Raw genomic sequence first — 52,529 nt, forward strand, 5'->3', positions numbered from 1 at the left:
CGCCGGCCGTCCCGCCGGCCGGTGGGACCTGCTCGCGGGCGACACGCACACGGTGGCCCCCACCACCCCCCCCGGCCCCCCGTCGCGCGCGGCCCGGGCGGCCGCGGCCATGGTGGCGGCGTCCGGCCAGCGCTCGCCGGGGTCCTTCGCCATCGCGCGTGCCACCAGCGCCCGGACCGGGGCCGGGACGTCCGCCGGCAGCGGCGGCACGGGGGTGGTCAGGTGCTTGAGGATGACCTCCAGGGCCGTCTCCCCGTGGTACGGCAGCTGCCCGGACAGGCACTCGTAGAGCACGACGCCGAGCGCGTACAGGTCGGCCGCGGCGCTGACCGCACCGGTCGAGGCCTGCTCGGGCGCCTGGTAGGCGGCGGTGCCGAGGACCATGCCGGGCACGGTCAGCCGGGTGTCGCAGCCGGGGCGGGCGATGCCGAAGTCGGCGATCACGACGCGTTCGTCGCGGACCATCAGGTTGTCCGGCTTGATGTCCCGGTGGACGACGCCGGCCTCGTGCGCGGCCGTCAGCGCCTCCAGCACCTGGAGGGCCAGGCCGAGCGCCTCGGGAGCGTCGAGGCGGCCGCGCCGCTTCAGGACGTCGCTGAGCGGCTCGCCGTCGATGAGCTCCATGACGAGGTAGGCGATCGGGCGGCCGGTGCTGCCCCAGGCGGTCGTCCAGGAGTGGCCGCCGTCGAGCCGGCCGGAGCCGAAGTCGTGCACGCCGACGATGCCGGGGTGGCGCAGCCGGGCCATCACCCGGGCCTCCTCGTGGAACCGCTCCGCGAAGCCCGGTTCGTCCAGCAGCGCCGGTTTCAGGACCTTGACGGCCACCCGGCGCCCGAGGACCTCGTCCTCGGCGAGCCAGACGTCGCCCATCGAACCGCCACCGAGCCACTCGTCCAACCGGTAGCGGTCACCGAGCGTGGTGCCACGCATGATCCTCCTCGACCCCGTACATCGTCGCGTCCCGCCGCCGTGGGCCCGGGCCGGGACCTTCGGTCGCGTTCCAACCGACCCTCTCACCAGCCTATAAACGCCGACTTGACGCGACCGCAGAGGGGTCCGGAAAAGCGGCTGGTGGAGCGGACGGTTCGTCGACGACCCCATCGGGAGCCGATCACTCCGCGCGCACCTCCGCGCGCACCTCCGTCAGCGCCGCCGCCGGCGCCCCGTCAGTGCCGCTGCCAACGTCGCCGTCAGCGCCGCCGCCGGCGCCGCCGTCAACGAGTCCGTTGACGAACCGTCGACGCCGCGTACACCGCCGGGCGGTGGCATGTCCCCGCAGACCGGTCCACCGGGACCGGCCGGGAGGAGAGCTTCGACATGATCATCCGTCGGGCGGCCGCGGCCGCCGTCCTGTCCGCCGCGACCGTCGTGTCCGGCATGGCCCTGGGTGCCCAGAGCGCGAGCGCGGCCGAGTCGCTGCCGGCCAGCGGCGCCGACTACCGCATCTCCAGCTACGCGGGCGGCGCCCTGCAGTGGGACAGTCGGAACAACGGCACCAACGTGGTGATCCGCGACTGGAACGAGTCCTCCGCGCAGCAGGCGTGGACGATCCGGGACGAGGGCAACGGCACCTGGTCGATCAAGGTGCCCGGCACCAACAACGCGGTCGACCGCGACAAGGGCCGCAACACCGTCGGCTCCTGGAACTACGTCGGCGCCGACAACCAGCGCTGGTGGCTGGAGAACACTTCGACGGGCAACGGCCGCGCGTGGCTGCTGCACAGCGTCTCGGACGGCAACCTCTGCCTCACCCGCGGTGCCGACCTCAACGCGAAGGTGACCGCCTGCAACGCCGGCGACCTGGCACAGTCCTGGAACCTGGACAAGAACTCCGCCACCACCCCGCCCGCCACCGGCCGCCCGACCATCGACCTGGACTACTCCCAGGCCCCCGACCTCGGCCCGTGGCTGGAGCAGCAGAAGCAGACCGTCGCGGCCTACTACCCGCAGATCTCCAACCTCATCATCCGGGGGGCGTTCCAGGCACCCTCCTACTTCAAGATCATCATGGACCCGTCGCTGACCCAGTACCCCGCCTACGCGACGAAGCCCAACGGCGGCGTCAACGAGATCCACGTCAACATCGGCTACGTGCGGGGCAACCGGAACGACACCGGCTTCCTGGTGCACGAGGCCGTGCACGTCGCGGTCTGGAACAACCCCAACGGCCCGGACAGGGACCACGGCTGGATGGGCGAGGGCCTCGCGGACTGGGTGCGCGACTACAACTTCCAGCCCGGCACCGGCGCCCAGCACTTCGGCCCGGACGACCACTACAACAGCGGCTACCAGGCCACTGCCCGCTTCATCGACTACGTCTCCAAGACCTACCGCCAGCCCGACCTCGCCTACAAGCTGAACCTGAACCCGAACGACGACGGCATCTGGGCCCGCCTCACCGGCAAGGGCCCCGACCGGCTCTGGAACGAGATGCCCAAGTAGCCCCCGCCATCGGCCCCGCGGCACCCCGGCACCCCGGCACGCACGGCGCCGGGGTGCCGCGGCGCGTCCGCCCCACCCGGACGGCCGGTGGGACGGCGGGCGGCACGCGCCCCCCGACGGCGGACTCCGGAGGGCGCGTGAGGTCGCGCACACCTAGGGTGAGCGGACGGGCGCGGGGCGTGTGCGGCCCCGGCGTGCGCCCGCTCGCGCGCCCGTTCGCCAGTCCGGGGGCCGATCGCGCCGTCCGGCCTTCCGAGAGGTGGAGTCCCCATGCACACCGTCGTCCGCGGTGCCGGAGCGCTCGGGCTGAGCGCGCTGCTCCTCACCTCGTCGGCCGGCTGCCAGGGCGGGGCCGCGCCCGCCGCCGAGCCCGTGCCGGCCGCGCCGGCGACGGCGGCGCCCGCGGCGGTCCAGCAGCTCGACTGGCACGCGTGCGGCGCGCCGGACGCCGCGCAGGGCGGCGGCACCCCGCCCGCGGGGGACTGGCAGTGCGCGACGCTCAAGGCCCCGCTGGACTACGCCAAACCGGGCGGCGGCACGATCGACCTCGCACTGATCCGCTCCCGGGCCAAGGACGAGCAGCACCGGATCGGTTCGCTGGTGTTCAACTTCGGCGGCCCCGGCGGCTCGGGCATCACCACGCTGCCGGCGCTCGCGGACACCTACGCCTCCCTCAACACCCGCTACGACCTGGTGAGTTTCGACCCGCGCGGGGTCGGTGCGAGCGCCGGGGTGAAGTGCCTGGACGACAAGGCGATGGACGCCGCCAACGCGATCGACAACACCCCCGACAGCCCGGCGGCCGTCAAGGCGCTCGACGAGAGCACCGCGCAGTTCAACTCGGCGTGCGAGCGCAACTCCGGCCCGGTGCTGCCCTTCGTGGACACCGAGAGCGCCGCCCGCGACATGGACCTCATGCGGCAGGCCCTCGGGGACCAGCAGCTGCACTACTTCGGCATCAGCTACGGCACCCAACTCGGCGGCGTCTACGCACACCTGTTCCCGCAGCAGGTCGGCCGCGCCGTGCTGGACTCGGTGGTGGACCCGACGAAGGACCCGGCCCAGTCCTCGCTCGGCCAGGCCAAGGGCTTCCAGCTCGCCCTGGAGGACTTCATGAAGGCCTGTTCCACCGGCGTGCCGGACTGCCCGACCGGCAGCGGCGGTGCCGACGGCACCGCCCGGGTCACCGGACTGCTGCAGTCGCTGGAGCAGAAGCCGCTGCCGACCGACAGCGGGCGTCAGCTGACCGAGAGCCTCGCCGTCACCGGCATCGCGGGCGCGCTGTACAGCCAGGAGACGTGGCCGGCGCTGGCCGCCGGGCTCACCGAGGCGATGCAGCGGGGCACCGGCACGGTGCTGCTCCAGCTCGCCGACGGTCTCCTCGGGCGCGACCCGAGCGGGCACTACAACGACCTCAACGCGGCGAACCGGGCGATCAGCTGCGTGGACGCCAAGCAGCGCTACTCGGACCAGGACGTCGAGCAGCAGCTGCCGCAGTTCAAGGACGCCTCGCCGGTCTTCGGCGCGTTCACCGCGTGGGGCCTGACCGGCTGCACCGGCTGGCCGGTCGCCGGCAGGACCGACCACCCCGAGGTCTCCGCCGCCGGCGCCGCGCCGATCCTGGTGGTCGGCACCACCGGCGACCCGGCCACCCCGGTCGAGGGCGCCAGGACGATGGCGCAGCAGCTGGGCGCGGGCGTGGGCGTCACGGTGACGCTCCAGGGCGAGGGCCACGGCGGGTACAACACCGGCAACCCGTGCCTGAAGACGACGGTGGACGCCTACCTGCTCGACGGCAAGGTGCCGGCCGACGGCACGGTGTGCGGCCAGGGCTAGTTCACTGGCACGTGGCCCACGGTCGCTTGGACAAGTCCAAGTGGCCCACTCGAACCAGGTCTGATTGGCACTGTCCAGCGGTCCACTCGGCGCCTAGGCTCCTCACCGTGACCACCAAAGTTGACTTCTACTTCGACCCGATCTGCCCGTTCGCCTGGATCACCTCCCGGTGGATCCTGGAGGTCGAGCGCGAGCGCGAGCTCGACCTGACGTTCCGCGTGATGAGCCTGTCCGTCCTCAACGAGGGCCGCGAGGGCCTGCCCGAGCGCTACCAGCGCCTGCTGACCACCGGCTGGGGCCCGGTCCGGGTCTGCATCGCCGCCGCCGAACGGTTCGGCGAGCACGTGCTGCGCGACCTGTACACCGCGCTCGGCACCCGCCTGCACGACCAGGACCGCGAGGCCGACGGGACGGTCATCCGGGAGGCGCTCGCCGAGGCCGGCCTGCCGGAGGACCTCGCCGACGCGGCCGGGAGCACCGCGTACGACATCGCGCTGCGCAAGAGCCACCACGAGGGGATGGACCCGGTCGGCGAGGAGGTCGGCACGCCGACGATCCACGTGGACGGCGTCGCGTTCTTCGGCCCGGTGCTGACCGGGATCCCGCGCGGCGAGGACGCGGTGCGGATCTTCGACGGCGTCCGGGCGCTGGCCGCGTACCCGAAGTTCTTCGAGCTCAAGCGCACCCGGACGGGGTCGCTCGACTTCTCCTGACCGACCCGGGAGGGCCGGGGGAGGGTCTTCCGCTCCTGATCCACTCCCGTCCGGGGCCGTCTCGTCCGACCATGGAGACGGAGGCCCCGGCGGTCACCCCGCCCGGCCGCCTCCGGAGAGGCGGTGAGCGCAGATGACCGGACGGATCCGCCTGCGCGCCACCCGGCACCCGGCCACCCGGCACCCGGCCACCCGGAACCCGACCACGCAGCACCTGGCCACCCCGCCGGGTCCCTCCTCGCCGGGCCCCACCCCGCCCGGAGGGCCGAAACCCAACCCGTTCAAGCCGACGCCGCCCAAGCCGTCGCCCCCGAGCGTGCGTCGCTGGCTGCTGCCCGTGGGCGCCCTGCTGGCCCTGATCCTGCTGCTCGTCGTCCAGGCCCCGGGCCCGGCCGGCACCAAGTACGGGTACTCCGACTTCGTCGGCCGGGTCGACACGGGCCAGGTCAAGACGGTGAACGTGACGGACACCGGCGGCGTCAGCGGCACCCTCAAGGACGGCACCCGCTTCACCAGCCAGATCCCGACCGCCCTGGACACCACGCAGCTCAGCCAGTCCCTCTCCGCGCAACACGTGGACGTCACCGGCAGCCGCACCGGCGGCAGCTCGATCTGGTCCACGCTGCTGCTGTTCCTGCCGCTGCTGGTCTTCGGCGGGCTCTTCCTGTGGTCCGGCCGGCTCGCCGCCCGCTCGGTCACCGGCGGCCTGAGCGCGATCGGGCGCTCCCGGGCGAAGATCATCGAGGCCGAGCGGCCCGCCACCGGCTTCGCCGACGTGGCCGGGTACGAGGGCGTGAAGCAGGAGGTCAGCGAGGTCGTCGACTACCTGCGCAGCCCCGGGCGGTACGCCGCCGCAGGGGCCAAGGGGCCGCGCGGAGTGATCATGGTCGGGCCGCCCGGCACCGGCAAGACCCTGCTGGCCCGCGCCGTCGCCGGCGAGGCCGAGGTGCCGTTCCTGTCCGTCACCGGCTCCGGCTTCGTCGAGATGTTCGTCGGCGTCGGCGCCTCCCGCGTCCGCGACCTCTTCGACGAGGCCCGCAAGCGCGCACCGTCCATCATCTTCATCGACGAGATCGACGCCGTCGGCGCCCGCCGCGCGGGCGGCTCCCGGCTCGGCGGCAACGACGAGCGCGAGCAGACCCTCAACCAGCTGCTCGCCGAGATGGACGGCTTCGACCAGAGCACCGGCATCGTCGTCATCGCCGCCACCAACCGGCCCGACGCCCTCGACCCGGCGCTGCTGCGCCCCGGCCGCTTCGACCGGCAGGTCACCGTACCGCTGCCCAACCAGCGCGAGCGGGCCGCGATCCTCGCCGTCCACGTCGTCGGCAAGACCCTCGCCCCGGACGCCGACCTCGACCGGATCGCCCGCGGCACCCCGGGCTTCTCCGGCGCCGACCTCGCCAACCTCGTCAACGAGGCCGCCATCAACGCCGTCCGCGCCGACCGGGCCACCATCACCGCCGACGACCTCGACACCGCGCGCGACCGCGTCCTGCTCGGCCGCCGCGAGTCCTCCAACGCGCTGCTGCCCGACGAGCGGCACGCCGTCGCCGTCCACGAGTCCGGGCACGCGCTGATGGCCGCGCTGTGCGAGCACGCCGACCCCGTCGCCAAGGTCACCATCCTCCCGGCCGGCGTCGCCCTCGGCGCCACCGAACAACTCCCCGAGGCCGAGCGGCACCTGTACAGCGAGAGCTACCTGACCGACCTGCTAGCCGTGCAACTCGGCGGACGGGCAGCCGAGTTGGTCGTCTTCGGCGAGGGCTCCACCGGCGCGGCCAACGACCTCGCCAACGCCACCTCCGTCGCCACCCGGATGGTCCGCGAGTTCGGCCTCTCCCCGGACCTCGGTCCGGTCGGCTACGCCTCGGGCTCCCCCCACTACCTCGGCGAGAGCCCCGAGGACCTGCTGCGCCGCCCCTACTCCGAGGAGACCCAGCGCGCGATCGACGAGGCCGTCGCCGCCCTGCTGCGCGGCGCCGAGCGGCGCGCCATCGGTCTGCTGCGCGAACACCGCCACCACCTCGACGAGTTGGCCGCACTGCTGGTCGAGAAGGAGACGGTGGACGGCGCAGTGGTGCTCGACATCCTCCGCCACCCGGCCGCTACTCTCCCCGAATGACCCGAGTGACCCGAGTGACCCGAGTGACCGGACGTGACTGGCAGGACCGCGCGGCAGGCGCGGTGATCGGCTCCGCCGTGGGCGACGCCCTCGGCGCGCCGTACGAGTTCGGGCCCGCCGGGGCCTTCTCGGCCCGCTTCCCCGACGGCGACGGCGAGATGGTCGCGGGCGGCGGCTGGGAGCGCGGCGAGGCGACGGACGACACGCAGATGGCCGTCCTCGTCGCCGAATCGCTGCTGGACAAGGGCGAGTTGGACCTGCCGGACATCTTCGCCCGGTTCCAGCGCTGGGTGGCGTCCGAGCCGAAGGACGTGGGCATCCAGACCGAGGACGTCCTCACCAACGGCCACACCTGGAACCTGGCCGCCGCCATCCACTTCAACACCACCATGCGCGCCGCCGGCAACGGCGCCCTCATGCGCGCCGCCCCCTCCGCCGTCGCCTTCGCCCCCGCCGGGCGCGAGGCCACCATGGCCGCCGCCCGCCGGATCTCCGCCCTCACCCACGGCGACGGCGCCGCCTGGGAGGGCACGGCGATCCTCCACGAGCTCGTCCGGCACGCCCTCGACGGCGCCGACCCGCTCGCCGCGATCCCGGACGCCCTGGCCCGCGTCGAGCCCGACCACCGCGAGCGGTACGCCGTCGTCCTCGACCCCGACTGGCACCCCGACCGCGCCACCGAGCCCAACGGCGCCGTCTGGCCCTGCCTCGGCTCCGCCGTGTGGGCGCTGCGCACCACCGAGGGCTACCCGGCCGCCGTCCGCGCCGCGATCGACCTCGGCGGGGACACCGACACCGTCGCCGCCGTCACCGGCGCGCTGGCCGGGGCCGTGTACGGCCTCGGCGCGATCCCGGCCGCCTGGACCGAGCCGCTGCACGTGCCGCTGCCCGGGTTCGGCGGGCGGGTGCTGCGGACGTCGGACCTTCTACTACTGGCCGGTAGGCTCGCCGCCGGGACCGGCTACGATGCCACGTGATCACGCGACGAACGGGGGGCTCATGGACGTGACTTCGAGGCCGGTGGCGCACGTCGTCGGCGGGCGGGACGAGGTGGTCGACGACCGCTGGGGCGCCGTCGCCGCGATCGTCCGGCTGGACGGCGAGCAGTTCGGCGAGGAGGCGCTGTACGGGCTGGCGGACTTCTCCCACCTGGAGATCGTCTACCACTTCGACCGCGTGCCGGCGGACAGGATCGAGACCGGCGCCCGCCACCCGCGCGGCAACACCGACTGGCCGCTGGTCGGCATCTTCGCCCAGCGCGGCAAGAACCGGCCCAACCGGCTGGGAGTCTCCCGCTGCGAGCTGCTCCGCGTGGACGGCCTCGACCTGCACGTCGCGGGCCTGGACGCGGTGGCCGGCACGCCGGTGCTCGACATCAAGCCCTACCTGGCCGAGTTCGGCCCGCGCGGCGAGGTCCGCCAGCCGGCCTGGTCGAGCGAGCTCATGCGCGACTACTACGAGTACGACGAGGCGGGCGAGTGACGGCGGCGGCCGAGCGGCTCGCCGTGGTCTCCGGCGGCGGCACCGGCATCGGCCGGGCGATCGCCGCCCGGCTCGCCGCCGACGGGAACCGGGTGGTGATCCTCGGGCGGCGCGCGGCCGTCCTCGACGAGGCCAGGGACGCGATCGAGCGGACCGTCGGGCCGGGCCGGATCCTGCCCGTGCCGGTCGACCTGACCGACCCCGAAGCGGTCGAGGCCGCCGCCGCGCGGATCGCGGAACTCGGCCCGGTGGACGCCCTCGTGAACAACGCGGGAGCGATCGTCACCCCGCCCGCCGACCGCAGCCTCGCCGCCCTCGCGCGCTCCTGGCGCCAGGACCTGGACGGCAACCTGCTCTCCGCCGTCCTCCTCACCACCGCCCTGCAGGACCACCTGCGCAGGCCCGGGGGCCGCGTGGTCGTGATCAGCTCGGCCGCCGCCCAGCGCGGCGGCGCCGGCCCGCACTCGCTCGGCTCGTACGCCGCCGCCAAGGCCGCCCTGCACGGCTGGGCCTTCGGCCTGGCGCGGCAGTTGGGCCCGGACGGGATCACCGTCAACGTCCTCGCGCCCGGCTACGTCGAGGACACCGAGATCTTCGGCGACGGCTGGACGGAGGCCTTCCACGCGCAGAAGGTGGCCGACACCCTGGTGGGCCGCGCCGGCACCCCGGCCGACGTGGCCGAGGCCGTCTCCTACCTCGCGTCCCCGGCGGCCGGGTACGTGACCGGCCAGGTCATCGGCCTCAACGGCGGTGCGGTGCTCGGCCGCTGAGCGGAGCGGCTACGGGTACGGAGCCAGCGCCGGAGGCGTCCGCAGCCCGTGGTGGCGTCGCAGGGCGGCGAGCGCCGCGTGGTGGCCGCACATGCCGTGGACGGACGGCCCCGGCGGGGTGGCGGCGGAGCAGAGGTAGACGCCGGGCAGCGGGGTCTCGTACGGGTTCCATCGGGCCACCGGGCGGGCCAGGGACTGGCGGAGGGTGAGGGCGCCCGCGCCGATGTCGCCGCCGACGTAGTTGGGGTTGTACTCCTCGTACTGCCGCGCCGACAGGCCGCGCGAGGCGACGATCGTGTCGCCGAAGCCGGGCGCGTACTCCTCGATGCGGCGGCGGATCAGGTCGACCGGGTCGCGCGGGTCGCCGTGCGGGACGTGGGCGTAGGCCCAGACCGGTCGCCTGCCGCCGGCCTCGCGGGTGGGGTCGGTCACGGCCGGGTCGACGACGAGCACGAACGGGTCCTCGACCGGGCGGCCCGCGGCCGTCGCCGTCTCCCGGCGGACGATGTCGGCCCGGGTGCCGCCGAGGTGGACGGTGCCGGCCCGGCCCACGAGCGGGTTCGTCCAGGGGATCGGCCCGTCGGTGAGGAAGTCCGCCTTCGCCGCCCCCGGCCCGTACCGGTAGCGGCGCAGCGACCGCCGGTAGCGTTCGGGGAGCCGGGGGCCGGCCATGGCGAGGAACTCCTTGGGGCCGACGTCGAGCAGCACGAGCGGGACGTCGCCGAGTTCGGCGAGGTCGCGGATGCGCTGCCCGGTGTGGAAGACGCCGCCGTGGGCGGTGATGTCGGCGGCGAGGGCGTCGGCGATGCGGGCGCTGCCGCCCTCGGGGAGCGGCCAGCCGGTGCTGTGCGCGGTGTGGGCGAGCAGGAGCGCCACGGCGGCCGAGGTGACCGAGGGGAGCCTGCCGACGGCGTGCGCGGCCACGCCGGTCAGGAGCGCCCTGGCCGGTTCGGTGCGCAGGAGCCCGAAGGGCGTGAGCCGGGTCGCGAGCGACGGCACCCGCGCCCCGAGGAGCAGCGGCGCGAGGAGGTCGCCCGGCACGCTGCGCTGGTCGGAGAGGAGCAGGTCGACGACGGCGGGGGAGCGGTCGGCGAGCGGCCCGAGGAGCTGCATCCAGCGGCGGCCGTCCGGGCCGAGGTGGGCGGCGGTGCGGCTCAGGCTGCGCCAGGCCGCGGCGGCCCGCCCGCCGGGCAGCGGGTGGGCGTAGGGGATGTCGGGCTGGAGCAGCCGGACGCCGCGGGCGGGCAGGTCGAAGCGGCGGAAGAACGCGGAGGCGGCGGCCATCGGGTGGACGGCCGCGCAGACGTCGTGCTGAACGTCGCTGTCGAACAGCGACGTGGTGCGCAGCCCGCCGCCGATGGTGTCGGCCGCCTCGAAGAGGGCGACGCGCAGCCCGGCCCGGGCCAGGGTGACGCCGGCGGCGAGGCCGTTGGGGCCGGTGCCGACGACTGCGGCGTCGAACGTCATGCGGCGACCCCCTGGTGTTCGGCGAGGCGCCGGTAGAGGCCGCTCTCCTCGCTGAGGTCGGCGTGGGTGCCGACGGCCTGCACGCGGCCCCGGTCGAGCACGATGATCCGGTCCGCCCGGGTGATGGTGGAGAAGCGGTGGGCGATGGCGACGACGGCGCGGGTGCGGGCGATGGCGGCGATGCTGTCGCGCAGTGCCGCCTCCGACGCGCCGTCGAGGCTGGCGGTGGCCTCGTCGAGGAGCACGATCCGGGGTTTCTGCAGGAGGGTGCGGGCGATGGCCAGGCGCTGGCGCTCGCCGCCGGACAGGCCGGCGCCGCGTTCGCCGAGTTCGGTGTCGAGGCCGTCCGGCAGGGCGGCGACGACGTCGGTGAGGTGGGCCATCCGCAGGGCCTCGGCGATGTCCTGGTCGGTGGCGCCGGGGGCCGCGTAGGTGAGGTTCTCGCGGACGGTGCCGCGCAGCAGGGTGTGTTCCTGGTCGACGTAGCCGACGAGGGAGCGCAGCTGGTCGAGCGGCATGCGGGCGGTGTCGGTGCGGCCGATGCGGATGGTGCCGGCGGACGGTTCGTGGAGCCGTTCGGCGAGCTGGAAGAGCGTGCTCTTGCCCGCGCCGGACGGGCCGACGACGGCGGTGAGGCCGCGGTCGGGGACGGTCAGCGACACGTCGTGGAGGACGGGGGTGTCGCTGCCGGGGTAGGCGAAGGTCACCCCGTCGAAGACGAGGCCGTGGCCGTCGACGGGGGCGTGGGCGGGTGGTCCGGCGTCCTCCTGCTCGATCGCCCCGAGCTCGGAGAGGCGGTCGAGGGAGGCCCGGCCCTGCTGGAACTGGGCGATCGACATGAAGAGCATCACCAGCGGTGCGACCAGGTAGAACAGGTACATCATGAACGACGTCAGGTCGGCGGGCGCCATGTCGCCGGTGGCGACGCGGGCCATGCCCCACGCGATGACGACGGTCAGGGCGATCTGGGTGCCGACGTTCATCGCCGGGGTGAGCAGCGCCGACAGGGCGGAGACCCGCACCCCGGAGCGCCGGGCGCGGTCGGCGAGGCCGCCGAGGTGCTCGGTCTCCCGCTCCTCGGCACGGGAGGCCTTGACGGTCGGCAGGGCGCCGAGGACGCGCATCAGGGCGGAACCGTAGACGCCGGTGTCCTCCCGGTTCGCCACCGCCACGAGCCGCACCCGGCGGGCCAGCAGCAGCGAGACGGCGCTGGCCGTGCCGAGGCAGGCGAGGGTGGTGGCGAGCAGCAGCGGGTCGATCCAGGCCATCATCGCGATGCCGCCGAGGACCATGAACGCGCTGGTGACGATCTGGGCGAGCGCCTGCGTCATGCAGACCCGGGCCAGCGAGGTGTCGGTGACCATCCGGGTGAAGACGTCGCCCTGGTCCCAGCGGTCGTAGGAGCGCAGGCGGGAGCGGAGCAGCCGGGCGCCGAGGGTGTGCCGGATGTCGTACACGACGTCCTCGCCGGCCCGGCCGATCGCGTACGCGTGGGTCGCGGCGAGCACGGCGTCGGCGGCGAACAGGGCGGCGGCGAGCAGGATCGGCCCGGTCAGGGGGCGGTCGGCGGCGAAGGCCTCGATCATCCCGCCGATGACGAGCGGCTGGGCCAGCGTCGCCGCCGCGCCGGCGAGGCCGAGGAGGATGCCGGTGAGCAGCAGCGCGCGGTGCCGCCGGGCGATCTGCCAGGGGTTCACGCCGCTTCCCCGCCCCCGGCCGCCGCGTCGCTCGCGCCGGGCCCGCTCGCGGTCCCGGTCCCGGGCTTGACGTACGTGCAGACGAACATCGGCGAGCGCTCCGCGTACGGCTCGCCGCCCCAGCCCGCCGAGCGGCTCTCGGGCACCAGCCCGGCCGCCCGCGCGTACGCGTCGACCTCGTCCGGCGTGGTGAGCCGGGACAGCTCGGTGCCGACGCGCGTGCTGCCGTCGGCCTCGTACCAGATGTGGGAGCAGTGCCACAGGTCGTTCTCGGGCAGCAGCGTCGAGTGCGTCTGCAAGCCGGTGCCGCGCTCCGGGTACGGGGTGAAGTAGGTGGCGTGGCTGCGCCCTTCGTGCAGGGCGTGGATGGCGGGCCGGTTGTGGGTCTCGACGACGAGCCGTCCGCCGGGGGCGAGCAGGCCGGCGGCGCGGCGGACGGCGAGCTGCTGTTCCTCGGGGGTGAGCAGCATGGACAGCGTGCCGCAGACGCAGTAGACGAGCCCGGCGGTGCGTTCGGCGCGGTAGGTGCGGATGTCGCCGTGGACGGGCTCGACGTCGGTGCGGCTGGCCAGGGCCGCGCGCAGGCCGTCGAGCATCTCGGGGGAGGAGTCGACGCCGGTGACCGGGCCGACGAGCGCGGCGAGCGGCAGGGCGATCCGGCCGGTGCCGACGCCGAACTCGACGGTGCCGGCGGCCGGGTCGGGGTGGAGCGCGGCGAGGTGTCCGGCGGTGCGGGCGGCGGAGTCGTCCTTGGGGAAGAGCCGGTCGTACCAGCCCTTGAACTCCAGCCCGTAGCCGATGTCGTGGACGGAGGGGGTCTGCACGGTGCTCACTTGGACCTCCCCTTCAGCACCCCGTAGGCGATGGCGCCGGCGATCACGGCACCGATGGCGACGACGATGTACGCGGCCATGGTCAGCTCCTCACTGCGGTGGTGGCGGGCCGGGCGGCGAGCGGGCGCCGCGCGTCGGCCGGGTCGAGCGGGGTGTACGGGGAGACGAAGACCATCTCGGGGTCCTGCGTCCTGTCGTATCCGGTGGCGCGGGCCAGCGCGAACTGGAAGCCGCGGACGTCCGCCGCGTCGCCGCGCTCGTGGATGGTGGCGCGCAGGTACTCGGTGAGGGTCCGGTAGGCCGAGGTGCGGGTGACGACGGCGAAGCCCTTGTCGATGACGTGCAGGATCTCGCTGCAGATGTCGAAGACGGCCTTCTCCGGGCGCCGGGTGGGGAACCAGGCGATCTGCCAGGGCTTGCGGCCCTCGATCACGTCGAGGCCCTCCCACGGGGAGGTGGTGCCGTCGGCGCCGAGGGTGCGGTACAGGAAGTGGTAGTCGTGCATGGCCGGGGTGGGCGCGAAGAACCGCCAGTTCGGCAGCAGCGAGAAGGTGTCCTTGAGCTGGAGCCGGTTGAACGCGGGGTGCGGGTGCTGGGTGGCGAGGGTGCCGAGCAGCATCGCGGCCCCGGCGATCCGCCAGGCGGCGCCCTTGCCCTTGAATACGGCGCTGCCCTTGGACATGGCGCTGCCCGTGAACACGCTGCGCACGTCGGGACGGGGGGTCACGTGGCGGCCTCCTGGTCGGCAGGGTCCGCGGGGGCAGCGGACCGGGCGTCCGCGACGCGGTCGAGGAACGCGGTGATGAGGTCGGCCGCCCGGTGCGCGAAGCGGCTCTGGGTGAGCAGGGTGTCGTGCCCGGCGCCCTCGACGACCGTCACCTCGGTGTGCGCGCCGCCCACGTGGGCCTCGGCCAGCTCCCGGTGCATCAGCAGCTGGTCGGGGTCGCGGTCGACGGTCTGCTGCGCCGAGACGACCAGCGCGTGCGTGCCCTCGACGGGCTCCAGCGGGCCGGAGAAGGCGCGGAACTCGGCCTCCACGGCCTCCCATTCGCGCCGCCCGGCCTCCCACATCCGCGCGTCGGCGTACTGCGCGAACGCCTTCTTGCGGTACGCGGCCGGCAGCCCCTCGACCCACTCGGGGCGGGCCATCAGGACGCCGGTGCCGAGGCGCAGGTACCAGGCCATCCGGGTGAGCGAGGTGCGCAGCTGCCCGGCCGACTCGCTCTGCTGCCTGGAGCGGTTGAGCTCGTCGGGGTGCGAGGAGTCGAGGTAGACGACGCCGTGCAGGCGCCCGCCGAGCTGCGCGGCGGCGCGGCGGGCGAGCTCGCCGCCGAGCGAGTGGCCGACCAGGACCACCTTCCGGTCCGGCTCGACCGCGAGGCGGACGAGGTCGACGAGGTCGTCGACGGACTCGGCCAGCCGGAAGCGCGCGGCGCAGCGGTGGCGGCTGCCGGCGTACCCGGCGCGGGCGTAGGTGACGACGCCGTAGCCGGTCTCCTTCGCGAGGCGCTCGGTGATCCAGGCGAAGTGCTCGCTGGTGGAGACCATGCCGGCGGCGAACACCAGGACGGGCTCCCCGGCGCGGCCGTGCGAGAGCACCTCGTACTGCAGCTCGTTGCCGTGGCGGGTGGTCAGCACGCGGGAGGTGTGCCAGCCCTCGGTGGTGCGCAGGCGGCGCTGGACGGCGGTGCCGACGGCGATCGCGCCCGCGCCGGCGAGCAGCAGGAGCGCGGCGGGCAGTGCCCGGTCGTCGCGTCCGGCGACGGCGGGGTGGTCCTTCGGGGTGGAGGTGTAGGCCACCATCGGGTGCATCGCGGTGAACGCGGTGACGAACCGGCCGAGGCCCATGAAGTACCCGTTGGCCAGGTGGAACGCGGCGGCGCTCGCGATGACCGGCCGGGCGAGACGGCCCTTGCAGGCGTAGGCGAGCGGGAACAGGCACTCCAGCGCGAGCACGCCGTGGGTGAGGTACCGGGCGGCCTTCGGGTGCTCCTGGGTCCAGCGGTACATGCCCTCGTGGCCGTACGTGCGGGTGCGCATGACGCCGCCGAGCGCGGAGGCGTCGCGCCAGGGCTCGCCGAGCAGCTTGACCCAGCCGGAGACGAGGTACGAGAGGTTGGCCTGGAGCGCGACGTACCAGAGCAGCGCGTCCTTGGCCTGCGGGGACCGTACGAGCCGGGCCGCGCCGGTGGCGGTCTGCACGAGGATCGCGACCTGGTCGGAGCCGTCGGTGCCGTAGCGGTGGCGCGGGTAGAGCAGCGCGGACGTGGAACCGAGGAAGAGGCTCCCGGCGCCCCGCCAACGGGAGTTGCCGGGCAGCAGCATGCCGGTGGCGACGGCGGCGCGCGCGACGTGCAGCGCGGTGGTGGTCCGCGGGCCGCTCACGGCGTTCAGCAACCGCCGTACCAGCGGGGTGGATTCGGCCTGGACGTCCTTGACGATGGCCCAGTCGTTGAGCCCGCCCCGGCGGATCTGCCGCCGCTGCGCGAGGTACTCCAGGGAGGAGGTCAGCGTGGTGGCGGCGGCCAGCCGTTCGGACAGGCCGAGGGCGCGGTCCCGGCTCACCGCGGCCGGGGCGAACACCGCCGAGGCGATCTTCCGGGTGTTCCTGGCGAATTGCACGCGTGGCACGTATTTCACGTGGTCCCTTTCACGGCGCCCCGGCGGTCGGGGGCGCTAGGCTGGCCGTGGGCCTGCCGGGCCAGAACGCACCTCTGGCCCGGCAGGCGTCGTGGAGCATCCGCCCCGGTCAGGGGGCGGTCGTCATCAGCCCTGGCGGCCGAGTTCGAACGCGCCGATCACGGCGGAGGAAATCGCCACGCCGCCGAGAAAAGCACCGGGAGTCGCCAGAACCGGGCTGGCCTCCGGGAAGATGACACCCTCCTCGGGGATTTCCATCGCGTTCACGGCCTCGATGACGTCGTTCATTTTCGCGTCCTTTCGAAAGATGGCTGGGCGGAGCGGGGGAAAGGGGGGCCGGTCAGCCGACCGCGCGGCCGAGCGCGTAGGCGCCGCCGACCAGGGTCGCGCCGCCGACGAAGGCGCCGACGGCCTTGGCCCCGCCGATGGCGGCCAGCGCGGCGGCCGGCGTCGCGAGGACGGGCAGCGCGTCGCCGTGGGTGTCGGCGGCCTCGATGGTGCCGAGGTCCAGGCCGTTGACGTGGGAAACGATGTCGTTCATGGCATTCCTCTCCCTGGAAGGGATTTCCGGTGGATGATCAGCCGTTCCGCGCTCGGGGCGGCGGAACGGCGCCGAACCGCCATGCCGTGAATTCCCCCCGGAGCCGCCAACGGGCGGTCGTTCCGAGACGAACACGTGGTGGCGTGGAAGGATGAAAACATCGCCCCGGAACATCGGGTATGACCTGCGTCACACTCGATTTCGGGCGGTGACTTTCCCTTGACTGACGGATGTCACGACGCGCCATGACATCCGTCATGCGAACCCATGACAGTTCTCATCCCGGCAAAGTCGAGTCGCCTGCGAACATGTTGCGCATGGCGAATGACGGCAATTCAAACGTGATCGAGGTCACAGACCTCTGGCGCCGCTACGGCCCGCCGGGCCCCGGCGGTTTCGACGCCGTGCGGGGCATCGGCTTCACCGTCGGCCCGGGCGAGCTGTACGCGCTGCTCGGCACCAACGGCGCCGGCAAGACCTCGGCGGTCGAGCTCCTCGAAGGCCTCGCCCGGCCCACCCGGGGCACCGTCACCCTCTTCGGCCGGTTCGACCCCGTCCGCGACCGCAAGCGGGTGCGCCCGCGCACCGGCGTGATGCTCCAACGCGGCGGGCTCCCCACCGATCTGACGGTCGCCGAGACCGTCCGCATGTGGGCCTCCTGCACCACCGACCCGCGCCCGGCCGCCGAGGCCGTCGCCCTCGTGGGCCTGGCCGCGCGCACCGACGTCGCCGTCAAGAACCTCTCCGGCGGTGAAGTCCGGCGCCTGGACCTCGCGTTGGCCACCCTCGGCCGGCCCGACCTGCTCTTCCTCGACGAACCCACCACCGGCATGGACCCGGAGGGCCGCCACGACACCTGGCGGATCATCCGGCGGCTGCGCGCCGAGGGCACCACGATCGTGCTCACCACGCACTACCTCGAAGAGGCCGAGCAACTCGCCGACCGGCTGGCCGTCATGCACGCCGGCCGGATCGCCGCGACCGGCACGATCGCCGAGATCGTCGCCGAGCACCCCGCCACCCTCGCCTTCCGGCTGCCCGCCGGCCTGACCCCCGCCGACCTGCCGCACCCCGCCGACCTGCGGGCCGCCGTCGCCACCGGCCCGGCCGGCCGCGTCGAGCTCACCACCGACGACCTCCAGCACACCACCACCGAAGTGCTGCTCTGGGCCCGCGCCAAGGGCGTCACGCTCAACAAACTCGACGCCCGCTCGGCCTCGTTGGAGGAGGCCTTCCTGCGGATCGCCCGGGGCGGTACGGACCGCACGGAAACGGAGCGGGCCGCGTGAACCGCACCCACCTCGCCGCGCTCTCCCGGGTCGAGCTGACCCTCTTCCTGCGCAGCAAGAGCAACCTCTTCAACGTCCTCGTCATCCCGGTGCTCATCGTCATGGGCACCACGACGGTCATGCGGCAGTTCGACCTCAAGGGCGCCGGCCTCGCCATGGGCCACGTGATGGTCTCCACCACCGCCGGGATCGTCCTGATCATGGCCCTGTACGCACCGCTGATCGGTGTCTACGTCCTGCGGCGCGAGGAGTACGTCCTCAAGCGGCAGCGCACCGGCGAGATCGGCGACCTCGTCATCCTCGCGAGCCCGGCCGTCCCGATGGCGATCGCCGCCGTCCTGCAGTTCACCGCGATCGCCGCCGCCGTCGCCCTCATCGCGGGCCTCGGCGCCCCGGCCGCCCCGCACCTCGTCGCCGTCGGCGTCCTGCTCGGCACCGTGCTGATCGCCGCCGCCGCCGCGCTGAGCACCGCCTTCGCCCGCACCGCGGAGAGCGCCCAGGGCGTCAGCACCGTCGGCTTCATGCTGCTGCTCGTCACCTCCGGCACCGTCATCCCGCTGGAGGTGCTGCCCGGGCCGTTCGCGGACGTCCTGCGCTTCTTCCCGCTCACCCCCGTGATCGAACTGGTCCGCTCCGGCTGGACCGGCGAGGGCGCCGGGATGGTTGACTCGGTGGTCAGGGGCGCGACGCTGCTGGCCTGGACGGCGCTCGCCGCCTGGGGCGCGCTGCGCCGCTTCCGGTGGGAGCCGCGCGCCTGAACCCGCGACGGGCACTCGACGGGCACTCGACGGGTACTCAGCGGGTGCTTGATGGGTGCTTGACGGGCACTCGACGGGCCGGACGGAAAGGAGACGAACGGAGGATGACCGACGTGCAGACGACCACGCACTACCGCACCGACGTCGCGAAGGCGACCGTCCAGACGCGGTGGATGCTGTGCTCGATGCCGTGGCTGCTGCTCGCCGCACTGCTGTGGCCGCTGCTCGCCAGGCTCAACGAAGCGGGGGCGCCGGCCGTCGTCGGGTGGGGCATCGCGACCCTCACCGCGGTGCAGGGCATCGGCGCCACCACGGCGATCGCGCACAGCGTCGGGCGGACGGCCCGGCCCAGGGCGCTGCTCGGCGCGATGGCCGCCGTGACGGTGCTCGAACTCGGCCTGCTGCCGTACGCGTACGGCACCGGGCACCTCGACGGCACGCGCGTCCTGGTCATCGCCGCCATCGCGATCGCGATCCCGCCGGCCTTCGCGCTCTCGCCGCTGCTCGGCCAGGCCCGCTACCTCGCCGTGGCGCTGGTCGGCTCGGTCGCGACGGCCGGCGTCGTCTGGTCCTTCGACCGCGCCGCCGGCCCGGCCGTCCTGGCGTTCACCGTCGCGACCTGGACGGTCATCGGCGGGCTGATGCGCTCCTCGCTGTGGTTCCTCGCCGTGCTGTGGCAGCTCGACGCGGCCCGCGAGACCCAGGCCCGGCTCATGGTGGCCGAGGAGCGGCTGCGCTTCGCCCGGGACCTCCACGACATCATCGGGCGCAACCTCTCGGTGATCGCCCTCAAGTCCGAGCTCGTCCAGCGGCTCACCGAGCACCCGAAGGCGCAGGCCGAGCTGACGGAGGTGCAGAAGCTCACCCGCAGCCTGCACCAGGAGATCCGCGAGGTGGTCAAGGGCTACCGCACCACCGACCTGGCCACCGAACTGGAGGGCGCGCGCTCGGTGCTGGAGGCGGCGGGCATCACCTGCCGGATCGAGCGCGACGGCGCCCCCGAGCTCGGCCAGGACGCGCAGACCGCGCTCGGCTGGGTCGTCCGCGAGGGCATCACCAACGTCCTGCACCACTCCCACGCCCGCACCTGCACCATCGCGCTCGCCGGCGCCGCCGATGGCGCCGCCGAACTGACCATCACCAACGACGGCGGCGGCCACCGCCCGGCCTCGGGCGGCGGCAGCGGCCTGGCCGGCCTCGCCGAGCGCCTCGCCCCGCTCGGCGGCTCCCTGGACCACGGACCGGGCACCGACCGCACCTACCACCTGCGGGTACTCCTCCCGCCGACCGAAACCCCGACCGAAACCCCGACCGAAACCCCGACCGAACCGCGGACCGAAACCCCGACTGAAACCCCGACCGAACCGCCGACCGAACCGCCGACCGATCGAGGCCACCGATGATCCGCGTCCTGCTCGCCGACGACGAACACCTCATCCGCGGCGCGTTCGCCGCCCTGCTCGCCTTCGAGGACGACATCGAGATCGTCGCCGAGGCCTCCACCGGCCCGGAGGCCACCGCCATGGCCCTGCACCACCGGCCCGACGTCGCCGTCCTGGACCTCCAGATGCCCGAGCGCGACGGCGTCACGGTGGCCCGCGAGCTCGCCCAGGCCCTGCCGGACTGCCGGACGATGATCGTCACCAGCCACGGCCTCCCGGGCCACCTCAAGCGCGCCCTCGCCTGCGGCGTCACCGGGTTCGTCTCCAAGACCGTCTCCGCCCAGGAGCTCGCGAGCATCATCCGCACCGTCCACGGCGGCCACCGCTACATCGACCCGATCCTCGCCGCGGACGCCATCAGCGCCGGCGCCTCGCCGCTGAGCGCCCGCGAGGCCGACATCCTGTCCCTCGCCGCCGACGGCGCCCCCGTCCTGGAGATCGCCGAGCGCGCCGCCCTCGCCCCGGGCACCGTCCGCAACTACCTCTCCTCCGTCACCACCAAGCTCGGCGTGGAGAACCGCCACGCGGCCGCCCAGCTCGCCCGCCAGCGCGGCTGGATCTGATCGCGCCGAGCCGGGGGCGGAGCGGCGGAGGCTGCGGCGTTTACCGATCGTCAACAACCTTTTCCTACGGTGGGTCCACGGGGGCCGCCGGCCGGCGGTGCCCCGGCACGCTTCCGACCGAGGGGGATTCCACTGTCCAGGATCATCACCGCCGCCGTACCGGCACACGGCCACGTCGGCCCGCTGCTCGCCATCTCCGCCGACCTCGCCGCCCGTGGCCACGAGGTGGTGTTCCTCGGCGGCGGCCGGTTCGCGGGGGCGGCGGAGCGGGCCGGGGTGCGCTTCGTGGCGCTGCCGGCGGAGGCGGACTTCGACGACCGGGACCTCGACGCCCGCTTCCCGGGGCGCTCCGAGCTGCCGGCCGGGCCCGCGCGGATCGCGTTCGACGTCAAGCACGTCTTCACCGACCCCGTCCCGGCGCAGTACCGCGCGCTGGAGGAGCTGCTGGCCGGCTTCCCGGCGGACGCGGTGGTGGTGGACGCGTTCTTCCAGGGCGCGCTCGCGCTGGCGCTGAGCCGGCCCCGGTCGCGGCGGCCCGCCGTGGTGGGCGTCGGGGTGGCCCCGCCGATGTTCCAGAGCGTCGACACCGCGCCGTTCGGCCTCGCCCTGCCGCCCCTGCCGGGGGAGGAGGGCCGGGCGCGCAACCGGGCGATGTACGAGGAGGTGAACCGGCGCGGCGAGCCGCTCCAGCGGTACGCCGAGGAGGTGTTCGCGGGCCTCGGGATCACCCTGCCGGACGGGCCGCGCGCCAACGCCCTCGTGACGGTGCCGGACCACTTCCTCCAGCTCACCGTGCCCGGCTTCGAGTACCCGCGCAGCGACGCCCCGGAGACCTTCCGGATGATCGGCGCGCTGCCGCCGGCCGTCGGCGCCGAGCACCGCCTGCCCGCCTGGTGGCGGGAACTGGACGGCACCCGCCCGGTGGTCGTGGTGACCCAGGGCACGCTCGCCAACGGCGACCTCACCGAACTCGTCGCGCCCACCGTGACCGCCCTGGCGGACCGCGACGTGCTGGTGGTCGCCGCCACCGCGCGCCCCGACGGCCCGGCCGCGCTCACCGAACTCCTGGGCGCACTGCCCGGCAACGTCCGGGCCGCCGGCTACGTGCCCTTCGACCTGCTGTTGCCGCACGCCGACGTGCTGGTGAGCAACGGCGGCTACGGCGGCGTCCACACCGCGCTGCGCTACGGCGTGCCGCTGGTGGTCGGCGGCGCGAGCGAGGACAAGCCCGAGGTGGCGGCCCGGGTGCAGTGGTCGGGCGCGGGGCTCGACCTGCGCACCGGGCGGCCGGAGGCCGCGGACGTCGCGAAGGCCGTCGACGAGGTGCTGGCCGACGGCCGGTTCCGCGAGCGGGCCCGCGCGCTGGCCGCGGAGCTCGCGGAGTACCGGCCGTTCGACGCCGTCGCCGAGCTGGTGGAGTCGCTGGGCTGAGCCGGACCGGGCGTCAGCGGCGGGACGGGCGGCGGCTCACTGGTCGTCGCCGTCCGCGTCCGGTCCGGCGGCCGGCGCGCCGCCCTTGCCGATGCCGAGCTTGGCCTCGGCGGTGGTCCAGTCGGCGGCGATGGCCTGCTGGACGGCGGCGAGGGTGGCCTGGCCCTTGCAGAGCGCGGTGTGCAGGTGCGTCTCGACGGTGTCCTTGGGGTTGTTCGGACCCTTGCCCGGGACGTGGTCGGGGGACGGCGGCTGGACCCACAGGTTGCGCGGGTCGTTCGGGTCGCCGCCGAGCTGCAGGCTGATCAGGTGGTCGTACTCGGCGTCGCCCATCGGGCCGGTGTAGCCGTAGGACTTGGCGTTCTCGGCCTTCTCCTTGCCGGTGATGTTCGCCGGCGGGCGGATCCCCGAGGTGTAGCCGCCCGGCTTGCAGACGGTGTCGTTGAGGTTGGCCTGGGTGACCGCCGGGCTGGTCGCGCCGGGGGTGCAGTTCGGGTCCGGCAGCGGCTGCTTGTCCGCGGTGTAGTGGTACTTGCAGGTGCCGGCGGCGGGCTGGGCCTGCACGTCGTACGAGGGCTTGGGGCCGACGCCGACCGGGATCGCGTGCGCGGCGGCCGCGTCGCCGGCCGCCGGGGCCGAGCCCTTGGCGGCCGCGCTGGTGGGGGCGGGCTTGGCGGTGTGTCCGGTGTTGGACGAGCAGCCTGCGGCCGCGGCGAGTAGGACGGCCGCGGCTATGGCCAGGGCACCGCGAGCGGGAGCCGGCACGAGTTCCTCCAGATGGGTGTGCGTGAGCTGCGGGCCGGCGGGCCGCCGGATACCGCGCCAGCGGACACTACCGTGTCAAAGGGGCCAAAGGGGTGACGCCACGTCGGGCGCGGGAGGCCGTGGCCCGGCGTGCGGAATCGTTCCGCCGCGCCCGCCGTCCCGCCCGCCGTCCCGGATGCCGGTCGCGTGCTGTTCCGGGGGCCCGTCAGGGGACTGACGTCGGGCGGAGTAACCGAAGGGCGGGGCCCGTCGAGCATGCGTAGCTTCGTCACCGAACGACTGTTCACCGGCGTTCCCCGCTCTGATCCCCGATCTGACCCCCGCTCTGATCCCTCTCCGACCCCCCGACCGGAGTCACCCCATGCGGATCCCCGCCCTCCTCGCGGCAGCCGCCCTGCTGCCGCTCTCCCTCACCGCCGCGCAGGCCGCCCAGGCCGCCGCCGGCCCGGCCCACCGCTCGACGTACGCCAAGGACCTGAGCGTCCAGGTCAGCCCGCCGTCCTTCCCGACCGCGCCCGGCGCCGTCGGGACGATCCTGGTGACGGTCTGCAACAACGGCTCCGAGACGCCGGCCGACGGGGCGACCCTGGTGGTCAACGGCCCCGCCGATCCGTCGATGCGCCTGACCACCGATCACGCGGGCCCGGTGGACGGCGGCTGGAACTGGATCCGCTTCACCGTCGCCAAGGGGCTGGCACCGGCCACCTGCGAGACGGAGAAGCTCTACGGAGAGACCATCAGCACCACCCCCGGCCCGAAGACCTACCCCGGCGGCACCGCCGTGGTCACCTGGGACGCCGACCAGAACCCGAACGACAACTCGACCACCTGGTCCTGGGACACCTCCGCGCCCGTCACCGACGCGGTGCTGGAGATGTGGCGGCCCCCGAAGCCCGCCGCGCCCGGCAACCCGGCCGACTTCGAGGTGCTGGAGCGCAACCTCGGCCCTTCCACCGACTACCCGTGGCGCGGCCGGCTGACCGCCCGGCTCCCGCCCGGCTCCGAGTGGCTCGACAGCGCGCCGAGTGACAACAAGTGCGCGATCTCGGCCGACGGCACCACGGCCACCTGCGACGACATCGTCGGCAACACGTGGTCCCAGTACAACCGCGGCTTCGCGCTCCGGGTCGACCCGGCCGCGAGCCCGGGCACGAGCATCGCCGCGACGCTCACCTACGAGGCCCCGGCCAACCCGGACCCGCACACCTTCGTCCTGACGGTGCTCATCCCGGTGTGCTGAGTCGCGCGCTGAGTCGCTCGCCGAGCCCGGTGGGCCCGGTGGGCCGAACACACGGGTGGAGCCGGTCCCGTACCGGCCGCCCCCACCCTCCGCGGCCCGGGCGTCAGTGCGCCGCGATCCAGTCCGTGATCAGCTCGTCCAGCACGCCCAACGGCAGGCTGCCGTGCCCGATCACCTCGTGGTGGAACTCCTTCACGTCGAAGCGCGGGCCGAGCGCCGCCCGCGCCCGCCCCCGGTGCCGGACGATCTCCCGGCGGCCGATCAGGTAGGCCGTGGCCTGACCGGGCCAGGCGATGTACCGGTCGATCTCGTTGCGGACGTTGGCCTCCGTCGTGGCCGTGTTGTCCCGCATGTAGGCGATCGCCCGCTCCCGCGACCAGCCGAAGTGGTGCAGCCCGGTGTCCACCACCAGCCGCACGGCCCGCAGCGCGTCCAGCGACAGCATGCCGAAGCGGGAGAGCTCCGAGCTGTACAGCCCCATCTCGTCCGCCAGCCGCTCGGTGTACAGCCCCCAGCCCTCGACGTGCGCGGTCAGCTGCCCGGTCGGCTTCTGGCGGAACTCCGGCAGGTGGTGCAGCGTCTGGGCGACGGCGATCTGCAGGTGGTGGCCCGGCACGCTCTCGTGGAAGGCGATCGCCTCGTACTCGTACCGGAAACGGGTGTGCGGGCGCAGCGTGTTGATCCAGTGGGTGCCGGGCAGGCCGCCCGGGCCCGGCGGCTGGTAGTAGGCGAGCGGCGCGGTCTCCGCCTCGATCGGGTCGATCTCGCGGGTCACGCAGTCGGCGATCGGGTAGGCGCGGAAGTACCCGGCGGACGCGAGGCGGGCCCGCTCCAGCGCGTCGTCGGCGAGGGCGACGATCTCCGCCGCGCTGGCGAACCGCAGGGCCGGGTCCTCGCGCAGCGCGGCCAGCACGCGGTCGGTGCCGACGACGCCGAGCACCGTGGCGCCCAGCTCGGCGAACTCCTCGCGCAGCGCCGCCACCGCGTCCAGGCCGATCCGGTGGATCTCCTCCGGGGTGAGCCCGGGCCGGGTGTAGCGGCCGACGGCGTCCGCGTAGCCCTCGGTGCCGCCGGGCACGTGGCACACGCCGGCCTCGGTGTCCGGCCGGGCCCCGGCCGCGAGCCGCTGGGCCAGGCCCGCCCGGTAGCGGGCCACCGCGGGCCGCACGCCGTCGCGCACGATCGTCTCGGCGCGCAGCGCCTCGCGGCGGCCGTGCAGCGGGCGCAGCAGCTGGTCGTCGGCGAGACTCCCGGCGAGGTAGCCGTCGAGCTGGGCGATCGCGGCGTCGACGCCGCTGCGCAGCGGGCGGCGGCCCTCGACGGCGGCGTCGAGGTAGCGCTGGAGGCAGGCGTCGAAGTAGCCGGGCAGTCCGGCCAGGCGCTCCAGGTAGGAGTCGGCGCCCTCTTGGTCGACGGCGGTCATGACGAGGGACTGGAAGGCCTCGTTCTGGGGCGCCGCGATGGTCGCCGAGATGCTGAAGTCGGCGAGTCCGTGGGTGATCCGGCCGGTGCCGTTGTCGATCAGGCGGGCGAGGACGCGGTGCGTGATGCGGTCCTCGCCGTCGAGGGCGTCGAGGGGCACCGCGGCGAGCCGCGTCCCGAGGCCCTGCAGCACCGCGCGGTGTTCCAGGGCGGCCTCCCGGGACGGGTCCGGCACCTCGTGGGCGTGGCCCGCGACCCCGCTGAGCGTGGCGCCGAACGGGTCGTGCGCGTTCTCGGCGGCGAAGTACTCCTCGGCGAGCGCGGCGAGTTCGGCCTGGTGAGTCTGCTCGTTCATGAGAGGTGCCTATGACGAAACCTCAGGGGTCCGCAACCCCTGGGACGGCATTGGCCGTTGCGGGTTCATGCAGCCGGTTCGCGTTCATGCAGCCGGTTCGCGCGCCGGTCCGCGTGCCGTTTGCGCAGCTCGTCCGGGATGTGACGATGCCGGCCCCGTCGCTCTCGGGCGACGGGGCCGGCATCGGTTCTTCGGGGGCGGGGAGCGTCAGGCCTTCGCGGCCTTCGCGGCCTTGGCAGCGGCCTCCGCGGCCTCCTTCTCGTGCTTCGCCTTGATCCGGGCGGTCTCCTTGCGGACGTCCACCTGGTTGGCGCGCTCGTGCTGGAGCCACAGCGGGTTCTCCGCCTTGAGGGCGTCGATCTGCTCGGTGGTGAGCGCCTCGGTCACCCCGCCGCGGGCCAGGCCCGCGATGGAGACGCCGAGCTTGGCGGCGACCACCGGGCGCGGGTGCGGGCCGTTCTGGCGCAGCTCCTGGAGCCACTGCGGCGGGTTCGCCTGGAGGGCGGTGAGCTCCTCGCGGGAGACCGGGCCGTCCTGGAAGCTCGCCGGGGCGGCGTCGAGGTAGATCCCCAGCTTCTTGGCCGCCGTGGCCGGCTTCATGGTCTGGCTGGTCTTCTGCTTGAGCGATGTCATGAGGACAAGGGTAAGGGAGCGCGCGGGCACTTCCGGTCACGGTCGGTAGCGTCTCTGATCAGCGGAGGAATCCGATGCGGTCCTGCATGATCTTGCGGTTGCGGGATCGGTCGGTTCGGTTCCCACCTGGGAGGGGTGGCGTGGGCGTGCAGGTGGAAGCCCGCGCCCAGTGCCGCTCCGCGCGGCCGGTGGCCCGTGGCGGCTGTGCTGATCGTGGTCACGCCCTGGTGCCGGTGGGCTGCGCGGGGCAGCCGGGTCCGGCCCGTTGGTGCGTGTCCCTCCGGACGCTGGCCGGCCGGGCCCGTTGGCCCGGCCGGGGAGGGAACCTCACGTCGCCTGGGCGTGAGGCGGGTTGTTCGCGGGCGGGTGGGACCGGTCGTCGACCGGTCCGTCCGGGCCTTCGGGGTGGCCGTGATCACGGCCTTGGCCTCCATCGTGTCCACGACCATGTGGATCGTCATGGTGTCGCCGGGGCGGGCGGTGACGGTCTTGGTCTGGTGGGCGAGGCCGCGTGCGGCGATCCTGCGCCAGGCGCCCTGGTCGCGGTCGCCCTGCCAGCCGCACTGCGGGTCTGGACAGATCGCCCATTTCCATCCCGGCACGGTGGGTCGGTCCGGGGCTTTGCGGTGTCGCAGCGGGGTGAGGCAGAACGGGCAGTGCTTGCTGGTGTTGCGCGGTGGCACGGTGACGACGGCGATGCCGACCCCGGAGGCGAGGTGGCGCATGCGGTCGGTGATCAGTCCGCGCACGGTCTGGGACAGTCGGGTGTTCTGAGTGCGGCCCATGCCGCCCGCCTCCATCGACCGCAGGTCCTCCAGGTAGATCACGCTGGTCCCGGCTGCGACGGCCTGGTCGACAGCCCAGCGGGCGGCGGACCAGGCCAGGGCCTCATTGAGGTTGGAGCGGCGCTGCGAGATGTGCCTGATCTCCTCGTTCAGCGTGGCCTGCTTGCCGTCCAGGACGGGATCGGCGAGCCGGGCATAGTGATCGGCCTTGGCACGCAGCCGTTCGAACTGCCGCCGGAGCCGGTGCTGCTTGGCCAGCGCGCCGGCGGCCCGGAACTGCGCGCCCGTGCCGAGCGCGGTCGTCTTCCCGTCGTCGTGGAGGCGGACGGCCCCGGCGGACAGAAGGGTGTTCAGGCCCCAGTCCACGCCGAGGGCCACGGTGTGGCCGGTCCGCCGGGCTTTGGGGACCGGGTGGGTGTGGGCGAGATCCGCCCGCACCTTCCCGTCGACGGTACGCAAGGTGGGCAGGTGGAGTACGGCATTCGCCGGGATCGTGGGCGGGAGCGCGATCGGGCAGGCCACCCACGCCCAGTCCCCGTATGTCTCCGGGGCGGGCCGTGTGGGCAGTTGCAACCGCAGGATCGCCTTCGCCGGGTCGGCCTCGCAGCGCTCGATGGTGGCCTGCTGCCGGTCGCAGGCGGCGAGCAGCAGCATGCGGGACACACGGGGCGTGGGTTCCAGCTCGAACACATCTGCCGGAAGGCGGCCGTTCCTGCGCTCGAATGCGGCGATCTGCCGGGTGCGGGACCTGATGACACCGGACGACAGATGCCCGCCGCCCGGTACGGCGGAGCGGACCGCGTCCCATTCCGCGGCGGTGCGTCCGGCCGGGTCGCCCGGCCACGTTGCCAGGACGCCGGACACCAGGCCGGCGCGCCATGCCACCGCCCGCAGGGAGCGACCGGCCTGTTCCTGGGCCATGCGCACGATCCGGTCGTTCACCTTCGCCGGGGCGGCCACGGTCCAGCCGAGGCGGCGCAGTGCCATCCAGGCGTTGGGCGGCAGCTTGCGGCCCCCGGCGTCCTCACCGGACGCCAGGATGTGCACGTCGGGGGTGTTCCAGTGCTCGGCGACGAGTCGCCCGGCCATGCGCGATACGAGTTCCAGGCACCACCCGATCCGCTCGGCCAGCGCGGGAACCGGGATGATCTCGCCGGTCTTCTCCTCCACGCCCGTGCGGATCATGATGCGGGCGCACGCCGTGCGGGAGGTCTCGCCGTCGGCGAGTGGAGGTTTCCGGCTCACGTCACGGGGATCTTCCTCGAATCCGCCCACGGCCGAAGCGCCACCGGGTGAACACCCGGATGCCTTACGGCTCTTGACGGTCGAAGGTGCTCCATGCAGTGAGCCTACGGTCACTGTGGGTCATTCAACAAATTCGTTAGCCTTGCCCTGTGACAGACATGCAGGTGAACCCGTCCTTCCGGCTCGCGTACGTCCCCGGCGTCACCCCCGGCAAGTGGGCGCGCGTCTGGGGCGAACGGCTCCCGGACGTCCCGCTCGACCTCCTCGCGGTGCCCGCCGCCGACGGCGAGCGGGCCCTGCGGGAGGGCGACGCGGACGCCGGCCTGGTGCGGCTGCCCGTCGACAAGGACGTGCTGAGCGCCATCCCGCTGTACACCGAGACCACCGTGGTCGTCTTCCCCAAGGAGCACTGGCTCGCGGCCGCCGAGGACGACGTCGCCCTCGCCGACCTGGCCGACGACGTCGTCTTCCACCCCCTGGACGACACCCTCGGCTGGACCGACCTGCCCGGGCGCCCCGCCATCGAGCGCCCGGCCACCACCGGCGACGCGATCGAGCTCGTCGCGGCCAACGTCGGCGTGCTGCTGGTGCCGCAGTCCCTCGCCCGGCTGCACCACCGGCGCGACCTCACCTTCCGGGCGGTCGCCGACGCGCCGCAGTCGCAGGTCGCGCTGTCCTGGCCGCAGGAGCGGACGACGGACCTGGTCGAGGAGTTCATCGGCATCGTCCGGGGGCGGACGGTGAACAGCTCGCGCGGGCGGGGCGCGGCCCCGGCCCCCGAGGCGAAGAAGGCCGAGCCGAAGAAGGCGGCGGCCCGCAAGCCGCAGCCCCAGAAGGCGGGCCAGAAGACCGGGCAGAAGTCCGGCCAGAAGCCGAGGCCGAACGCCGCCGCCGCCAAGCGGGGCAAGCCGAGGCGCGGCCGGTAGCCCGCTCCCGGGTGCCGGCCGGGCGAGTACCGGTCGGGCCGGGTGCTGGCCGGGGCCCGGCGGGGCGCGTACCGTCGGCCCCGCCCGCCCGCCCGGGGCGGAGCCGAGGGTGCGAGGAGAGCGGCCGTGTGGCACGACCTGGTAGTCGTCCAGATCCCGATCGTCGAGAAGGTCCTGCGCACGATCGCCGTCTACGCGCTCATCCTGGTCCTGTTCCGGGTCGCCGGGAAGCGCGGGCTCGCGGGCCTCAACACCTTCGACATGGTGGTCGTCTTCCTGCTCTCCAACGTCGTCCAGAACGCGATCATCGGCAACGACAACAGCCTCCTCGGCGGCGCCATCGGGGCCGTCACGCTGATCGCGGTCAACTCGGCCGTCACCCGCTGGCTCGCCCGCGACCCGCGCGCCGCCCGCCTGCTGGAGGGCACGCCGACGACGGTCGTGCGGGACGGCGAGCTCGTCCCGGGCGCCCTGCGGGAGCTCGCGCTGCGTCCGTCCGAGCTGGAGCACGCGATCCGGGTCCAGAACGGCGACGACGTGAGCGGCGTCGCCCGCGCCCGCCTGGAGCCCGACGGCCAGCTCCTCGTCACCCTCAAGGCCGCCGAGCAGAGTGCGACCCGCGGGGACGTCGAGGAGCTCCGGCAGCGCCTGGACAGGATCGAGCGCCTCCTGACCGACCTCGGCCGACGGCCCTGACCCGCCGGTGCCCGGTCACCGGCGGCGGGTGAGGGTGGCCGTGAAGGGGCGGGGGCACATCGCGGCGCTGCGCATCGGGCGGACGGGGCGGCCGGGGGCCGGGGTGACCGTCCAGCGGGCGGCGATGGTGGCGATGGCGAGGACGGCCTCCGTCGTCCCGAACGCGTCCCCGATGCAGCGGCGGGCCCCGGCGCCGAAGGGGGCGTAGGTGCCCAGGGTGGGGCGGGCGGTGTCGAGCCAGCGGTCGGGGTCGAAGCGGTCGGGGCACGGGAACAGGTCGGCCCGGCGGTGAAGCAGGTAGGGGCTGAACAGGATGGTCGCCCCGGCCGGGACGTGGTGCCCGCCCAGCTCGGTGCCGTCCCCGGTGACGACGCGGCTGAGGAGCCACGAGACCGGGTAGAGCCGCAGCGTCTCGCTGACGACGCGCGCGGTGAGCGGCAGGGCGGGCAGGTCCTCGTGGCGGGCGGGGCGGCCGTCGAGGACGGTGTCGAGCTCGGCGTGCAGGCGCTCGCGGACCGCCGGGTGGGCGGCGAGCAGCGTCCAGGTCCAGGAGAGCGTGGCGGCGGTGGTCTCCATCCCGGCGAGCAGGAAGGTGATCACCTGGTCGTGGATCTCCTCGTCGGTCAGCCCGCTGCCGTCCTCGTCGCGGGCGGCGAGCAGCATCGAGAGCAGGTCGTGGTGGTCGGTGCCGGCGGCGCGGTAGTCGGCGATGAGGCGGCGGGTAATCTCGGCGAGGTCGGCGCGGGCGCGGTGGTAGCGGCGGTTGCCGGGGGTGGGGATCCGGTCGGCGCCGGGCAGCGGCATCATGATCCGCCGGGCGACGCCGTGGGTGACGACGTCCATGGCCCGGTGGACGGGCAGGGCCCCGGCCCGCTCGTGGGCGGCGAAGAGGCAGCGGGCGGTGACGGCGGTGGTCAGGCGGTACATGGCGGCGGGGACGTCGACCACCTCGCCGTCGCGCCAGGGCGCGGTGACGCCGGCGATCTCGTCGGCCATCATCGCGGCGTAGCCGGGCAGCCGGTCGCGGTGGAACGCGGGCTGGAGCATCCGGCGCTGGCGGCGGTGCGCGGCGGCGGGGCAGGTGGCGAGGCCGTCGCCGAAGACCTCGCGGGCCTTGTCGACGACGAGCCCGCCCTTGTCGTAGGTGCGGTCCTCGGTGAGCATGCGGCGGACGAGGTCCGGGTGGCAGGCGACGTACGCGTCCATCGGGCCGAGCCGCAGCCGCACGAGGTCGCCGTGGGCGGGCAGGCCGGCCACGAAGGCGTACGGGCGGCGGACGAAGGCCGGGACGTGGCCGAGCAGGGGCAGGGCGCCGGGGGCGGTGGCCGAGGTGTACTGGGTGGGCACGGGCGTCACCTTGGGGGTGCGGGGGCAGGTGACCGGCAGCTTCCCCGGCGGGAGTCGGCGAAACGAGCGCCGGGCGGCGGGCTGGTGAACACGGGGGCGTGCGCCGAACACCCGTGCGCCGTCCGGGGGTTGGCCCGGGGCCGGCCGGAGGGGTGGCAGGCAGGGTGGTCGGCGGGGCGGTCGGCCGGGTCGGAGCGGGGCTATCCGCGGGCGCCGTCGCACGCCTAGACTGCCAACCTCTTGCGAGACTACCGGTCAGTAGGAATTGGGGAGTTGGGATGGCCGACGAGCGGGTCCACGCGTTCACCGACGACGCCCTCGGCGAGCACGACGCGGTGGCGCTCGCCGCCCTCGTGCGCGCCGGCGAGGTCAACCCCCGGGAGCTGGTCGCCGCGGCCGTCGCCCGCGCCGCCCGCGTCGACGACACGCTGCTGCCCCTCGCCCACGACTCCCACGACCGGCCGCGGATCAGCCGCGAGGGCATCGGCGGGCCGCTGTGGGGCGTCCCGACCTACCTCAAGGACAACGTCGACCTGCGCGGCCTGCCCACCGCCAACGGCAGCGCCGCCTACCGGGCCCGGCCCGCCCGGCGCAACGCCCGCTTCACCGACCAGTTCCTCGCCACCGGCCTCGCCGTCCTCGGCAAGAGCCGGATGCCCGAGTTCGGCCTCAACGCCTCCACCGAGTTCGCCACCGCCCAGCCCGTCCGCAACCCGTGGAAGCCCTCGCACTCGCCCGGCGCCTCCTCCGGCGGCGCGGCCGCCCTGGTCGCCTCCGGCGTCGTCCCGATCGCGCACGCCAACGACGGCGGCGGGTCGATCCGCATCCCCGCCGCCTGCTGCGGCCTGGTCGGCCTCAAGCCCACCCGCGGCCGGCTGGTCACCAACGCGCAGAGCGGCAAACTGCCGCTCGACATCGTCACCGACGGCGTCGTCACCCGCTCCGTGCGGGACACCGCCGCGTTCCTCGCCGCCGCCGAACGGCACCGCGCCGACCCGCAGTTGCCGCCGGTCGGCCTGGTCGAGGGCCCCGGGCGGCGCAAGCTGCGGATCGGCCTCGTGGTGGACTCGCCGATCGCCAAGACCGACGAACCCACCCGCCGCGCCGTCGAGGAGACCGCCGCCCGCCTGGAGGCCCTCGGCCACCACGTCGAACCGACGACCCTGCCCTTCGACGAGGGGTTCTCCCGCGACTTCGTCTCCTACTGGGGCTACATCGCCTGGGCGATCTCCGTCACCGGCAAGCTGATGTACGACCCCGGCTTCCGCGCCCGCGACCTCGACGGCCTCACCACCGGCCTGCGCCGGGGCTACCAGCGCGAGTTCCGCCGCACCCCGGGCGTGCTGCGCCGCCTGCGGGCCGCGGAGGCCACGTACGCGGACATCTTCCGCACCCACGACGCGGTCCTGTCCCCGGTGCTCGCCCACGTCGCCCCGCCGATCGGGCACCTGAGCCCGAACGTCGCCTTCGACGAGCTGATCGAGCGGCTGCTGCGCTATGTCGCCTTCACGCCGGTCAACAACGTCACCGGCGGCCCCGGCATCGCCCTGCCCACCGGCGCGGCCCAGAACGACCTCCCGATCGGCGTCCACCTTTCCGCCGCCCACGGCCAGGAGCGCCTCCTCCTGGAACTCGCCTTCGCCCTGGAGGCCGACCGCCCCTGGCGCCGCATCCAGGACTGAGCGGTCGGCCGCCGCGAGCGGCGCCGGACGCCGCGCGACCAGTGGGTGCCGAGCCTGCCGAGGCGCTGACCCCCCCGATCCTCCGACGTGCCCGGCCTCAGGTCCTACCCGGCCGGTGCCGCCACCGCCCTGGCCGCGCGGACCTCGTGGTGGACGCGGAACAGGGCGCAGTCCGGCGGCAGCGGCGCCTCCACGGCGGCGGCGGGCAGGGCGGTGCCGGTGCGCAGCGCCTCGGCCAGGTCGCCGAGCTCGCGGGTGACCGCGGCCACCTCGGCCCGGGAGGGGACGGGCGCGCCGTGCTCGACGCGGACCCTGGTCGCGGTCGTGGTGTCGACGATCCGCTCGACGGCGATCACCAGCGGCCACCACGCCTGCGCCCGGGCACCGACCGGCGGGGGCTCGGTGAGCGCGCGCTGGAACTCGGTGCGCACGGCGGAGAGGTCCCGGTACAGGCGCCGCCGGTAGCGGGCGCGGGCGGGCTCGTCGCGGCCGGGGCCGGTGGTGAAGGCGAGCGAGACGTAGGAGGCGGTGTCCGCGACGGCCTCGGCCAGGCGGTCCCCGATGCGGGTGTGCCAGGACTCGGGCCACAGCAGGTAGCCGGCCAGCAGCGAGATGGCGCAGCCGATCAGCGAGTCGACGAGCCGGGGCAGCACGAGGTGGAAGCCCTGGTGGTTGAGCAGGTCGGAGAGCATGAGGATCACCGGTGTGATGGCCGCCGTCTGGAACGCGTACCCCTTGGCGGACAGCGCCGGGATCAGCGTCGCGAGCGCCGCCATCACCGGGACGTCCCACCAGCCGTGCGGCACCTCGGCCAGCACGGGGATCGCGATCAGCAGTCCGGCCGCGGTGCCGAAGGCGCGCAGCACCGCCCGGGAGAACACCGAGCCGAAGTCGGGCTTCATGACGAACGTGACGGTGAGCGTGACCCAGTACGAGCGGGGCACCGCGATCACCGACACCAGCACCTGCGCGAGGCCGATGCACAGCGCGAGCCGCAGCCCGTACCGCCAGGACGCGCCGGACAGCAGCAGGGCGCGCGCCGCCCGCCGGGCCCGTTCGTGCAGCCCGGCGGGCCGGCCGAGGCGGTCGTCGGCGGCGTACGGGTCCGGCGCATCCTCCCGCACGACGGTGGCGGCGTGGCCGATGGCCTCGTCCAGCGCCCGGGTGGAAGGACCGGCGGGCTCCGGGAGCGCGAGCGCGGGGGACGGCCCGGTGCGGCCCGCCTCGACGGCGTCCGCGAGCCGTCGCACCGCCGCCGGGTAGGCGGCCGGCAGCGGGCCGAGGTCGCTCGGGCGCAGCTGGGCCGCCGAGGCCGCCTCGACCACCGGGATCACCGCGTTGAGCTGGGCGAGCAGCCGCACGAGGGTGGGCGAGCGGCCGTGCCGCCGGGCCCGGCGGGCGAGCAGCAGGTCGTAGGAGTGGTTGAGCGACTGGGTGAGGGCCTGGCGCGTCGCGTCGTAGCCGGGGGAGCCGGTGGCCTCCAGGAGCTCGGCGACGGCCCGGTACGTCCCGGCGACGACCGCGCGCTCGGGCGTGCCGCCGCGCAGCGGCCACGCGAGCAGGGTGAGGACGAGCACGACCCCGCCGCCCGCCAGGAGCAGCACCGGCGGCAGCCACCACGGGGACGGCAGTGGCAGACCCGCGCCGACCACGGCGTTGAGCAGCAGGAGCAGCCCGGACACCGACGCGACCGCGCCGATCGACGAGATCATGCCGGAGACCAGCGCGATCAGCGTGAGCGCGACGACGGCCGTCCAGCCCTCGTGGAAGACCAGGGTGCCCAGCAGGACGCCGAGGGCGCCGAACAGCTGCGGCACGGCGATGTTGAACACCCGCATCCGGTAGGCGTCCGCGGTGTCCCCGATGACGCCGGACAGCGCTCCCATCGACACCAGCGCCCCGTACCCGGGCCGTCCTGCGGCCGTCCCGACGGCGAGCGGCGCGGCGAGCGCCACCGAGGCCCGGGCGGCCGCGGCCCACGGGATCGGGGCACGGGCGGGCCGCAGCCCCGCGGTCAGCCAGCCGGGCGGGGCGAGCCGGGCGGCTCGGGAGCGGCGTGCCATGGGAAAAAACTACGGCGAACCGCCGGGCCGGGCCCCCGGAACGCGGCCTACGTCAGGAGTCGTAGCGTGAGGGGGACCGCAGACCGAAGCGTGGCACGGCGTCCGGTCACCAGGATGGGCGCGGACGATCTTCGTGCCCCCGGTGTCGCGGGGCCGGAAGGGAAGTACGGCGGATGGACGGCGTGGACGGCGTGGACGGCGTGGACAGCGCACGGAGCCGGACGGCACTGGTCGAGGACCTCATGGAGCGGTTCCCCGACGTGCCGCGCGAGGCGGTGATCAAGGAGGACCTGCTGCGCGGCGGCATGGCCTTCGACGAGTCCGCGCTGAGCAGCAGCGGCGGGGACGGCACGGGGGAGGTCAAGCCGAAGTCGTACTTCATCTTCTCCTTCGACCACCGCACCCTGCCCGAGCTCGGCGCCGCCGCGCTCAACCGGCCGCCGGAGGAGATCGTGCTGACCGGCGGTCCGTACGGGCTGCGCCGCACGGTGGTGTCGGTGCGGGTGAACCCCGACTCGCCGTACCGGGTGGGCGCGGGCGAGGACGGCGCGCTCGGGCTGTACCTGGACGGCGCGCGGATCGCGGACGTGGGCCTGCCGCCGATGCCGGACTACTACCGGCACACGCTGGAGAAGGGAAGCCGGTGATGGAGGTGGCCCCGACCATCCTGTGGGACTAGCTCCAACACCGGCTTCCGGGTCTGCCAGAACTACGGCACCAACAGGAGTGCCAGTTCTGCGACTTGGCATCCTCCCCGCTGTGCGGCGGGGATTCCCTCCGGCGCTGCGGCTGGATTGGTCGGGCGGTTACCCGCCGTCCTGGTTGGCGCTTCACGGACCCGCTCACTCGCTGGAGGTCTCCACGCCCTGCATCCGCCTACCCGGCGGCCGTACAGCAATGCCATCGCCTTGGCTGTCGTCGACGGCTCAACGAGGTTACCTCAGCAGCCTGTTACGTATCGTCACCCGCAAGGGTGATCTGTTCCCGGGGGCGAGGTGTGGGACAAGCGGCTGTTCGAGCTGCACTGCCCCGGCAAGGAGCGCTACGTCGGGCGGGACGAGTGGCACCGGCGGATCCTGGAGTCGGCGGAGGTCTTCGGGCCGTCGAACGTGATCCCCAACTTCGTCGCCGGCATCGAGATGGCGAGGCCGTTCGGGTTCGCGACGGTGGACGAGGCGATCGCCTCCACGCGGGAGGGGCTGCGGTTCTTCATGTCGCACGGCGTCGTGCCGCGCTTCACGACCTGGTGCCCGGAGCCGACGACGCCGCTCGGGAGGGGCAATCCGCTGGGCGCGCCGCTGGAGTACCACATCCGGCTGCTCCGGGCCTACCGGGCGACGCTGGAGGAGTTCGGCCTGTCGTCCCCGCCCGGCTACGGGCCCGCGGGGGCGGGGAAGGCGGTGTTCTCCGTGAGCTCCTTCATGGACTCGCTGCCGGGGTAGGCGCCCGCCGCAACGTACCGACGGCCGTCCGGGTTCACGCCCGGGCGGCCGTTTTTATGTCAATTTCCGAAACAATACCTCCGGGGTTATGTCCCTCGGCGAAACATAAAGCGAACCGTGGCGGTGGCCTTGAGCTGCGTGGATTTCCCTATTGGCAATCCGCGGTTGAGGGTTGACACCATTAGTTGGTCTAGTCCAACGTAGGTGACGCGCCGTTCGGCGACGGCTGAGGCGGGGTGAGGTGCCCTGCCGCGCCGACGAGTTGGCCGCCCGACCTGGTGAGAATTCCGGTCCATCGCGCCCGCACTCGTCCATCGGGGAAGCGCTGCGCCGAACACGAACCATGGAGTGACTTGCTCATGCCGAAGCCTGACGGATATCTGCACCGGGCCGCCTCCGAACGCCCCTACTTCTCCGCGGACGGAGAGTCCTACCTCGCGCAGACCGCCCTGCGGGACATCCGGAAGACCCGGCCGCTGCGCGTCCTGTCCGAGGAGGACCTGGAGTTCTGGCGGACGTACGGCTACGTCGTCGTGAAGGAGGCCGTCCCGGCCGACGCGGCCCGGCGCCTGCTCGACTTCGCCTGGGACTTCCAGGGCCTGTCCCCGGACCGGCCCGAGGACTGGTACCGGGAGCGGGACTACCGCGACGAGCTCGACCAGCACCTGCACATCTACGGCTTCGTCGAGGCCTACCACCACCAGCTGATCTGGGACAGCCGCCAGTCGCAGCGGGTCTACGACGCCTTCGTCGACGTGTGGGACTGCGAGGAGCTGTGGGTCACCCTCGACCGGCTCAACCTCAACCCGCCCAACGTCCGCAACCGTGACCGCGCGCTCATCGAACCCACCGACCGCGGCTTCGACATCGAGCTGCACTGGGACGTCGACACCACGCTCGGCATGCTGCCGCAGCGCGTCCAGGGCATCATCGCGCTCAACGACACCGAGCCCGACCACGGCGGCTTCCAGTGCGACCCGGAGCTGTTCCGCCGGTTCAACGCGTGGCAGGCCGCCCAGTCGGCCGACCGCGACCCGCTCCGCCCGGACGTCGACCGCACCGAATTCCCGGTCGTCCGCCCCGAGTTGCAGGCCGGTGACCTGCTGATCTGGAACGGCCTGCTGGCCCACGGCGTCGAGCGCAACACCTCCGCCGCCGGCGTCCGCGCCGTGCAGTACCTGTCGATGATGCCCGCACTGGAGGAGGCCGAGGACATGCGCCGCTCGCGCGTCGACTCCTGGCGCACCCTGAGCACGCCGGACTGGAACCGCACCCTCGTCGGCGACGCCGACAAGCCCGAGGCGCTGCGCTACGGCCCCGCCGAGCTCACGGAACTGGGCGAGAAGCTGCTCGGGCTCAGGTCCTGGAACGGCGGGGAGTCCGCCGGGGCGGGGGAGTAGCGTGCGGCGCAGAATCTGCCTGACCCTGCCGACCAACCGGGCCTGCGCCGGGACGATCGCCGCGACCGGTGCCGAAGCCGCCCACGCGGCACGGGCGTTCGACGTCGAGGTGCACCTGCTGATCCTGGACTCCGCGGACGGGCCGACGTACGACGAGCACGCCAAGGCCGTCGCCGCGCTCCCCGCGACGGAGCACGTCGTCGTCCACCACCTCGACGAGGACACCCAGCGCGCCTTCCTGTGGGACGTCATCGTGCGCTCCGAACTCCCGGACGCGGAGCACCTGTTGGAGCTCATGCTGCCGGACGCCGTGTCCTACGGCGCCTGCACCAACCGCGCGTTCCTGATCGCCGCCGCCCTCGGATGCACCTCCGTGCACCGCCGCGACTCCGACAGTCGCTACCAACTCCTCGACGGTGAACCGGTGTTCCCCGTCGACCACGAACTCGCCACCCTCGGCCGGCGGGCCGCCGACGCGGCCGGATCCGTCACCGGGAACACCCTCGACCCGGCCCACGCGGACAAGCCGGTCAGCCTCGTCGGCGCCTCCTTCATCGGTGAACCCTCCGTCGACATCGGCGAGATGCGCGAAGCCGACCCCGACGTCCACCACGAGGTCGTCGGCCTCTGGGCGCCCACCGGCGCCACCGAGGAGGAGCGGCGCGAACTCGTCGCCGAATCCTTCGCCGGGGCCGGCAGCGAACCGTTCACCCACGACCGCGCCGTCCTCGACCTGCCCGACATCTGGCGCGTCGACATGTGCAACATCGCCCTCGACCGCGAGGTCTACGAGCGCGTCCCGCTGCCGCCCGCCACCGCGACCATCGGCAGCGACTACTTCCTCCTGCACCTCGTCCGCGACGCCACCCTGCCCGGCGTCGTCCACAACCGGCACATCGTCAACTACTACACGCCGGAACGGCGCACCGGCGCCGGCTTCACCGCCTACCAGCTGCGCTTCGCGAAGTTCCTGCTCTCCATGCTCTACCTCTACCCGGTCTACTCCGAGATGGAGGCCGCCGGCGACGCCCTGCTCGACGCCGGCCACCGCGTGCGCGCGGACGTCATCGCCGACGCCGCCCGCCGCAGCGCCGCGACCGACCGCGCGGAGAACCACCGACGGCTCGCCGTCCTCGACCGCTGCTACCGCCAACTGGGCGGCAAGTACGCCGAGTTCGCCGACCACCTGGCACCCCTGCGGGCGGACCTGCTCGACGAGGCGCAGGCGGACATCGAGGACTTCGCGCTGCTGACCGACGCGTGGGGTCCGCTCGTACGGGCGAGCCGGGCCACCCCAGCCGACCGGCTGCCGTGCTAGCGACCAGGAGCCGCACCCACATGTCACGCGAGACTGCCGAACCGGCCGCGAAGCTCCATACGACCGTGCACCCGCACGCCCCGCACCGCTCCTCCCTCCAGGGCGCCCTCCCGCAGGGCTCCGACGCACCCGCCCCCGTCCACGACCCCTCGGCACTGCGCGCCGCGCTCGCCGCCGCCACCGACGACCGGATCATCTACGACCTCGACGGCATCGCCGCCCAGTACGCCGCCCTGACGGCCGAACTCCCGGGCGTCGACGTCCGGTTCGCCCTCAAGGCCTGCCCGGTCGACGAGGTCCTCGCCCGCCTGGCCGGCCTCGGCGCCGGCTTCGACGCGGCCTCCCCGCAGGAGATCGCGCAGGCGCTGCGCACCGGCGCGGGCGTCGAGCGGATCCACTACGGCAACACCGTCAAGTCCGACGCGAACATCGCCGAGGCCTACCGGCTCGGCGTGCGCGACTTCGCCACCGACTGCCTGGAGGACGTCGAGGCGATCGCCGAACACGCCCCCGGCTCGCGGGTGTTCTGCCGCCTGGCGACCACCGGGGAGGGTGCGCTCTGGGGCCTCAGCCGCAAGTTCGGCTGCTCGCCCGAGGACGCCGTCCGGGTGCTGGAGGCGGCCCGCGCGGCCGGCCTGACCCCGTCCGGCCTGTCCGTGCACGTCGGCTCGCAGCAGATGACCGCCGAGGCCTGGCACGCCGCGATCGACGCGCTGGCCGCCGTCGTCGAGGCGCTCAACTGGCGGGGCATCACGCCCGCGACCATCAACCTCGGCGGCGGCCTCCCGGCCCTCGGGGTGCTCGACCGGAGCGGCCGGCCGCTGCACCCGCCGCTGGACAAGATGTTCGCCGTCATCCGCGAAGGCATGGACCGGCTGCGCGAACTCTCCTCCGGACCGGTGGAGTTCATCATCGAGCCCGGCCGCCACCTGGTCGCCGACCACGGCGCGATCCGCGCCCACGTCGCCCGGCTCACCTCCCGCCGCCAGCTCGACGGCACCCGGGAGGACTGGCTCTACCTGAGCTGCGGCAAGTTCAACGGCCTGTACGAGATGGACGAGCTGCAGTACCGCCTGGAATTCCCGACCCACCCCGGCGGCCAGTTCGTCAACGCCGTCGTCGCCGGCCCGACCTGCGACAGCGACGACGCGTACCGGGTGCTGGAGGACGGACTCGTCCGGGTGCCCCGCGCGATCGCCTCCGGCGACCCGGTGTGGGTGCACGCGTGCGGCGCGTACGCGACCGCCTACGCCACCCGCGGGTTCAACGGCTTCGAACCGCTCCCGTACAGCTGCATAGGAGGCGGCGAGTGAGCGCCGACATCCGGATCCGCCCGGTGCGGGAAGGGGACTGGGACGCCATCGTCGCCCTGGAGGCCCGCGCCTACGCCGACCACGGCCTCTCCGAGGGCCGCGAGGCGCTGCGCTCCCGGCACGCCGCCTCGCCCGGCACCTGCTACGTGCTGGAGCACACCGGCGGCGTCGGCGGCTACCTGCTCGCCCTGCCCTACCCGCTGTTCCGCAGCCCGGACCTGAGCCTCGGCGAACGGCCGGGCACCGCGGGGCCGGGCGCGAGGCCGAGCAACCTGCACGCCCACGACCTGGTGATCGCCGAGGAGTTGCGCGGCCGGGGCCTCGCGCCGCGCCTGATGCGCCACCTGCACGACACCGCGCGGACGGCCGGCTACCGGACGGTCTCGTTGGTCGCCGTCCTCGGCGCCCAGGCCGTGTGGGCCCGGCTCGGCTACCGCGCCCGGCCCGAGATCGGCCTGCCGGAGAGCTACGGGCCCGGGGCCGTCTACATGGCGATGCCGCTGCGGCCCGCCGGCGCTAACGCCCTCCCCGCCCTCACCGACCTCACCGCCGTCCCCACCCTCGCCACCGAACTGGGCTGATGCACATGATCCGCGTCCGCGACGACTTCCGCCGGCACCAACTCGCCATCGCCGCACTGTTCTTCGTCCTCGGCTTCCAGTACGCGACCTGGGTCTCCCGGGTGCCCGCGCTCAAGGCCAGGCTCGACCTGAGCGAGGCGCAGATCGGGCTGCTGCTGATGACCTGCGGGGTCGGCGCGGCGGTGTCCTTCCCGCTGGTCGCCGTGCTGATGCGGCGGGTCGGCTCCCGGCTGCTGTCGGTGCTGTCCGCGCTGGCGCTCGGCGGGGTGCTGCTCGCGCTGTCGGCGGTGCCGAACTACGCCGTCACGCTGCTGGTGCTGTTCTGCGACGGCATCGCGGTCGGCTGCCTGAACGTCGCCATGAACGCTCAGGGCGCGGCGCTGGAGGCCCGCTTCGGACGCACGACCATGTCCCGCCTGCACGCGACGTTCAGCGCGGGCTCGCTGCTGGCCGCGCTGCTCGCCTCGGCCGTCACCGCGGCCACCGACACCATGGCGGTGCACTTCGGTGTCGCGGTCGCGGTGCTGGCCGCGCTGGTCGCGCTCGCGCGCCCGGCGCTGCTGGCGGAGGACCCCGCCGCCCAGGAGGAGGCCGCCCCGGGGAAGAAGGACCGCCGCCGGTTCGCCCTCCCCGCGATGGCGACGCTGTGGATGGGCCTCGCGATGGTCTTCGGCACCGTCACCGAGGGCGCCATGAACGACTGGTCGGCGCTCTACCTCAAGGACGTCGTCCAGGCGAGCGCCGGCATCGCGCCGCTGGGCATCGCCGTCGTCTCGGTCATGATGGTGCTCGCCCGGATCTTCGCCGACGGCTGGCGCACCCGCTTCGGCGACGGCCGGATCGTCCGCGCCGGCAGCCTGCTGGCCGCCGCCGGCCTCGCCCTCGCGCTGCTCTCCGGCGGCGTGGTGCCGACCCTCCTCGGCTTCGCGTGCGTCGGCCTCGGTGTCGCCGCCGTCACCCCGTGCGTCTACGTCGCCGCGGCCCGCCGGGGCTCCGACGCGCTGTCCCTGGTGGCCGCCATGGGCACCACCGGCCTCCTCGCCGGCCCCGCCGTGATCGGCTTCATCGCCGACGGCGCCGGCCTGGTCTGGGGCATGGCCGCCGTCGCGGCCTCGGCCGGGGTCGTCTCCCTGTGCGCCCTCCGGATCCAGTGGCCCGCCCCGGCCGCCGCCGACCCGCTCGACGCCCGCCTCGCCCCCGACGCGACCTGACGGTCGCCTCCTGAACCTCGCCCGGCACGCCGACGCCCCCGTCGTGGACGTGCCGGGCGAGTACGTTTCGCGGCGCCCCTGCTCAGCTGCCCGCGCTCAGCCGTCCGCGCTCAGCCGTCCGCCGGGGCCGGCCCGACGGCGGTCCCGGTGATGGCGTGCCGGGCCAGCCGGTCGCGCAGGCGGGTGAGCCGGGCGATCTCGGCGTCCAGCGCGGCCAGTCGGCGGGCCACCACCGGGGCGAAGGTCTCCGGTGCCGGCGGTTCGCCGGCGCAGCGGTGCGGCGCGTCCGTGTCGAGCAGGTCGAGCCGGTGCGCGCGGGCGGCGACGTCCTCGACGGTCAGGCCGAGTGCCAGCAGCTCCCGGATCGCCCGGATCCGGACGATCTCGGCCCGGCCGTACTCGCGCTGGCCCGAGGGCGAGCGGGGCGGTGGGCTGAGCAGGCCCCGCTGTTCGTAGAAGCGCAGCGCCCTGGGCGTGGTGCCCGCCGCCGCCGCGGCGTCGCCGATCCGCATTCCCGTCCTCCCGCCGTCACCGTGCACGTCCACCGCTCGCCTGCAGGTCGCCTGCAGGTCGACTGCCGGCCGCCTACAGCGCGCCTAGAGCTCGACGATCAGGGCCCCGAAGGCGTCCCCGTCGATCAACCGACGCAACGCCGCCGGCGCCCGATCGATGCCCGCGATCCGCGTGTGCGGGAAGGAGATGAGGCCCGCGCGCAGCCAGGCGCCGAAGCGCTCTCGCCACTCGGCGTCGAGGCCCGGGTGGTCGGCACCCCGGAATCCGCGCAGCGTCACGCCCTTGACGATCAAGGGGAGGCCGTCCAGGACCGTCGGGGCGGTGCCGCCCCGCCCGTCCGGCGCGAGCTGCCCCGACAGCGCCCCGACCAGGGCGAACCGCGCGCCCGGCCTGGCCGCCGCCGCGGCGGCCGTCAGCTGCTCGCCGCCGACCGTGTCCAGCAGCACGTCGATCCCGTCCGGCGCGGCCCCGGCGAGCTGCTCCGCGAACGGCCGCCCGCCGCGCACCAGCACGGCGTCGTAGCCGAACTCGGCGGTGAGCCGGGCGGCCTTGGCGGGCGAGCCGGTGGTGCCGATCACCCGGGCCGCGCCGAGCAGCCTGGCCACCCGGCCGGCCAGGCTGCCGACCGCCCCCGCCGCGCCGGTCACCAGCACGACGTCGCCCTCCCGCACCCCGGCCGTGCGGGCCAGCCCGCCGTAAGCCGCGACGCCGGGGGAGAGCAGGGCGACCGGGTCCGGCAGGCCGGCGTCGACGGGCGTGAACGCGGTGGCGTCCGCGACCGCGTGCTCCCGCCAGCCGTGCATGTGCGTGACCAGGTCACCCGGGCGCAGCGGGCCGTCCGAGGGCGCGGTCAGCACCTCGCCGAGGGCCGGCCCGAACAGCGCGTCCCCGGGCCGGATCGGGGGCAGCGGCAGGCCGCCGGCCTCGCGGCCGATCAGGGTGCGCAGGCCGGGGAAGACCAGGAAGGCCCGGTTGCGGACCAGCACCTCGCCCGGTCCGGGGGCCGGCAGCGGCTCCTCGACGACGGCGAAGTGCCCGGGTTCGGGCAGTCCGGCGGGGTCGGCGGTCAGCCGGACGACGCGGGTGGTGGCGGGCAGGGCCATGGCGGGCCTCCTCGGGCGGGCGCGGCGGGCTCTCCGCCGCGGTGCCGGGACGCTAAACCCTGACGTGCGGGTCAGGGGCAAGCCCGGGAAGCGCTCTGACGGGCCGTCTTCTAGAGTCGCCGTGGAACGCGTGTACGAGATCCAGAGTCGCACCGAGAGGCAGTACCGCCATGAACGAGCAGGCGCCCGAGCCGTTCGAGCCCGTCGACGAGGACTGGGGGACGGCGCTCGCCGTCGTCGCGCACCCCGACGACATGGAGTACGGCGGGGCCGCCGCCGTCGCCCGCTGGACCGGGCAGGGCAAGAAGGTGGTCTACGTGATGGTCACGAGCGGCGAGGCCGGTATCGACTCGATGGGCCCCGAGGAGTGCGGGCCGCTGCGCGAGGCCGAGCAGATCGCCTCGGCGGCCGTGGTCGGCGTCGACACCGTCGAGTTCCTCGGCCACCCGGACGGCGTGCTGGAGTACGGGCTGCCGCTGCGCCGCGACATCGCCCGCGCGGTGCGCCGGCACCGGCCGGACATCGTGATCACGAGCAACTTCCGCGAGACGTACGGCGGGACGATGCTCAACCAGGCGGACCACGTCGCGGTCGGCCGGGCCACCCTGGACGCCGTCCGGGACGCGGGCAACCGGTGGGTGTTCCGCGAGCTGGCCGAGGAGGGGTACGAGCCGTGGAACGGCGTCCGGCAGGTCTGGGCGGCCGCCTCGCCGGGGGCACGGCACGCGGTGGACACCACGGACACCTTCGACCTGGGCGTCGCCTCGCTGCGGGAGCACAAGGCGTACCTCGCCGGGCTGGGCGGCCCGATGGCGGACCCGCGCGAGTTCCTGGAGGGCTTCGGCCGGGGCGCGGGCAGCCGGCTCGGGGTGCGCTTCGCGGTGCCGTTCGAGGTGTTCCCGCTGCGCTAGTCCGCGTTCGTGCCGTCCTCGTTCGTGCCGCCCTCGGTGCCCTCGGTGCCCTCGGAGGAGCCCTCGGAGCCCTCGGCGTCTTCGGCGTCCTCGCGGCGCCGGCGCCGGTAGCGAACCACCTGGCGCGCCAGGAGGGCGGCGACGAGGACCCCGAGCCCGACCGCGAACCAGAGCTGGTAGCGGATCGCCGTGCGGTACACCGTGCCGATGTTGGCGCCGGCGACGAACCCGAACGTCCCCCACGCGGCCGTCCACAGCGCCGCGCCGATGACGTTGAAGACGGCGAACCGCCGCCAGGGCATCTCGGTGGTCCCGGCGATGATGCCGTTGGTCTGGCGCAGCCCGTCCACGAAGCGGGCCACCGCGACGACCTTCCCGCCGTGCGTGGCGAAGAAGCCGTCCGCGCGCTCCATCCGGGCGGGGGTGAGGAGCACGTACCGGCCCCAGCGGTGGACGAACGCGCGCCCGCCGGTGCTGCCGATCAGGTAGCCGAGGGAGTTGCCGAGCGTCGCGGCGACGAAGGCGATCACCAGGACGGCGGCGAAGTCGAGGTGCCCGGTGCCGGCGTAGACGCAGGCGAGCACGAGGATGGTCTGCCCGGGCACCGGGATGCCGCAGTTGTCGAGCAGCACGAGCAGCGCCACCGCCAGGTACCCGTAGTGGTCCAGCAGCGGCGCGAGCCCGGCCAGTGCCCCGGGCAGCGGGGTCGCGGGGGTGGACACCGCTCCTCACCACCTCGCCCGGGTCGGGGGCGGGGCGGCGGGCGCGTCGGTCAGCGGTCCGCCAGACGGGGTTCGATGTTGCAGTCGGGGCCCGGGTAGACGAGTCCCTCGTGGCCGTCCTCGAAGCGCACCACGTACGGCGGTTCGCCGTTCGTGCCGCGCACCTCGATGATCTCGCCCTTCTGGTCCGTCATGCCCACCGACCTGCTGTGGATGTGGAGCTGGTCACCTACTGCCGCGTGCATGGGTCTGCTCCTCGGGTCGCGGTGGCCGCGTCGGCGGCCGGTCTGCCTTCCACTGTGCTGCGCGGTGAGCGGCCCCGCAACGGCTCGGGCGGACGGGACGGGACGGGGCCCGCGTGGTGCTACGCGAGCTGCTCCGCCAGGTAGCTGCGCACCAACCGCTTGCATTCGGCGATCAGCGCCGGGTCCCCGTCCGGGTCGCCCCGGAAGGCCAGCTTGAGGACCGCGTCGGCGGCCTCCAGTGCCACCCGCAGGGCGAGCGTGAGGGCGGCCGGGTCGCTCGCCGCGAAGAGCTCGCCGCCGAGCGCCTGCAGGCGCAGCGCGACGGCGGTGTTGTTGTCCACGCCCGCGTCGAGCAGGTGCCGTTCGTCGCGCAGACCGGACGGGACGGCGGCTCCGGCGAGCCCGAAGTCGAGTTGCCCGAAGCCGGGCACGGCGCGCTTCATCGCGACGAACTCCTCCACCGCTAGGTCGGTGAAGCGGGCCGGGCCGACCGGGGCGGCCTGCGCGAGCCGGCCGTCCAGGCGCTGGAGGTAGTGGTCGAGGTTGCGGCTCGCGAGCGCGGCGAGCAGGTCCTCCTTGCCGGCGAAGAACTGGTACAGGGTGCCGATCGGCACCTGGGCGCGGGCGGCGACCTCCTTGGTCGTGAGCGCGGTGGGGCCGACCTCGTCGAGCAGCCCGGCGCAGGCGTCCAGGATGCGGCCGTACCGCTCCTGGCTGCGCTGCTGGACGGGCTTGCGCCGTCCGGGGGGTACGTGACTCCACGTGTTCGCGCTCATAGGGCTCACTGTGCCGCATTCGGCCAGGTGGGGGCGAATCAACGGGGGGAGGGGCGGGACCCCGCGCGGGGCCCCGGGGAAATGATTGACAAACTCAACCTTTCACGTCTAGCGTCGGTATTGCTTCAAGTGATGAAACATCGATGTGCGCAAGCCATCCCGAAGGACCGCGAGAACCCCATGACCGCACTGTCCGGACCCTCCGCCCACGCCTCCGCCGAGGACATCCCCGCCGCCGTCGCCCGGCTGCGGGCCGCGTTCGACACCGGCCGCACCCGCCCGCTCGCCGACCGCCTCGACCGGCTCGCCGCCCTGCGCGCCCTGCTCACCGAGCAGGCCGAGGTGTTCCAGGAGGCTCTCCGCGCCGACCTCGGCAAGAGCGCCGCCGAGTCCTACCGCAGCGAGATCGGCTTCACGCTCAACGAACTCGACCACACCGTCGCGCACTTGGCCGAGTGGCTGCGCCCGCGCCCGGCCGCCGTCCCGGAGCCGTTCCGGCCCGCCGAGGCCACCGTCGTCCGTGACCCGCTGGGCGTCGTGCTGATCATCGCGCCGTGGAACTACCCGCTCCAGCTGGCCCTCTCGCCGCTGGTCGGCGCCCTGGCCGCCGGGAACACCGCCGTCGTCAAGCCCAGCGAGCTCACGCCGGCCACCTCCGCGGCCATCGCCGAGCTGCTGCCGCGCTACCTGGGCGAGACCGTCGCCGTCGTCGAGGGCGCCGTCCCGGAGACCACCGCGCTGCTGGAGCAGCGCTTCGACCACATCTTCTACACCGGCAACGGCACCGTCGGCCGCATCGTCATGGCCGCCGCGGCCCGGCACCTGACCCCGGTCACCCTCGAACTCGGCGGCAAGAGCCCGGTCGTGGTCGAGCCCGGCGCGGACCTCGCCGTCACCGCCCGCCGGATCGCCCGCGGCAAGTTCCTCAACGCCGGCCAGACCTGCGTCGCCCCGGACTACGTGCTCGCCGTCGGCGATACCGCCGCCGAGCTGGAGAAGGAACTCGCCGCCGCCGTCCACGAGTTGTACGGCGACGACCCGGCCGCGGCCGAGCACTACGGGCGCATCGTCAGCGAGCGCCACTTCGATCGGCTCACCGCGTTCCTCGGCGACGGCCGGACGGTCACCGGCGGCGCCCACGACCGCGCGGCCCGCTACCTCGCCCCGACCGTCCTCGCCGACGTCGAGCCCACCGCCCCGGTGATGCAGGACGAGATCTTCGGCCCGATCCTGCCCGTCCTCACCGTCCCCGACCTGGACGCGGCGATCGCCTTCATCAACGAGCGCGACAAGCCGCTCGCCCTGTACGCCTTCACCGAGTCGGCCGAGACCAAGCGCCGCCTGGCCGAGGAGACGTCGTCGGGCGCGCTCAACTTCGGCCTGCCGGTCCTGCACCTGGCGATGCCCGAGCTGCCGTTCGGCGGCGTCGGCGGGAGCGGCATGGGCCGCTACCACGGCGAGTACTCGATCGACACGTTCAGCCACCTCAAGGCCGTCGTCGACAAGCCCCTCGTCTGAGCCCCTGAGCCCCTCACCCCTTCCACCTCCCTGGAGACCACACCGATGACCCCGCTCGACCACAGCGCCGCCGTCGCCGCCGAGACCGCCCGCTTCGTCGGCGCCGTGCGGGCCGCCGACCCGGCCACCCCGGTGCCCACCACCCCCGGGTGGACCCTCGCCGACCTCGTCCAGCACGCGGGCAGCGTCCAGCGCTGGTTCACCGTCCTGCTGCGGCAGCGGATCCAGGCGCGGCCCACCAGCCGGGACGTGGACCTCAAGCTGCCCGGGCGGGCCGAGGCGTTCCCCGACTGGCTGGCCGACGCGGCGGCCGAGGCCGGCGGGGCCTTCGCGGCGACCGACCTCGACGCCCCGATGTGGGCCTGGGGCGCCGACCAGCACGCCCGCTTCTGGGTGCGCCGGATGCTGTTCGAGACCCTCGTCCACCGCGTCGACGCCGAGCTCGCCCTCGGCGGCAAGGCGGACATCGCCCCGGAGCTCGCCGCCGACGGCGTCGACGAGTTCCTCACCAACCTGCCGTACGCGGCCTTCTTCGCCCCGGGCACCGCCGAGCTCCGCGCCGAGGACCGCACCATCCGCTTCGCCCGCACCGACGGCGACGGCACCTGGCTCGTCCGCCTCCGCCCCGACGGCTTCGGCCTCGACCGCGACGCCGCGCACGTCCCGGCCGACGCGACCGTCTCCGCCACCGCCGCCGACCTGCTGCTCCTCCTGTACGGCCGGGTCGACCGCGCCTCGGAGGGCGTCGCCGTCGCGGGCGACGAGGCACTGCTCGCGCTCTGGTTCGCCAACTCGGCCTTCTGACCGGCCAGGTGGGGTCCGCCGGTCGGCGGACCCCACCGCCGGTCGCCTCAGGCGTTCGCGCCGCTCATCGGCCCGTCCGGCACGGCCGGCACGGCGGCCGGCTGCTCCGCCCCGGTCGACGCCTGCTCCGGCCCCGCCGCCGGCTGCTCCGCCCCGGTCGCAGGCTGTTCCGCCTCGGTAGCCGCGTGCTCCGCCTCGGCGGCCGCCTGCAGGTAGCCCGCGAGGCGGTTCCGGAGGTCCGTCGTCCAGAAGTCGTCGTCGCCGTCGTCGTCCTCCGGGACCGTCCGTTGATTCCTGGCCATCGCCCGGAGCAGATCGATGCCCAGACCCGCGTTCCCGTGCTCCTCGCAAGCCTTGTGGAACCGGACGAGGTGCCCGACGGGCGCGGAGCTGGCCATGGCGGTCAGGAGGCCCGACCGCTCCCCGCTCGGCTCGTCCTGGTCGGCGATCCAGCGGAAGAGGTCGATCGGCCGGCGCACGCAGGCGAGGGCGTACTCGACCGTGATCCCGTCGTGCAGGCGGCGCCGGTCCCTGAACTCCCGGGCGAGGGCCATGACGTCGCGGACCGGGTGGCCGAGCGCGACCTGCTCGATGAGGTTGTCCGCGGCCTCGTCCTGGTCGGCGTCCCGCAGGTAGGAGACCGCCTCGCACATGCCCGTCAGATCGCCCGTGCCGCCCCTCTCCCGCAGTTCGAGCTCGGCGTTCGTCGCGCGCGTGAGCTCGTCGAGGGTCCGGGCGTACACCTCGCGCAGGCGCAGGACGGCTCCGGCCTGGCGGATCTGGTCCTCCAGCTGCGCGATGCGGTCGAGAGCGGCGTCCCGCTGCTCGGTCAACCCGCGGACTTCCTCCCGGCTCCGGGAGGTCAGGTGTTCCAGGGCCTCCTCCGCGTTCCGCCGGAGCTCGCGCTCGTCCCGGAGCTCCTGCTGGAGGCCGTCCATCTCCCGGAGCGCCTGGGCGCGGTGCAGATCGAGGTCCTCACGCGCGTCGGCGAGCTCGAACTCGCGGGCCTGGAGCGGGCTTCGCGCGCGGGCCGCCGCGTACATCAACGCTCGGGTCGCCGCGACCTCCTCGGGGGACACGCAGGTGCCCTCCTGCTCGGCGATCAGCTCGTGGAGCCGCGCGGCGAGCTCCCGGCGGGGCACCTCACGGCCGTTGAAGAACTTCGACAGGCGGGTCCGGTCGACCCGCAGTCCGTCGCCGCTCAGCCGCCCGGCCAGTTCCTCCGACGAGAGCCCGATGCGTCCCCGCAACTCCCGCAGACGCTGCGCACAGCGCCGCTCCGGCTCCGACAGCCGTTCGTCCAGCGGGGACAACCCCCGTGGTGCGGGCATCTGCTCCCGCGTCACGCCGTGCCTCCTCCATGTTGTGCGGCCGGCATCTTGCGTCGGGCCGACGCACGATGCCGTTGCGACCTGACGCAACCACCGTGCTGGCCATTGTGATGGGACCGTCCCCCGTTGGTACCGTCTACGGAGATTCGAGTGCGCCGAAAGCGACGTTCCCCGCGCCCGTTCCTGGAGTTCCGGGTAGGAGGCTTCCGCCTGACCCTCCAGTCCCGCCCGCGCCGGCTGGTCCTGCTGCTCGGACCCGCGGTCAGTGTGACGGCCGGGTGGCTGGCGCTCCGCAGGTAATGGACGGACGTCCCGCCGTGTTCGATATTGATCAGTCCATGGCAAATTGCGCAGCTTCGCGCAGGTCGCGATCCCGGGCTGTCCGGCCGGTCGTTCGGGAATCGCCCAGGGCTGCGCAGGTGTCGTGCCCCGGGGCTACACTCCGGTCATGCTCAAAGCTGATCGCGCCGCACGGATCCTGTCCCACATCTCGGAGGCGGGAAGCGCGGACGTGCACGCGCTCGCCGGGCTGCTCGGGGTGTCGGGGGCCACGGTCCGCCGGGACCTCCAGGAGCTACACGACCAGGGTCTGCTGCACCGCACCCGCGGCGGGGCCGTCACCGGGGCGGTCAACCTCGAACTGCCGCTGCGGCACCGCAGCGAGAAGCAGCAGGAGGAGAAGCGCCGGATCGCCCGCGCCGCGGCCGAACTCGTGCCCGAGGGCGCGGTCGTGGGCCTCACCGGCGGCACGACGACGAGCGAGCTCGCCCGGGTGCTGGCCGAGCGCGGCGGCGTCACCGTCGTGACCAACGCCGTCAACGTCGCGGCCGAGCTCATCGTCCGCCCCGAGATCCGCCTGGTGGTGATCGGCGGCATCGCCCGCTCGGCGAGCTACGAGCTGATCGGCCCGGCGGCCGAACGGATGCTCTCCCACTACCACTTCGACGTCTCGTTCGTCGGCGTCGACGGCCTCACCCCGCACGAGGGCTGCACGACGCACGACGAGATGGAGGCCCAGACCGACCGCGCGTTCCTGCGCGGCAGCGCGCGTTCGGTGGTCCTGGCGGACAGCACCAAGGTCGGCCGGGTCACCTTCGCGTCGATCTGCCCGCTCGCCGAGGTGCACGACATCGTGACGGACACCGGCATGACGGACGCCCAGGAGAAGGCCATCGCGGACTGCGGGGTGCGCGTCCAGCGGGTGTGAACGCCGCTGCCGGGGCGGTTACTTGACCGAGCCGGCGGTCAGGCCCGAGACGACGTGCCGTTCGATCACCGCGAACAGGACGACGACGGGCACGATCGCGACGAGCGACGCGGCGAACACCTGGTTCCACTGCACGCTGTAGGCGCCGATCATGTTGTTGATCCCGACGGTCAGCGGCTGCCGGTCCGGGGAGGTCGTCAGGGTCAGGCCCATGATGAACTCGTTCCAGGCCGCGATGAACGTGAAGATCACCGCTGTCACCACCCCCGGCAGCGCCAGCGGCAGCGTGACGCGCCACAGCGCGCCCAGCCGCCCGGTGCCGTCGATCCGGGCCGCCTCCTCCAGCTCCACCGGGATGGAGGCGATGTAGGCGCTGAGGATCCAGATCGCGAACGCCAGGTTGAACGCGGCGTTGGCGAGCACCAGCACGAGGACCGTGTCCAGCAGGTCGAGCGCGTAGAACTCGCGGTAGAGGCCCACCTGGAGCGCCGTCGGCTGGAACATCTGCGTGACGAGCACCAGCAGCAGGAACGCCCGGCGCCCCCGGAAGCGGACCCGCGCCGTGTAGTACGCGGCGGGCAGTGCGACCAGCAGCACCAGCAGCGTCGAGCCGCCCGCGACCACCAGGGTCACCTGGAGGTTCTGGCCGAGTGTCGTGTCCCGCCACACCGCGGTGAACGACGACCAGTCGAAGCGGCCCGGCAGGTAGCCGTTGTCGCGCAGCTCGCCGGCCGGGCGGCCCGCCGTGACGAGCATCTCCAGGTACGGCAGCAGGAACAGCGCTGCCAGCGCCCAGGCGGAGGCGGCCAGCAGCAGGGTACGGGGGTCGAAGCGTTTCACTGGCCCTGCTCCTCGTTCCAGCGGCTGACCTTGAGGAAGAGCAGCACCATGACGATGACGGCGGCGAAGTTGACGACGGACATGGCGGCGGATTCGGCGACGTCGT

General features: G+C 74.1%; 46 protein-coding genes and 2 pseudogenes. 27 read left to right on the forward strand and 21 right to left on the reverse strand.

The genetic code is table 11. From position 1 onward, the window contains the following. Positions 1 to 930: serine/threonine-protein kinase (locus ACFV4F_RS30950; protein ID WP_380507397.1), on the reverse strand; the 930-nt coding region annotated here is incomplete at its 3' end. 387 nt (positions 931 to 1,317) lie between these two features. Here ACFV4F_RS30950 and ACFV4F_RS30955 point away from each other — a divergent pair. The 7 genes from ACFV4F_RS30955 (at position 1,318) to ACFV4F_RS30985 (ending at position 9,368) form a co-directional block, all read left to right on the forward strand. Beyond that, positions 1,318 to 2,442, forward strand: a complete 1,125-nt coding sequence (locus ACFV4F_RS30955; protein WP_380507400.1) for a basic secretory protein-like protein — start codon at positions 1,318 to 1,320, stop codon at positions 2,440 to 2,442. A 270-nt stretch (positions 2,443 to 2,712) separates the two neighbouring features. Beyond that, complete coding sequence (locus ACFV4F_RS30960) at positions 2,713 to 4,278, forward strand: alpha/beta hydrolase (protein WP_380507403.1); 1,566 nt, start codon at positions 2,713 to 2,715, stop codon at positions 4,276 to 4,278. Between the two features lie 107 nt (positions 4,279 to 4,385). After that, complete coding sequence (locus tag ACFV4F_RS30965) at positions 4,386 to 4,991, forward strand: disulfide bond formation protein DsbA (protein ID WP_380446516.1); 606 nt, start codon at positions 4,386 to 4,388, stop codon at positions 4,989 to 4,991. A gap of 133 nt (positions 4,992 to 5,124) precedes the next feature. After that, positions 5,125 to 7,116 carry an ATP-dependent zinc metalloprotease FtsH gene (gene ftsH / locus ACFV4F_RS30970; protein ID WP_380507406.1) on the forward strand — a complete coding sequence of 664 codons (1,992 nt, stop codon included), beginning with the start codon at positions 5,125 to 5,127 and terminating at the stop codon, positions 7,114 to 7,116. Beyond that, the gene (locus ACFV4F_RS30975) at positions 7,113 to 8,093 is read left to right on the forward strand and encodes an ADP-ribosylglycohydrolase family protein (protein WP_380507409.1); all 981 of its coding nucleotides are present in this window, start codon (positions 7,113 to 7,115) and stop codon (positions 8,091 to 8,093) included. Before ftsH ends, ACFV4F_RS30975 begins: the two co-directional genes overlap by 4 nt. 22 nt (positions 8,094 to 8,115) lie before the next feature. After that, the gene (locus ACFV4F_RS30980; protein ID WP_380507412.1) at positions 8,116 to 8,598 is read left to right on the forward strand and encodes an SAM-dependent methyltransferase; all 483 of its coding nucleotides are present in this window, start codon (positions 8,116 to 8,118) and stop codon (positions 8,596 to 8,598) included. After that, positions 8,595 to 9,368 carry an SDR family NAD(P)-dependent oxidoreductase gene (locus tag ACFV4F_RS30985; RefSeq protein WP_380507415.1) on the forward strand — a complete coding sequence of 258 codons (774 nt, stop codon included), beginning with the start codon at positions 8,595 to 8,597 and terminating at the stop codon, positions 9,366 to 9,368. The genes ACFV4F_RS30980 and ACFV4F_RS30985 overlap by 4 nt, the downstream gene beginning before the upstream one ends. A 9-nt stretch (positions 9,369 to 9,377) precedes the next feature. Here ACFV4F_RS30985 and ACFV4F_RS30990 read toward each other — a convergent pair whose 3' ends face one another. The 7 genes from ACFV4F_RS30990 to ACFV4F_RS31020 form a co-directional block, all read right to left on the reverse strand. Continuing rightward, positions 9,378 to 10,835 carry a phytoene desaturase family protein gene (locus ACFV4F_RS30990; RefSeq protein ID WP_380507418.1) on the reverse strand — a complete coding sequence of 486 codons (1,458 nt, stop codon included), beginning with the start codon at positions 10,833 to 10,835 and terminating at the stop codon, positions 9,378 to 9,380. After that, positions 10,832 to 12,532 (reverse strand): ABC transporter ATP-binding protein, encoded by a 1,701-nt coding sequence (locus ACFV4F_RS30995; protein WP_380507421.1) that lies wholly within the window; start codon positions 12,530 to 12,532, stop codon positions 10,832 to 10,834. The genes ACFV4F_RS30990 and ACFV4F_RS30995 overlap by 4 nt, the downstream gene beginning before the upstream one ends. Then, complete coding sequence (locus tag ACFV4F_RS31000; RefSeq protein WP_380507424.1) at positions 12,529 to 13,365, reverse strand: class I SAM-dependent methyltransferase; 837 nt, start codon at positions 13,363 to 13,365, stop codon at positions 12,529 to 12,531. The genes ACFV4F_RS30995 and ACFV4F_RS31000 overlap by 4 nt, the downstream gene beginning before the upstream one ends. A gap of 82 nt (positions 13,366 to 13,447) precedes the next feature. Continuing rightward, complete coding sequence (locus ACFV4F_RS31005; RefSeq protein ID WP_380507427.1) at positions 13,448 to 14,092, reverse strand: hypothetical protein; 645 nt, start codon at positions 14,090 to 14,092, stop codon at positions 13,448 to 13,450. Further along, on the reverse strand, positions 14,089 to 15,987 hold the full coding sequence (locus tag ACFV4F_RS31010) for an alpha/beta fold hydrolase (RefSeq protein WP_380507430.1): 1,899 nt from the start codon (positions 15,985 to 15,987) through the stop codon (positions 14,089 to 14,091). Before ACFV4F_RS31010 ends, ACFV4F_RS31005 begins: the two co-directional genes overlap by 4 nt. A 144-nt stretch (positions 15,988 to 16,131) precedes the next feature. Beyond that, entirely contained in the window at positions 16,132 to 16,293 is a 162-nt protein-coding gene (locus tag ACFV4F_RS31015) for a hypothetical protein (RefSeq protein WP_380446544.1), read from the reverse strand. Between the two features lie 52 nt (positions 16,294 to 16,345). Further along, a complete protein-coding gene (locus tag ACFV4F_RS31020; protein ID WP_359959463.1) occupies positions 16,346 to 16,546 on the reverse strand; it encodes a hypothetical protein in 201 nt (66 codons plus the stop codon). Between the two features lie 317 nt (positions 16,547 to 16,863). Here ACFV4F_RS31020 and ACFV4F_RS31025 point away from each other — a divergent pair, with 317 nt between their 5' ends. The 5 genes from ACFV4F_RS31025 (at position 16,864) to ACFV4F_RS31045 (ending at position 22,029) form a co-directional block, all read left to right on the forward strand. After that, a complete protein-coding gene (locus tag ACFV4F_RS31025; RefSeq protein WP_380507433.1) occupies positions 16,864 to 17,835 on the forward strand; it encodes an ABC transporter ATP-binding protein in 972 nt (323 codons plus the stop codon). After that, entirely contained in the window at positions 17,832 to 18,593 is a 762-nt protein-coding gene (locus tag ACFV4F_RS31030; RefSeq protein WP_380499021.1) for an ABC transporter permease, read from the forward strand. The genes ACFV4F_RS31025 and ACFV4F_RS31030 overlap by 4 nt, the downstream gene beginning before the upstream one ends. Positions 18,594 to 18,697: 104 nt before the next feature. After that, on the forward strand, positions 18,698 to 19,996 hold the full coding sequence (locus ACFV4F_RS31035; RefSeq protein ID WP_380507436.1) for a sensor histidine kinase: 1,299 nt from the start codon (positions 18,698 to 18,700) through the stop codon (positions 19,994 to 19,996). After that, on the forward strand, positions 19,993 to 20,598 hold the full coding sequence (locus ACFV4F_RS31040; RefSeq protein ID WP_380446555.1) for a response regulator: 606 nt from the start codon (positions 19,993 to 19,995) through the stop codon (positions 20,596 to 20,598). Before ACFV4F_RS31035 ends, ACFV4F_RS31040 begins: the two co-directional genes overlap by 4 nt. A 69-nt stretch (positions 20,599 to 20,667) precedes the next feature. Continuing rightward, complete coding sequence (locus ACFV4F_RS31045; RefSeq protein WP_380507439.1) at positions 20,668 to 22,029, forward strand: glycosyltransferase; 1,362 nt, start codon at positions 20,668 to 20,670, stop codon at positions 22,027 to 22,029. A gap of 36 nt (positions 22,030 to 22,065) precedes the next feature. Here the strand turns inward: ACFV4F_RS31045 and ACFV4F_RS31050 are convergent, their stop codons facing one another. Next, positions 22,066 to 22,794, reverse strand: coding sequence for a hypothetical protein (locus ACFV4F_RS31050; protein ID WP_380446560.1), 729 nt, complete (start codon positions 22,792 to 22,794; stop codon positions 22,066 to 22,068). A 361-nt stretch (positions 22,795 to 23,155) separates the two neighbouring features. Here ACFV4F_RS31050 and ACFV4F_RS31055 point away from each other — a divergent pair, with 361 nt between their 5' ends. Continuing rightward, positions 23,156 to 24,034 carry a hypothetical protein gene (locus tag ACFV4F_RS31055; RefSeq protein ID WP_380507442.1) on the forward strand — a complete coding sequence of 293 codons (879 nt, stop codon included), beginning with the start codon at positions 23,156 to 23,158 and terminating at the stop codon, positions 24,032 to 24,034. A 103-nt stretch (positions 24,035 to 24,137) separates the two neighbouring features. Here ACFV4F_RS31055 and ACFV4F_RS31060 read toward each other — a convergent pair whose 3' ends face one another. The 3 genes from ACFV4F_RS31060 to ACFV4F_RS31070 all read right to left on the reverse strand — a co-directional run bounded on the left by ACFV4F_RS31060 (position 24,138) and on the right by ACFV4F_RS31070 (position 28,474). Continuing rightward, positions 24,138 to 25,811 (reverse strand): DUF885 domain-containing protein, encoded by a 1,674-nt coding sequence (locus tag ACFV4F_RS31060; protein ID WP_380507445.1) that lies wholly within the window; start codon positions 25,809 to 25,811, stop codon positions 24,138 to 24,140. 207 nt (positions 25,812 to 26,018) lie between these two features. Next, the gene (locus ACFV4F_RS31065) at positions 26,019 to 26,444 is read right to left on the reverse strand and encodes a DUF5997 family protein (RefSeq protein WP_380507447.1); all 426 of its coding nucleotides are present in this window, start codon (positions 26,442 to 26,444) and stop codon (positions 26,019 to 26,021) included. Beyond that, positions 26,441 to 28,474 carry a zinc ribbon domain-containing protein gene (locus tag ACFV4F_RS31070; RefSeq protein WP_380507450.1) on the reverse strand — a complete coding sequence of 678 codons (2,034 nt, stop codon included), beginning with the start codon at positions 28,472 to 28,474 and terminating at the stop codon, positions 26,441 to 26,443. Before ACFV4F_RS31070 ends, ACFV4F_RS31065 begins: the two co-directional genes overlap by 4 nt. Positions 28,475 to 28,632: 158 nt before the next feature. Between ACFV4F_RS31070 and ACFV4F_RS31075 the strand changes: the two genes are divergently transcribed. Further along, a complete protein-coding gene (locus tag ACFV4F_RS31075; RefSeq protein WP_380445159.1) occupies positions 28,633 to 29,400 on the forward strand; it encodes a LysR family substrate-binding domain-containing protein in 768 nt (255 codons plus the stop codon). A gap of 126 nt (positions 29,401 to 29,526) precedes the next feature. Further along, positions 29,527 to 30,096 carry a DUF421 domain-containing protein gene (locus tag ACFV4F_RS31080; protein ID WP_380507453.1) on the forward strand — a complete coding sequence of 190 codons (570 nt, stop codon included), beginning with the start codon at positions 29,527 to 29,529 and terminating at the stop codon, positions 30,094 to 30,096. Between the two features lie 15 nt (positions 30,097 to 30,111). Here ACFV4F_RS31080 and ACFV4F_RS31085 read toward each other — a convergent pair whose 3' ends face one another. Continuing rightward, a complete protein-coding gene (locus tag ACFV4F_RS31085; RefSeq protein WP_380507456.1) occupies positions 30,112 to 31,443 on the reverse strand; it encodes a cytochrome P450 in 1,332 nt (443 codons plus the stop codon). 278 nt (positions 31,444 to 31,721) lie between these two features. On the opposite strand from ACFV4F_RS31085, the gene ACFV4F_RS31090 reads away from it, so the two are divergent. Further along, a complete protein-coding gene (locus ACFV4F_RS31090) occupies positions 31,722 to 33,125 on the forward strand; it encodes an amidase (RefSeq protein WP_380445130.1) in 1,404 nt (467 codons plus the stop codon). 104 nt (positions 33,126 to 33,229) lie between these two features. Here the strand turns inward: ACFV4F_RS31090 and ACFV4F_RS31095 are convergent, their stop codons facing one another. After that, positions 33,230 to 35,188, reverse strand: coding sequence for an FUSC family protein (locus ACFV4F_RS31095; protein ID WP_380507459.1), 1,959 nt, complete (start codon positions 35,186 to 35,188; stop codon positions 33,230 to 33,232). A 173-nt stretch (positions 35,189 to 35,361) separates the two neighbouring features. Here ACFV4F_RS31095 and ACFV4F_RS31100 point away from each other — a divergent pair. The 7 genes and pseudogenes from ACFV4F_RS31100 to ACFV4F_RS31130 form a co-directional block, all read left to right on the forward strand. Next, positions 35,362 to 35,965 (forward strand): annotated as a pseudogene (locus tag ACFV4F_RS31100) (radical SAM protein); the annotation flags it as partial. A 206-nt stretch (positions 35,966 to 36,171) separates the two neighbouring features. Then, positions 36,172 to 36,630, forward strand: a pseudogene (locus ACFV4F_RS31105) (radical SAM protein); the annotation flags it as partial. Positions 36,631 to 36,989: 359 nt separating this feature from the next. Beyond that, entirely contained in the window at positions 36,990 to 38,030 is a 1,041-nt protein-coding gene (locus tag ACFV4F_RS31110; RefSeq protein ID WP_380507461.1) for a YbiU family protein, read from the forward strand. Between the two features lies 1 nt (position 38,031). Next, positions 38,032 to 39,348, forward strand: a complete 1,317-nt coding sequence (locus ACFV4F_RS31115) for a DUF6271 family protein (protein WP_380507464.1) — start codon at positions 38,032 to 38,034, stop codon at positions 39,346 to 39,348. Positions 39,349 to 39,368: 20 nt separating this feature from the next. Next, positions 39,369 to 40,661, forward strand: a complete 1,293-nt coding sequence (locus tag ACFV4F_RS31120; protein ID WP_380507467.1) for a type III PLP-dependent enzyme — start codon at positions 39,369 to 39,371, stop codon at positions 40,659 to 40,661. After that, positions 40,658 to 41,242, forward strand: coding sequence for a GNAT family N-acetyltransferase (locus tag ACFV4F_RS31125; protein ID WP_380507470.1), 585 nt, complete (start codon positions 40,658 to 40,660; stop codon positions 41,240 to 41,242). The genes ACFV4F_RS31120 and ACFV4F_RS31125 overlap by 4 nt, the downstream gene beginning before the upstream one ends. A 5-nt stretch (positions 41,243 to 41,247) precedes the next feature. Continuing rightward, positions 41,248 to 42,453, forward strand: a complete 1,206-nt coding sequence (locus ACFV4F_RS31130; protein ID WP_380507488.1) for an MFS transporter — start codon at positions 41,248 to 41,250, stop codon at positions 42,451 to 42,453. A 110-nt stretch (positions 42,454 to 42,563) separates the two neighbouring features. Here ACFV4F_RS31130 and ACFV4F_RS31135 read toward each other — a convergent pair whose 3' ends face one another. Both ACFV4F_RS31135 and ACFV4F_RS31140 read right to left on the reverse strand, forming a co-directional pair. Beyond that, on the reverse strand, positions 42,564 to 42,965 hold the full coding sequence (locus ACFV4F_RS31135) for a MerR family transcriptional regulator (protein ID WP_380445136.1): 402 nt from the start codon (positions 42,963 to 42,965) through the stop codon (positions 42,564 to 42,566). An 84-nt stretch (positions 42,966 to 43,049) separates the two neighbouring features. Then, positions 43,050 to 44,069, reverse strand: coding sequence for a zinc-binding dehydrogenase (locus tag ACFV4F_RS31140; RefSeq protein ID WP_380507473.1), 1,020 nt, complete (start codon positions 44,067 to 44,069; stop codon positions 43,050 to 43,052). 170 nt (positions 44,070 to 44,239) lie between these two features. Between ACFV4F_RS31140 and ACFV4F_RS31145 the strand changes: the two genes are divergently transcribed. Then, complete coding sequence (locus ACFV4F_RS31145; protein WP_380507476.1) at positions 44,240 to 44,980, forward strand: PIG-L deacetylase family protein; 741 nt, start codon at positions 44,240 to 44,242, stop codon at positions 44,978 to 44,980. Here the strand turns inward: ACFV4F_RS31145 and ACFV4F_RS31150 are convergent. The 3 genes from ACFV4F_RS31150 to ACFV4F_RS31160 all read right to left on the reverse strand — a co-directional run bounded on the left by ACFV4F_RS31150 (position 44,977) and on the right by ACFV4F_RS31160 (position 46,723). Beyond that, positions 44,977 to 45,702 (reverse strand): DedA family protein, encoded by a 726-nt coding sequence (locus ACFV4F_RS31150; RefSeq protein ID WP_380507479.1) that lies wholly within the window; start codon positions 45,700 to 45,702, stop codon positions 44,977 to 44,979. The genes ACFV4F_RS31145 and ACFV4F_RS31150 overlap by 4 nt on opposite strands. 50 nt (positions 45,703 to 45,752) lie before the next feature. Continuing rightward, positions 45,753 to 45,947, reverse strand: coding sequence for a DUF1918 domain-containing protein (locus ACFV4F_RS31155; protein ID WP_359959525.1), 195 nt, complete (start codon positions 45,945 to 45,947; stop codon positions 45,753 to 45,755). A gap of 119 nt (positions 45,948 to 46,066) precedes the next feature. Next, positions 46,067 to 46,723 carry a TetR/AcrR family transcriptional regulator gene (locus tag ACFV4F_RS31160; protein WP_380499115.1) on the reverse strand — a complete coding sequence of 219 codons (657 nt, stop codon included), beginning with the start codon at positions 46,721 to 46,723 and terminating at the stop codon, positions 46,067 to 46,069. A gap of 180 nt (positions 46,724 to 46,903) precedes the next feature. Between ACFV4F_RS31160 and ACFV4F_RS31165 the strand changes: the two genes are divergently transcribed. Continuing rightward, on the forward strand, positions 46,904 to 48,241 hold the full coding sequence (locus ACFV4F_RS31165; RefSeq protein ID WP_380445141.1) for an aldehyde dehydrogenase family protein: 1,338 nt from the start codon (positions 46,904 to 46,906) through the stop codon (positions 48,239 to 48,241). Between the two features lie 45 nt (positions 48,242 to 48,286). Further along, positions 48,287 to 49,045, forward strand: coding sequence for a maleylpyruvate isomerase family mycothiol-dependent enzyme (locus tag ACFV4F_RS31170; protein WP_380507482.1), 759 nt, complete (start codon positions 48,287 to 48,289; stop codon positions 49,043 to 49,045). 47 nt (positions 49,046 to 49,092) lie between these two features. Here ACFV4F_RS31170 and ACFV4F_RS31175 read toward each other — a convergent pair whose 3' ends face one another. Then, on the reverse strand, positions 49,093 to 50,391 hold the full coding sequence (locus tag ACFV4F_RS31175) for a hypothetical protein (RefSeq protein ID WP_380507485.1): 1,299 nt from the start codon (positions 50,389 to 50,391) through the stop codon (positions 49,093 to 49,095). Positions 50,392 to 50,824: 433 nt separating this feature from the next. Here ACFV4F_RS31175 and ACFV4F_RS31180 point away from each other — a divergent pair, with 433 nt between their 5' ends. Then, complete coding sequence (locus tag ACFV4F_RS31180; protein WP_380445145.1) at positions 50,825 to 51,583, forward strand: DeoR/GlpR family DNA-binding transcription regulator; 759 nt, start codon at positions 50,825 to 50,827, stop codon at positions 51,581 to 51,583. Between the two features lie 18 nt (positions 51,584 to 51,601). Here ACFV4F_RS31180 and ACFV4F_RS31185 read toward each other — a convergent pair whose 3' ends face one another. Then, positions 51,602 to 52,444 (reverse strand): carbohydrate ABC transporter permease, encoded by an 843-nt coding sequence (locus ACFV4F_RS31185; RefSeq protein WP_380507490.1) that lies wholly within the window; start codon positions 52,442 to 52,444, stop codon positions 51,602 to 51,604. Between the last annotated feature and the right edge of the window lie 85 nt (positions 52,445 to 52,529).

The organism is Kitasatospora sp. NPDC059722, assembly GCF_042733235.1.
Taxonomy (GTDB): domain Bacteria; phylum Actinomycetota; class Actinomycetes; order Streptomycetales; family Streptomycetaceae; genus Kitasatospora.

Coding starts and splice junctions, on each gene's coding strand:
- ACFV4F_RS30955 (WP_380507400.1), top strand. CDS start 1,318: ATGATCATCCGTCGGGCGGCCGCGGCCGCCGTCCTGTCCGCCGCGACC.
- ACFV4F_RS30960 (WP_380507403.1), top strand. CDS start 2,713: ATGCACACCGTCGTCCGCGGTGCCGGAGCGCTCGGGCTGAGCGCGCTG.
- ftsH (WP_380507406.1), top strand. CDS start 5,125: ATGACCGGACGGATCCGCCTGCGCGCCACCCGGCACCCGGCCACCCGG.
- ACFV4F_RS30975 (WP_380507409.1), top strand. CDS start 7,113: ATGACCCGAGTGACCCGAGTGACCCGAGTGACCGGACGTGACTGGCAG.
- ACFV4F_RS30980 (WP_380507412.1), top strand. CDS start 8,116: ATGGACGTGACTTCGAGGCCGGTGGCGCACGTCGTCGGCGGGCGGGAC.
- ACFV4F_RS30990 (WP_380507418.1), bottom strand. CDS start 10,835: ATGACGTTCGACGCCGCAGTCGTCGGCACCGGCCCCAACGGCCTCGCC.
- ACFV4F_RS31015 (WP_380446544.1), bottom strand. CDS start 16,293: ATGAACGACGTCATCGAGGCCGTGAACGCGATGGAAATCCCCGAGGAG.
- ACFV4F_RS31020 (WP_359959463.1), bottom strand. CDS start 16,546: ATGAACGACATCGTTTCCCACGTCAACGGCCTGGACCTCGGCACCATC.
- ACFV4F_RS31025 (WP_380507433.1), top strand. CDS start 16,864: ATGGCGAATGACGGCAATTCAAACGTGATCGAGGTCACAGACCTCTGG.
- ACFV4F_RS31035 (WP_380507436.1), top strand. CDS start 18,698: ATGACCGACGTGCAGACGACCACGCACTACCGCACCGACGTCGCGAAG.
- ACFV4F_RS31040 (WP_380446555.1), top strand. CDS start 19,993: ATGATCCGCGTCCTGCTCGCCGACGACGAACACCTCATCCGCGGCGCG.
- ACFV4F_RS31055 (WP_380507442.1), top strand. CDS start 23,156: ATGCGGATCCCCGCCCTCCTCGCGGCAGCCGCCCTGCTGCCGCTCTCC.
- ACFV4F_RS31060 (WP_380507445.1), bottom strand. CDS start 25,811: ATGAACGAGCAGACTCACCAGGCCGAACTCGCCGCGCTCGCCGAGGAG.
- ACFV4F_RS31065 (WP_380507447.1), bottom strand. CDS start 26,444: ATGACATCGCTCAAGCAGAAGACCAGCCAGACCATGAAGCCGGCCACG.
- ACFV4F_RS31075 (WP_380445159.1), top strand. CDS start 28,633: ATGCAGGTGAACCCGTCCTTCCGGCTCGCGTACGTCCCCGGCGTCACC.
- ACFV4F_RS31090 (WP_380445130.1), top strand. CDS start 31,722: ATGGCCGACGAGCGGGTCCACGCGTTCACCGACGACGCCCTCGGCGAG.
- ACFV4F_RS31095 (WP_380507459.1), bottom strand. CDS start 35,188: ATGGCACGCCGCTCCCGAGCCGCCCGGCTCGCCCCGCCCGGCTGGCTG.
- ACFV4F_RS31110 (WP_380507461.1), top strand. CDS start 36,990: ATGCCGAAGCCTGACGGATATCTGCACCGGGCCGCCTCCGAACGCCCC.
- ACFV4F_RS31120 (WP_380507467.1), top strand. CDS start 39,369: ATGTCACGCGAGACTGCCGAACCGGCCGCGAAGCTCCATACGACCGTG.
- ACFV4F_RS31130 (WP_380507488.1), top strand. CDS start 41,248: ATGATCCGCGTCCGCGACGACTTCCGCCGGCACCAACTCGCCATCGCC.
- ACFV4F_RS31135 (WP_380445136.1), bottom strand. CDS start 42,965: ATGCGGATCGGCGACGCCGCGGCGGCGGCGGGCACCACGCCCAGGGCG.
- ACFV4F_RS31140 (WP_380507473.1), bottom strand. CDS start 44,069: ATGGCCCTGCCCGCCACCACCCGCGTCGTCCGGCTGACCGCCGACCCC.
- ACFV4F_RS31145 (WP_380507476.1), top strand. CDS start 44,240: ATGAACGAGCAGGCGCCCGAGCCGTTCGAGCCCGTCGACGAGGACTGG.
- ACFV4F_RS31155 (WP_359959525.1), bottom strand. CDS start 45,947: ATGCACGCGGCAGTAGGTGACCAGCTCCACATCCACAGCAGGTCGGTG.
- ACFV4F_RS31160 (WP_380499115.1), bottom strand. CDS start 46,723: ATGAGCGCGAACACGTGGAGTCACGTACCCCCCGGACGGCGCAAGCCC.
- ACFV4F_RS31165 (WP_380445141.1), top strand. CDS start 46,904: ATGACCGCACTGTCCGGACCCTCCGCCCACGCCTCCGCCGAGGACATC.
- ACFV4F_RS31170 (WP_380507482.1), top strand. CDS start 48,287: ATGACCCCGCTCGACCACAGCGCCGCCGTCGCCGCCGAGACCGCCCGC.
- ACFV4F_RS31180 (WP_380445145.1), top strand. CDS start 50,825: ATGCTCAAAGCTGATCGCGCCGCACGGATCCTGTCCCACATCTCGGAG.